Source organism: Microbacterium yannicii PS01 (assembly GCF_000304335.1).
Taxonomy (GTDB): domain Bacteria; phylum Actinomycetota; class Actinomycetes; order Actinomycetales; family Microbacteriaceae; genus Microbacterium; species Microbacterium yannicii_A.
In genome coordinates this window covers 1-55,920 of the sequence record NZ_CAJF01000019.1, presented here as the reverse complement: position 1 = coordinate 55,920, position 55,920 = coordinate 1, and the positions used below count along the sequence as shown (strand labels likewise).

At 70.4% G+C, this 55,920-nt stretch carries 55 protein-coding genes and 1 pseudogene (1 of these 56 only partly in view); 28 read left to right on the top strand and 28 right to left on the bottom strand.

The features are described 5' to 3' along the window. Positions 1-367: the beginning of a LacI family DNA-binding transcriptional regulator gene (locus WYM_RS11890; RefSeq protein WP_026059767.1), read on the bottom strand. The gene continues 650 nt to the left of window position 1, outside the view; the window shows 367 of its 1,017 coding nt (coding positions 1-367); it begins with the start codon at positions 365-367; the stop codon falls past the left edge of the window. A gap of 152 nt (positions 368-519) precedes the next feature. Here WYM_RS11890 and WYM_RS11885 point away from each other — a divergent pair, with 152 nt between their 5' ends. Next, a complete protein-coding gene (locus tag WYM_RS11885; protein WP_019181064.1) occupies positions 520-1,071 on the top strand; it encodes a hypothetical protein in 552 nt (183 codons plus the stop codon). A gap of 16 nt (positions 1,072-1,087) precedes the next feature. On the opposite strand, the gene WYM_RS11880 is transcribed toward WYM_RS11885, so the two are convergent. From WYM_RS11880 to WYM_RS11870, 3 genes are read right to left on the bottom strand one after another with little or no spacing between them, the layout of a single operon-like run. Next, entirely contained in the window at positions 1,088-1,783 is a 696-nt protein-coding gene (locus tag WYM_RS11880; RefSeq protein ID WP_019181063.1) for an NAD-dependent deacylase, read from the bottom strand. Further along, positions 1,780-2,403, bottom strand: coding sequence for an alpha/beta fold hydrolase (locus WYM_RS11875; protein ID WP_019181062.1), 624 nt, complete (start codon positions 2,401-2,403; stop codon positions 1,780-1,782). Before WYM_RS11875 ends, WYM_RS11880 begins: the two co-directional genes overlap by 4 nt. 43 nt (positions 2,404-2,446) lie before the next feature. Beyond that, positions 2,447-3,988, bottom strand: coding sequence for a CitMHS family transporter (locus tag WYM_RS11870; protein WP_019181061.1), 1,542 nt, complete (start codon positions 3,986-3,988; stop codon positions 2,447-2,449). Between the two features lie 224 nt (positions 3,989-4,212). Between WYM_RS11870 and WYM_RS11865 the strand changes: the two genes are divergently transcribed. Both WYM_RS11865 and WYM_RS11860 read left to right on the top strand, forming a co-directional pair. Beyond that, positions 4,213-5,868 (top strand): sensor histidine kinase, encoded by a 1,656-nt coding sequence (locus WYM_RS11865; protein WP_019181060.1) that lies wholly within the window; start codon positions 4,213-4,215, stop codon positions 5,866-5,868. Next, positions 5,865-6,530: a response regulator gene (locus WYM_RS11860; RefSeq protein ID WP_019181059.1), complete on the top strand. Its 666-nt coding sequence runs from the start codon at positions 5,865-5,867 to the stop codon at positions 6,528-6,530. Before WYM_RS11865 ends, WYM_RS11860 begins: the two co-directional genes overlap by 4 nt. Before the next feature lie 14 nt (positions 6,531-6,544). Here the strand turns inward: WYM_RS11860 and WYM_RS11855 are convergent, their stop codons facing one another. The 6 genes from WYM_RS11855 to WYM_RS11830 form a co-directional block, all read right to left on the bottom strand. Next, a complete protein-coding gene (locus WYM_RS11855) occupies positions 6,545-8,071 on the bottom strand; it encodes an ATP-dependent DNA ligase (RefSeq protein WP_026059765.1) in 1,527 nt (508 codons plus the stop codon). 37 nt (positions 8,072-8,108) lie between these two features. Next, a complete protein-coding gene (locus WYM_RS11850; protein WP_026059764.1) occupies positions 8,109-9,101 on the bottom strand; it encodes an epimerase in 993 nt (330 codons plus the stop codon). After that, positions 9,098-9,559, bottom strand: coding sequence for a DoxX family protein (locus WYM_RS20090; RefSeq protein ID WP_083866217.1), 462 nt, complete (start codon positions 9,557-9,559; stop codon positions 9,098-9,100). Before WYM_RS20090 ends, WYM_RS11850 begins: the two co-directional genes overlap by 4 nt. Before the next feature lie 101 nt (positions 9,560-9,660). After that, positions 9,661-10,452 carry an LLM class flavin-dependent oxidoreductase gene (locus WYM_RS11840; protein ID WP_019181055.1) on the bottom strand — a complete coding sequence of 264 codons (792 nt, stop codon included), beginning with the start codon at positions 10,450-10,452 and terminating at the stop codon, positions 9,661-9,663. Then, positions 10,449-11,348, bottom strand: coding sequence for an LLM class flavin-dependent oxidoreductase (locus WYM_RS11835; protein WP_019181054.1), 900 nt, complete (start codon positions 11,346-11,348; stop codon positions 10,449-10,451). The genes WYM_RS11840 and WYM_RS11835 overlap by 4 nt, the downstream gene beginning before the upstream one ends. A 52-nt stretch (positions 11,349-11,400) precedes the next feature. Next, positions 11,401-12,138 carry a DUF1684 domain-containing protein gene (locus WYM_RS11830; RefSeq protein ID WP_051008124.1) on the bottom strand — a complete coding sequence of 246 codons (738 nt, stop codon included), beginning with the start codon at positions 12,136-12,138 and terminating at the stop codon, positions 11,401-11,403. 139 nt (positions 12,139-12,277) lie between these two features. Here WYM_RS11830 and WYM_RS11825 point away from each other — a divergent pair, with 139 nt between their 5' ends. Beyond that, on the top strand, positions 12,278-12,997 hold the full coding sequence (locus WYM_RS11825; RefSeq protein WP_019181052.1) for a DUF72 domain-containing protein: 720 nt from the start codon (positions 12,278-12,280) through the stop codon (positions 12,995-12,997). A 66-nt stretch (positions 12,998-13,063) separates the two neighbouring features. Here WYM_RS11825 and WYM_RS11820 read toward each other — a convergent pair whose 3' ends face one another. Continuing rightward, complete coding sequence (locus tag WYM_RS11820; RefSeq protein ID WP_019181051.1) at positions 13,064-15,643, bottom strand: ATP-dependent Clp protease ATP-binding subunit; 2,580 nt, start codon at positions 15,641-15,643, stop codon at positions 13,064-13,066. Between the two features lie 178 nt (positions 15,644-15,821). Here WYM_RS11820 and WYM_RS11815 point away from each other — a divergent pair, with 178 nt between their 5' ends. Next, a complete protein-coding gene (locus WYM_RS11815) occupies positions 15,822-16,193 on the top strand; it encodes a VOC family protein (protein ID WP_019181050.1) in 372 nt (123 codons plus the stop codon). A gap of 7 nt (positions 16,194-16,200) precedes the next feature. Here WYM_RS11815 and WYM_RS11810 read toward each other — a convergent pair whose 3' ends face one another. After that, complete coding sequence (locus tag WYM_RS11810; protein WP_019181049.1) at positions 16,201-16,665, bottom strand: DUF3817 domain-containing protein; 465 nt, start codon at positions 16,663-16,665, stop codon at positions 16,201-16,203. Positions 16,666-16,742: 77 nt separating this feature from the next. Between WYM_RS11810 and WYM_RS11805 the strand changes: the two genes are divergently transcribed. Next, positions 16,743-17,849 carry a class I SAM-dependent methyltransferase gene (locus WYM_RS11805; RefSeq protein WP_019181048.1) on the top strand — a complete coding sequence of 369 codons (1,107 nt, stop codon included), beginning with the start codon at positions 16,743-16,745 and terminating at the stop codon, positions 17,847-17,849. A 6-nt stretch (positions 17,850-17,855) separates the two neighbouring features. Here the strand turns inward: WYM_RS11805 and WYM_RS11800 are convergent, their stop codons facing one another. From WYM_RS11800 to nrdH, 6 genes are all read right to left on the bottom strand, one after another. Continuing rightward, positions 17,856-18,239: a DoxX family protein gene (locus WYM_RS11800; protein WP_019181047.1), complete on the bottom strand. Its 384-nt coding sequence runs from the start codon at positions 18,237-18,239 to the stop codon at positions 17,856-17,858. Further along, a complete protein-coding gene (locus tag WYM_RS11795) occupies positions 18,236-19,087 on the bottom strand; it encodes an alpha/beta fold hydrolase (protein ID WP_237739407.1) in 852 nt (283 codons plus the stop codon). Before WYM_RS11795 ends, WYM_RS11800 begins: the two co-directional genes overlap by 4 nt. 513 nt (positions 19,088-19,600) lie before the next feature. After that, positions 19,601-20,575: a class 1b ribonucleoside-diphosphate reductase subunit beta gene (gene nrdF, locus WYM_RS11790; RefSeq protein ID WP_019181045.1), complete on the bottom strand. Its 975-nt coding sequence runs from the start codon at positions 20,573-20,575 to the stop codon at positions 19,601-19,603. Positions 20,576-20,608: 33 nt separating this feature from the next. Next, positions 20,609-22,765 carry a class 1b ribonucleoside-diphosphate reductase subunit alpha gene (gene nrdE / locus WYM_RS11785; protein ID WP_040569298.1) on the bottom strand — a complete coding sequence of 719 codons (2,157 nt, stop codon included), beginning with the start codon at positions 22,763-22,765 and terminating at the stop codon, positions 20,609-20,611. Next, positions 22,747-23,181, bottom strand: coding sequence for a class Ib ribonucleoside-diphosphate reductase assembly flavoprotein NrdI (nrdI, locus tag WYM_RS11780; protein WP_026059762.1), 435 nt, complete (start codon positions 23,179-23,181; stop codon positions 22,747-22,749). The genes nrdE and nrdI overlap by 19 nt, the downstream gene beginning before the upstream one ends. A 44-nt stretch (positions 23,182-23,225) precedes the next feature. Beyond that, on the bottom strand, positions 23,226-23,459 hold the full coding sequence (gene nrdH, locus WYM_RS11775; RefSeq protein ID WP_019181042.1) for a glutaredoxin-like protein NrdH: 234 nt from the start codon (positions 23,457-23,459) through the stop codon (positions 23,226-23,228). A gap of 400 nt (positions 23,460-23,859) precedes the next feature. Here nrdH and WYM_RS11770 point away from each other — a divergent pair, with 400 nt between their 5' ends. Then, the gene (locus WYM_RS11770; protein WP_019181041.1) at positions 23,860-25,065 is read left to right on the top strand and encodes an MFS transporter; all 1,206 of its coding nucleotides are present in this window, start codon (positions 23,860-23,862) and stop codon (positions 25,063-25,065) included. 1 nt (position 25,066) lies between these two features. Here WYM_RS11770 and WYM_RS11765 read toward each other — a convergent pair whose 3' ends face one another. Both WYM_RS11765 and WYM_RS20085 read right to left on the bottom strand, forming a co-directional pair. Continuing rightward, positions 25,067-25,486, bottom strand: a complete 420-nt coding sequence (locus tag WYM_RS11765; RefSeq protein WP_019181040.1) for a hypothetical protein — start codon at positions 25,484-25,486, stop codon at positions 25,067-25,069. 51 nt (positions 25,487-25,537) lie between these two features. Next, positions 25,538-25,849 (bottom strand): hypothetical protein, encoded by a 312-nt coding sequence (locus tag WYM_RS20085; protein ID WP_019181039.1) that lies wholly within the window; start codon positions 25,847-25,849, stop codon positions 25,538-25,540. A 52-nt stretch (positions 25,850-25,901) separates the two neighbouring features. On the opposite strand from WYM_RS20085, the gene WYM_RS11755 reads away from it, so the two are divergent. Further along, positions 25,902-26,693 (top strand): alpha/beta fold hydrolase, encoded by a 792-nt coding sequence (locus tag WYM_RS11755; RefSeq protein WP_019181038.1) that lies wholly within the window; start codon positions 25,902-25,904, stop codon positions 26,691-26,693. A gap of 14 nt (positions 26,694-26,707) precedes the next feature. Here the strand turns inward: WYM_RS11755 and WYM_RS11750 are convergent, their stop codons facing one another. Further along, entirely contained in the window at positions 26,708-27,700 is a 993-nt protein-coding gene (locus tag WYM_RS11750; protein WP_019181037.1) for a TIGR00341 family protein, read from the bottom strand. Positions 27,701-27,720: 20 nt separating this feature from the next. Here WYM_RS11750 and WYM_RS11745 point away from each other — a divergent pair, with 20 nt between their 5' ends. Next, positions 27,721-28,902: an acyl-CoA dehydrogenase family protein gene (locus WYM_RS11745; RefSeq protein ID WP_040569297.1), complete on the top strand. Its 1,182-nt coding sequence runs from the start codon at positions 27,721-27,723 to the stop codon at positions 28,900-28,902. A 4-nt stretch (positions 28,903-28,906) separates the two neighbouring features. Here the strand turns inward: WYM_RS11745 and WYM_RS20080 are convergent, their stop codons facing one another. Further along, positions 28,907-30,001 (bottom strand): serine hydrolase domain-containing protein, encoded by a 1,095-nt coding sequence (locus WYM_RS20080; protein ID WP_019181035.1) that lies wholly within the window; start codon positions 29,999-30,001, stop codon positions 28,907-28,909. A 92-nt stretch (positions 30,002-30,093) separates the two neighbouring features. Between WYM_RS20080 and WYM_RS11735 the strand changes: the two genes are divergently transcribed. Genes WYM_RS11735 through WYM_RS11715 form a run of 5 tightly spaced genes read left to right on the top strand, consistent with a single transcriptional unit; the run spans position 30,094 to position 33,742 of the window. After that, positions 30,094-30,630, top strand: a complete 537-nt coding sequence (locus WYM_RS11735; protein WP_019181034.1) for a PadR family transcriptional regulator — start codon at positions 30,094-30,096, stop codon at positions 30,628-30,630. A gap of 27 nt (positions 30,631-30,657) precedes the next feature. After that, on the top strand, positions 30,658-31,929 hold the full coding sequence (locus tag WYM_RS11730) for a DUF445 domain-containing protein (RefSeq protein ID WP_019181033.1): 1,272 nt from the start codon (positions 30,658-30,660) through the stop codon (positions 31,927-31,929). Between the two features lie 21 nt (positions 31,930-31,950). Further along, the gene (locus WYM_RS11725) at positions 31,951-32,328 is read left to right on the top strand and encodes a gamma-glutamylcyclotransferase family protein (protein ID WP_019181032.1); all 378 of its coding nucleotides are present in this window, start codon (positions 31,951-31,953) and stop codon (positions 32,326-32,328) included. 32 nt (positions 32,329-32,360) lie between these two features. Then, entirely contained in the window at positions 32,361-33,263 is a 903-nt protein-coding gene (locus WYM_RS11720) for an agmatinase family protein (RefSeq protein WP_019181031.1), read from the top strand. Next, entirely contained in the window at positions 33,260-33,742 is a 483-nt protein-coding gene (locus tag WYM_RS11715; protein ID WP_019181030.1) for a SixA phosphatase family protein, read from the top strand. The genes WYM_RS11720 and WYM_RS11715 overlap by 4 nt, the downstream gene beginning before the upstream one ends. Positions 33,743-33,751: 9 nt before the next feature. Here WYM_RS11715 and hutI read toward each other — a convergent pair whose 3' ends face one another. Continuing rightward, positions 33,752-35,056 carry an imidazolonepropionase gene (gene hutI / locus WYM_RS11710; RefSeq protein ID WP_019181029.1) on the bottom strand — a complete coding sequence of 435 codons (1,305 nt, stop codon included), beginning with the start codon at positions 35,054-35,056 and terminating at the stop codon, positions 33,752-33,754. A 96-nt stretch (positions 35,057-35,152) separates the two neighbouring features. Next, complete coding sequence (gene hutU / locus WYM_RS11705; RefSeq protein ID WP_019181028.1) at positions 35,153-36,871, bottom strand: urocanate hydratase; 1,719 nt, start codon at positions 36,869-36,871, stop codon at positions 35,153-35,155. A gap of 116 nt (positions 36,872-36,987) precedes the next feature. On the opposite strand from hutU, the gene WYM_RS20075 reads away from it, so the two are divergent. Further along, positions 36,988-37,635, top strand: coding sequence for an HDIG domain-containing metalloprotein (locus WYM_RS20075; protein ID WP_019181027.1), 648 nt, complete (start codon positions 36,988-36,990; stop codon positions 37,633-37,635). A 1-nt stretch (position 37,636) separates the two neighbouring features. On the opposite strand, the gene hutH is transcribed toward WYM_RS20075, so the two are convergent. Beyond that, on the bottom strand, positions 37,637-39,268 hold the full coding sequence (hutH, locus tag WYM_RS11695; RefSeq protein ID WP_019181026.1) for a histidine ammonia-lyase: 1,632 nt from the start codon (positions 39,266-39,268) through the stop codon (positions 37,637-37,639). A 61-nt stretch (positions 39,269-39,329) separates the two neighbouring features. On the opposite strand from hutH, the gene WYM_RS11690 reads away from it, so the two are divergent. From WYM_RS11690 to WYM_RS11675, 4 genes are all read left to right on the top strand, one after another. Then, positions 39,330-40,121, top strand: coding sequence for an IclR family transcriptional regulator (locus WYM_RS11690; RefSeq protein ID WP_051008122.1), 792 nt, complete (start codon positions 39,330-39,332; stop codon positions 40,119-40,121). 72 nt (positions 40,122-40,193) lie between these two features. Next, complete coding sequence (locus tag WYM_RS20070; RefSeq protein WP_019181024.1) at positions 40,194-41,315, top strand: hypothetical protein; 1,122 nt, start codon at positions 40,194-40,196, stop codon at positions 41,313-41,315. A gap of 92 nt (positions 41,316-41,407) precedes the next feature. Further along, positions 41,408-42,544 carry an L-dopachrome tautomerase-related protein gene (locus WYM_RS11680; protein ID WP_019181023.1) on the top strand — a complete coding sequence of 379 codons (1,137 nt, stop codon included), beginning with the start codon at positions 41,408-41,410 and terminating at the stop codon, positions 42,542-42,544. Between the two features lie 274 nt (positions 42,545-42,818). Next, positions 42,819-43,136, top strand: a complete 318-nt coding sequence (locus WYM_RS11675; protein ID WP_237739406.1) for a hypothetical protein — start codon at positions 42,819-42,821, stop codon at positions 43,134-43,136. A gap of 23 nt (positions 43,137-43,159) precedes the next feature. On the opposite strand, the gene WYM_RS11670 is transcribed toward WYM_RS11675, so the two are convergent. Together WYM_RS11670 and WYM_RS11665 are read right to left on the bottom strand one after the other, a co-directional pair. Next, on the bottom strand, positions 43,160-43,654 hold the full coding sequence (locus WYM_RS11670) for a YbaK/EbsC family protein (protein WP_019181021.1): 495 nt from the start codon (positions 43,652-43,654) through the stop codon (positions 43,160-43,162). 6 nt (positions 43,655-43,660) lie between these two features. Then, on the bottom strand, positions 43,661-44,476 hold the full coding sequence (locus tag WYM_RS11665; RefSeq protein ID WP_019181020.1) for a methyltransferase domain-containing protein: 816 nt from the start codon (positions 44,474-44,476) through the stop codon (positions 43,661-43,663). A gap of 426 nt (positions 44,477-44,902) precedes the next feature. Here WYM_RS11665 and WYM_RS11660 point away from each other — a divergent pair, with 426 nt between their 5' ends. The 3 genes and pseudogenes from WYM_RS11660 to WYM_RS11650 all read left to right on the top strand — a co-directional run bounded on the left by WYM_RS11660 (position 44,903) and on the right by WYM_RS11650 (position 48,289). Next, entirely contained in the window at positions 44,903-45,994 is a 1,092-nt protein-coding gene (locus tag WYM_RS11660; RefSeq protein WP_019181019.1) for a Glu/Leu/Phe/Val dehydrogenase family protein, read from the top strand. A 139-nt stretch (positions 45,995-46,133) separates the two neighbouring features. Then, positions 46,134-47,499 (top strand): annotated as a pseudogene (locus WYM_RS20065) (AMP-binding protein). A gap of 28 nt (positions 47,500-47,527) precedes the next feature. Further along, positions 47,528-48,289 (top strand): ZIP family metal transporter, encoded by a 762-nt coding sequence (locus tag WYM_RS11650; protein WP_019181018.1) that lies wholly within the window; start codon positions 47,528-47,530, stop codon positions 48,287-48,289. A 31-nt stretch (positions 48,290-48,320) separates the two neighbouring features. Here WYM_RS11650 and WYM_RS11645 read toward each other — a convergent pair whose 3' ends face one another. Then, positions 48,321-49,577, bottom strand: coding sequence for a glutamyl-tRNA reductase (locus tag WYM_RS11645; RefSeq protein ID WP_019181017.1), 1,257 nt, complete (start codon positions 49,575-49,577; stop codon positions 48,321-48,323). A 93-nt stretch (positions 49,578-49,670) separates the two neighbouring features. On the opposite strand from WYM_RS11645, the gene hemE reads away from it, so the two are divergent. The 6 genes from hemE to WYM_RS20060 form a co-directional block, all read left to right on the top strand. Beyond that, positions 49,671-50,729 carry a uroporphyrinogen decarboxylase gene (gene hemE, locus WYM_RS11640; RefSeq protein WP_019181016.1) on the top strand — a complete coding sequence of 353 codons (1,059 nt, stop codon included), beginning with the start codon at positions 49,671-49,673 and terminating at the stop codon, positions 50,727-50,729. Then, on the top strand, positions 50,722-51,924 hold the full coding sequence (locus WYM_RS11635; RefSeq protein ID WP_019181015.1) for a protoporphyrinogen/coproporphyrinogen oxidase: 1,203 nt from the start codon (positions 50,722-50,724) through the stop codon (positions 51,922-51,924). The genes hemE and WYM_RS11635 overlap by 8 nt, the downstream gene beginning before the upstream one ends. Before the next feature lie 196 nt (positions 51,925-52,120). After that, positions 52,121-52,867: a hydrogen peroxide-dependent heme synthase gene (gene hemQ / locus WYM_RS11630; RefSeq protein ID WP_019181014.1), complete on the top strand. Its 747-nt coding sequence runs from the start codon at positions 52,121-52,123 to the stop codon at positions 52,865-52,867. Then, positions 52,864-53,775 (top strand): hydroxymethylbilane synthase, encoded by a 912-nt coding sequence (gene hemC / locus WYM_RS11625; protein ID WP_019181013.1) that lies wholly within the window; start codon positions 52,864-52,866, stop codon positions 53,773-53,775. The genes hemQ and hemC overlap by 4 nt, the downstream gene beginning before the upstream one ends. Then, a complete protein-coding gene (gene hemB, locus WYM_RS11620; RefSeq protein WP_083866215.1) occupies positions 53,772-54,764 on the top strand; it encodes a porphobilinogen synthase in 993 nt (330 codons plus the stop codon). Before hemC ends, hemB begins: the two co-directional genes overlap by 4 nt. Further along, positions 54,761-55,920 (top strand): glutamate-1-semialdehyde 2,1-aminomutase (locus tag WYM_RS20060; RefSeq protein ID WP_040569300.1); only part of this gene is annotated, 1,160 nt, incomplete at its 3' end. The genes hemB and WYM_RS20060, both read left to right, overlap by 4 nt.

Below are 55,920 nucleotides of genomic sequence, written 5' to 3'. Positions count from 1 at the left end.
GGGCGGTGAGGTGTGCGATCCCAGCGCGAATCGACTGCGGATCCCGAGAGTCGATGTTGGCCGTGCTCACCCAGTATCCACGCGCTCGGGCGGCCGCCTCGATCGACGCGATGCTCGACGCGGGACCGTACATCGAGCTGGAGGCGGCGAGGATCCCGATGGTCTGCGACCTGCTCGTGACGAGTGCCCGTGCCGCTCGATTCGGGCGGTACTGAAGGTCGGCCATCACCTGCTGCACGCGCTCACGCGTCTCGGGGCGAATGCTCGGATGATCGTTCAGCACTCGAGAGACCGTCTGATGAGACACTCCGGCGAGGCGCGCGACGTCGCGAATGCTTGGCCTTCGTACGCTGGCGTCGTCGCTCATGTCGTGGTGCTCTCGGCGGGGAGGGAATGTGAACGGTCACACATTCCTAGCCATTATGCACGGCCTTTGACGCGGAGGTCATGTGCCCGATGTGACAGTCACACCGGCAACCTCCGGATTCGTCCGAGCGATGAGTGCTTACACTGGCAATCGTGGCAGATTTCGCGCGGTTCCTTCCGCTCAGCAATCGCCCCCATGGCGACGAGTCCGGCGTGACGTCGGACCGGCATGCCGCCGAAGCTGGGGTGGTGGAGCAGGCCGCGAAGCTCATCGCCCGCTCCGGCGCCGATGAGGCGGAGCCCCTGACACGCGGATTTCTGCGTGAAGCGGGCTTGGAGGGCCTCTCCCCCACAGACGTCGCTGATCCCGCCGCGCGGCTGGCGGCAACGGCCCTGGCTGTCCGGACAGGCAAGCGCCGCGGCATCCGCCACCTCTCCCGTACGGTCCGCGCTCTGTTGCTTCTCGGGCGGAAGACCGCAACCGCGATCGCGCTCGACCCCACGATCTCCGGATCCGTCGCCCTCTACGGAGCAACCTCGGCATCGTTCGACCGGCGGGCGGTTCTCGTAGGGCATACCGTGCGGGCCACCGACGCCGAGTGGGCTTTCGGACGCGGGCCGGTGTTGGAGGGCACCGCCATGGAGATCGTCGCGTTCGTCCTCGGTATCTCGGATCGAGCGCCTCGGCTCGCCGCGGTGGACTGACGCTGCCGCGACGTCTTCAGCTTCCGGCGAGGACCTCGTTCACCCAGGCCGGCACGAGTTCAGTCGCGGCTCCCGCCCGCGCGTCGTCGAACGGCACGATCGCGTCGCTCGGCTCGAGGTTGAGCTCGACAGTGCGTGCTCCGAACGCCGCGGCCAGGGCGACATAGCCGGCCGCGGGATAGACCGCACCCGAGGTGCCGATCGAGGCGAAGACCTCGCACGAGACCACCGCCTGCTCGATGCGGTCGAGGTGGTAGGGCATCTCGCCGAACCACACCACGTCGGGTCGCAGCATCCGCTCGCCGCATTCCGGGCAGGGCGGGCGGTCGGCGAGGTCGTCCTCCCAGGCGGGCCGGGCGCCGCACCATGTGCACAGCGCGCGTCGCAGCTCGCCGTGCATGTGCAGCACGTTGCTGCTTCCGGCCCGCTCGTGAAGGTCGTCGACGTTCTGGGTGACGACGAGGAGCTCAGGCCCGATGCCGCTCTCGAGGCGGGCGAGCGCCCGGTGCGCGGCATTCGGGATGACGTTCGCCACGGCCCGGCGTCGTGCATCGTAGAAGCGGTGGACCGTGTCGGGGTCGCGCTCGAACCCTTCCGGTGTCGCGACGTCCTCGATCCGATGGCCCTCCCACAGTCCCCCGGCGTCGCGGAACGTCGGAACGCCGCTCTCGGCGGAGATCCCCGCGCCGGTGAGCACGACGATCCGTGTCATCTCACCGTTCCGGGCGCCGTGTGCGAGAGCACCCGCTCCCACACGTGACTGATGCTGAGGCGGGGGTCGACCGCGTCCGCGCCGTCGGGGACGATCTCCATACGCGCATCGGGAAGACGCGACTGGTGCCAGCGCGCGGCCGCGGCCGCGGCATCCGGGTCGTCCCTGCCGTTGAGGATCAGGGTCTTCGCTGAGATACCCGCCAGCAGATCGCCCGTCTCATCGCGGTCCAGGGCAGTGGAGGGCTCGGCGATCGCGACGAGGGCGAGCCGATCGACCTGCTCGCCGAGTCGCTGCGCCAGCAGGAGGGCGAGCTCTCCGGTGGACGAGACGCCGACCAGCCCGACGCGCTCGTCGTGAGCCTCGTTCGTCACCAGCGCGGCGATCGCGGCCGCCGCCACGGCCGCCGGCGTCGCCCCGCGGTAGGCCGCCGGATCCTCGATGTCATCCGCCGTCACGCGCACCGCGACCACGCGCACGTTACGACGAGCGGTGGCGGTCGGTTCGGGGTCGAGCGTGGCCGCCTCGCCCTCGCGCAGCAGAAAGACCGTCCGCTCGGCACCCGGGGCGCCGAAGCTGTGATACTCCAGTTCGGCGCCGGGGCTCTCTCCCCTGGTCATGCGGCAATCCTATGGCGGGCCTCGGACGGGCCGGCGATCCGCCCTAGGCCATCAGAGGGATGGCTCCCACGAGCACACCCACCGCCAGCATCGACAGCGAGACCACGCACGCGCGCCACAGCACCTTCTTGTGATGGTCGCCGAGGTTGACGCTCGCCAACGACACCAGCAGCAGGATCGCAGGGACCAGCGGGCTCTGCAGGTGGACGGGCTGACCCGTGATCGATGCCCGTGCCATCTCCACCGGTTCGATCCCGAAGTTAGCCGCGCTCTGGGCGAGCACCGGGAGGATCCCGTAGTAGAACGCGTCGTTGGACATGAAGAACGTGAACGGTATCGACAGGACGCCCGTGATCACCGCCAGGAACGGGCCGAGGGAGGACGGGATGACGGTGGTGATCCAGGTCGCCATCGCGTCCACCATCCCGGTGCCGTTCAGCACACCCACCAGGACGCCGGCGGCGAGCACCATGGAGACCACGCCGACGATGCTCGGGGCGTGGGCGACGATCTCGTCGGCCTGGGTCTTCAGCTTCGGGAAGTTCACGAAGAGCGCGATGGCGGCACCGACCATGAACACGTAGGCCAGCGGGAACAGGTCCAGCACGAGAAGCACCATCACGGCGATCGTCAGCGCCAGGTTGAACCAGATGAGCTTCGGCCGAAGCGTTGCGCGCGCCGGATCGAGCATGGTGTCCGCCATCGCGGTGTCTTCCCGATCGACGACGGCGGTCGCCGCCGGCACGGCGGTTCGGCTGCCCGCGATCGTGACGATGTTCCCCGTGCGCAGCGCGGCCCGCGCTCCGGGCTTAGGGGCACGCGGACGGAGGATGCGGCCGGAACCGCCCGCACCCGCCTCCGAGCCGCTGCCGCCCAGTCGCGAGATGTCGATCTGCCCGATGCGCTTGCGCTCGGCGAGCCCCAGGAACCACGCGAAGGTCAGTGCGATGACGATGCCGGCCGCCAGCGAAGGCAGCATGGGCACGAAGACGTCCGTGGGCTGGAGTCCCAGTGCGGTCGCGGCCCGTACGGTGGGCCCGCCCCAGGGCACGATGTTGAGCGTGCCGTTCATCAGGCCGGCGACGCACGTGAGGACGACCGGGCTCATGCCGAGGCGAAGGTAGATCGGCAGCATCGCCGACGTGGTGATGATGAACGTGGTCGACCCGTCGCCGTCGAGCGACACCGCGCCCGCAAGGATCGCGGTGCCGAGCACCACCTTCGCCGGGTCGTCTCCGAGCAGGCGCGTGATGGCGCGGATGAGGGGATCGAACAGTCCGACGTCGATCATGATGCCGAAGTACATGATCGCGAACATGAGCAGTGCCGCGGTCGGCGCCATGCTGCCGATCGCATCGAGGATCATGTCGCCGAGCCCGAGTCCCGCTCCTGCGAAGAGGCCGAACGCCGTCGGCACGACGATCAGGGCGACCATGGGCGTCAGCCGCCTCGTCATGATGAGCGCCATGAAGACCAGCACCATGGTGAAGCCGAGGGCGACCAGCACCCATTCCGGCGGCGCGAACGCCGTGTCGTAGGCCTCGGCCTCGGCGGCCGCGGTGAGGATGGGGGATGCCGCGATCATGTCGACTCCTTCGTCGTCTGGTGCATCGTGTCTTGCGTCGTGTGGTGCGTGTGTCGTGCGGGGGCTGCGGTGGCGGGTGAGCCGGATCGCCCGCTCGTTCCCGCGAGGCTAGAGGCGGGTCGGGCCCCGGCGCGCGCTATGTCGCATTCGCGCACGTTATGCGCGTAGCGTGTGTTCTGCGCATTGTGCTCAGCACGGCGTCCACGCGGCCCAACGGAGGTGACATGCGCTTCGCGACTCGGCTTCTCCTCATCCAGCTGGCGACGGTCACCGCGGTCGTGGCGGTGTGCGCGGCTGTCTTCGGCTGGCTGGGGGTCACGCAGCTGCGGGCCGAATCCGAGGCCGCCGCTCTCAACATCGCCCGGACTCTCGCCGAGGACCGCGACGTTCGTGAGCTCGTGACGGAGTACTCGGCCGATCCCGGCACGCCGGATGCCGCGGCCCTGGGTGACGGCGCGCTCCAGCAAATCGCGGCCGATGTCGCCACGCGCACCGACGCGCTCTTCGTCGTCATCACGGACGACCAGGGAATCCGGCTCGCGCACCCGAACCCGGATCTTCTCGGCGAGGTCGTCTCGACGCCGTTCCGAGAGGTCCTCGAAGGAAACGAGGTCGTCGACTGGGAGGTCGGCACCCTGGGCGAGTCGGCGCGCGCGAAGGTGCCGATCTTCTCCGGCGACACCGGAGCGCCGGTCGGTGAGGTGAGCGTCGGCTTCGAGCGAGCGAGCGTCTTCGACGACCTCCCGGCGCTCATCGTGACGATCGGCATCGCCGCCCTCGGCGCTCTCGGGTTGGCGACGCTCGCCACCGTCCTCCTTCGTCGCCGTTTCGAACGCCTGACCCTCGGTCTGCAGCCCGAGGAGCTGGTGGCACTGGTGCAGAACCAGGCCGCGGTGCTGGACGGCGTCGGCGATGGCGTGCTCGCGATCGACACCGAGGAGATCGTCCGGGTGTGCAACAGCGCGGCAGAGCGGATGCTGCGCGTCGACGCGCCGGTCGGGCGGCCGTTCGACGATCTCGGGCTGCCGCAGCGCATCCGTGACGCCGTCCGCGGAGGAGAGACCGACGTGGAGGCGGTCGTCGGCGATCGCGTCCTGTATGTCGACGCTCGCACGGTGGTGCGGGACGCGCGCGCTCTCGGCCATGTCGTGGTCGTCCGGGACCGCACCGACCTCGAAGCGCTCGCCGGTCGCCTCGACACCGTGCGGGCCATGACCGAGGCGCTGCGCGTGCAGCGGCACGAGTTCGCGAACCGCCTGCACGTCGCCGCGGGGCTCATCGACGCCGAGCGAGTGAGCGAGGCGCGCGACTTCCTGGCCGATCTCACCGTCCGCGGCGCCGTCGACTTCGCCGTCGAGGAGATGCATCGCGTGACCGACCCGCTCCTGCAGTCGCTGGTGGGTGCGAAGTCCGCCGCCGCCCGCGAACGTGGGGTGGCGCTGCGCGTCTCGAACGACACGCTGCTGCTGGGCACGGTCGTCGCGGCGGAGGATGTCGCGGCGATCCTCGGCAACCTCGTCGACAACGCCATCTCGGCCGCGGCGACGGGCCGGGCGGATGCGTGGGTCGAGGTCACCCTGCTCGACGACGGCGAGGAACTCGTGCTGGTCGTCGCGGATTCGGGCGACGGCATCCGCGACGACGATGCCGACCCGTTCACGACGACCCGCCGCTCCGACGAGGCGACCGAGCAACGGCCCGACGCCGTGCACGGACGAGGCTTCGGGCTTCCGCTCTCCAGAGATCTCGCCCGCCGACGCGGCGGTGATGTGTGGGTCATCGATCGGGGTGGCACAGGGGGCGGCGCTGTCTTCGGTGCGCGACTCCCGGATGCGATGCGCGCCGTCGACCCTTCGTCCGATACCGAGGAGATGGCATGACATCGACCAGCGACCCGATCCGTGTGCTCGTCGTCGACGACGACTTCCGCGTCGCGGGGCTGCATCGCGACATCGTCGCCGGTCGGGCCGGCTTCGTCGCGCTCGAGCCGGTGCATTCGCTCGCGGCGGCCACGCGGGCATTGGCGACGCACACGCCTGATCTGCTTCTCGTCGACGCGTTCCTTCCGGACGGCGACGGAATCGATTTCGTCGCCCGCGCCGGAGCGGACGCATTCGTGCTGTCGGCGGCGACCGATGCCCCGACGGTACGACGGGCGCTGCGCGCGGGCGCGATCGCGTATCTCGCCAAGCCGTTCGATGCACGAGCGCTCGACGACCGCCTCGCCCGCTACGCCCGGATGCGCAACCTGCTCCGCTCGGACCGTCCGCTCGAGCAGGATCACATCGATCGCGCTCTGTCGATCATGCACGGCGCCGGCGAGTCGGCATCGGTTTCGCGGTCGGCTACCGAGCAGCTCATCCTGGACGGTCTCGGCGGTTCCGAGGCCTCGGCCGCCGAGATCGCGGACCGCGTGGGGATCTCACGCGCGACGGCGCAACGGCATCTCTCCGCCCTGGCAGCGCGGGGTCAGGTCGACGTGCGGCTGCGCTACGGAACGACCGGCCGGCCGGAGCACCGCTACGCCGTCGCCGACCGCTGAGTCCAGCAGCGGGCTCAGCCGCGGAGCAGAGCGCGCAGCGAGGCGATGGTGTCGGCCTCGTCGGGGCGCTTATCGGGTCGATAGCCCTTCACCCGCGCGAATCGCAGAGCGACTCCGCCGGGGTACCGCGTCGATCGCTGCACCCCGTCGATGGCGATCTCGACGACCGTCTCGGGCCGAACGTGCACCGCGTAAGCCGAGCGGTGGGTCTCGATGGTCGGAAAATGGGCGGTCTGCCAGCGCAGCGTCTCGTCGGTGAGCCCCTTGAAGGTCTTGCCCACCATCACGAAGCCGCCCGGCTCGCCGAAGACGCCCTCAGGATCGAGGGCTCCGAGGTGCAGGTTCGAGAGCATTCCGGTGCGCCTCCCCGAGCCCCACTCCACGGCGAGCACGACGAGGTCGTATGTGAGCACCGGCTTGACCTTCATCCAGCTCTTGCCGCGCCGGCCCGCAGCATACGGCGCATCGATGCCCTTGACCATGACGCCCTCGTGCCCCGCCGCGAGAGCTTCGCGCGAGAAGCGCTCGGCCGCCTCGGGATCGTCCGTGACGATCCCGAGCATGCGTGCGGGACCGGCCACCTGTTCCAGCACCTCGAGCCGCGTCGCGAGCGGCTCGTCGAGAAGGTCGCGGCCGTCCAGGTGCAGGATGTCGAAGAACCACGGCTTCAGCACGACGGCCGCGCCCGACTCTGAGCCGAAGCGCGCCATCGTGTCTTGGAAGGGACGGGGCGCGCCGTCCTCGTCGAGCGAGAGCGTCTCGCCGTCGAGGATCACGCGGTCGGCAGGAAGCGTGCGCACGGACTCGACGATCTCAGGCACGCGGTACGTGATGTCGGCGAGGCTGCGGGTGTAGACGCGCACGTCCTCACCGTCGCGGTGCACCTGGATGCGCGCGCCATCGAGCTTGTATTCGACGGATGCCGCAGCCCCGAGCGTCGCCAGGGCCTCAGCCGTCGATGCCGCCGTCGACGCGAGCATCGGAAGCACCGGACGCCCGACGGCGAGCCCGACGTCGGCGAGATCGTCCGCCGTTCCCGTCAGGGCGAGCAGCGCCGTCTCGCCGAGGTCGCCCGACAGCATCGCCGCGCGTCGTACGGACGCGGCATCCCTCTCCGACGCCTTGGCGATCGCGTCGAGCAGCACGCCCTCCAGGGCGCCGGTACGCAGCTCCCCGCGCATCACGCGGGCGAGGAAGTCCCACTCCTCCGCCGTCGCGCGGCCGGCGAGCGCATCGAGCTCTCTGGCCCGCACGCCGGTCGATCCGGGCCCGTCGGCGACAGCGAGCCGCTGGAGTGCGGCGTCGACGTCGAGGATGGTCAGCGACGGAGTCGCAGAGTGCACGGCGTCGAGGCCCGCGAGCCGGCGCCACCCGACGCCGAGACGGCCTTGCCGCGGGCTCGCGATGAGAAGCCCGATCGCGATCGCCACCTCGTCAGGCTCGAGTGCGCGCAGAACGTTCCGCAGCGCTGCGCTCTTGGCCAGGCGCGACGAGGTGGCCGACACGGCGTCCGTCGCCGTCACGAGCTCGTGGAGCAGCATTCCGGCATTCTCGCACTGCCCGCCGACAGGCCGGCGCTCAGCGCGGCGATCGAGCACGATCGGCGACGACGTCGCGCAGCGCCGGCTCGAGATCGGGATAGGTGAAGCGGTATCCCGCCTCCGTGAGCACCTCGGGCTCGGCCCACCTGCTCTTCAAGATCAGCTCCGGCTCGGTGCGCAGGACGAACATCGCCGGCTCGAGCATGAAGCGCCACGCAGGCAGTCCGACCGGCGCACCGACCACACGGCGCAGCGTCGCCATGAGGGAGCGGTTGTCGCTCACGCCTGGCGCCGCCAGATTGACCGGCCCGGCCAGATCGGGACGATCCCGCACGAAGCGGATCGCTCCGACCACGTCGTCGATGTGGATCCAGCTGAACCGCTGGCGTCCGCGCGAGCGGTGCCACGGCGGGCGCCCGTCGCCGCTCGGCCGTGGGCCGATGCCGCGATAGCGCCGATGCGGGAACCACCACCCGTCGTTCTGCGGCCCGCCGAGTCCGATCCGAGCGAGGCGGACCAGCATGCGCGTCGCCGGACCGTCCCCGAGCACGATCGCCATACGCAGCGCGACCCGGCGGGTGCCGGGCAGCTCGGCTGCGAAGAACTCGTCCTCCCACGTGCGGGCGACGTCGACCGAGAAGCCGCTGCCGAGATCACCGTCGGCCTCGGTCTGCGGCCGATCCAGCGCGTAGCGGTAGATCGTGGCCGTGCTGGCGTTGAGCCACAGCGGCGGCGGCGCCGCGGCATCCGTGATCGCGTCGCGGAGCTCGCGAGTGGTCTCGACGCGCGAGCGCAGGATCTCATCTCGATGGGCGTCGGTGTACCGGCAGTTCACCGACTTGCCGGCGAGGTTGACCACGATCGCCGCGCCGTCGACGAGCGAGCGGATGCCGGCGCCGTCGCCCCAGCGCGCGTCGGCGCCCGTCCGGCCGATCGTGCGGACGTCGTAGCCGTCGTCGGCCAGCGCTCGACGGACCGCCGTGCCCACGAATCCCGAGGCGCCGGCGATGACGGCGACCGGGCGGGTCATCGGGACGACCTCGCCGACCCTGCGGGCGCACCCGTGCACCACAGCGCCCACAGCACCAGCACCGGCTGCAGGAGCAGGCGGAGGAAGCGGGCGCGATCGGTCCGCATGAGCGGCGCGGATCGGCCCGTGCGCCACTGGTGGACGTTTCCCGGGAAGACCGCGACGAAGAACGCGGCGATCGCCGCGCCGACGCGGCGGCGATCGGCGGGGAGCGCGACCAGCGCTGCTCCGAGCATGAGCTCGGCGGCGCCCGAGGCGACGACGATCATGTCCTTGTCGGTGCGCAGCAGGCGTGTCGCCCAGTCGGGGACGACGATGCGGTAGCCGCGGCGGCCCCACGTCAGATGCGAGGCTCCGGCGGCGAGCAGGAGGGTCGCGAGGGCCCAGCGGGCGACCTCTCGCACGATCGTGGTCGCGGATGGGGACCGGCGGGAGCGGGAGGCCGAGGAGCGTCTCATCGCCTTCAGTCTGGCACCCCGTCCGACATCGCCAGTCCTCCCTGGGGCCTCACGGCCCGCACAAGGACTCGACGTGCGCCGCTGCAGCGCCGAGCGATGACCTAGGCGGCGGCCGCGACCGCCTCGACGAACCGCAGGTAGTCGTCGAGCGTCTCCTCGGCTGTGATGGCACGCAGGACCACTTCGTCCACCGTGGCGCGGTACGCCGCGACGCCCTCGCCGACCGCATCGGGGCGGATCACGGTGTCGCGAGCCTCGATGCCCAGCCGGGCGAAGTTCGCGGCGTACGCCGGGTAGCCCGCGTAGCGCTCGGTCTCCGCATCCAGGCGCGACACGGCGGCGGCATCGGTCGCCGTGCGCACATACAGGGCGACGTGCGTCGCCGGTGCGATGTCGTGCGCCTCGTCGCTCTGCGCCCGCGCCTGCGCGGGGGGCAGCCAGCTCAGCAGCAGACCATCGGATGCCATGGCGCCGAGTCGCCGCATCTTCGGTCCGAGCGCGCCGACGACGACCCGCGCGCGATCGGGCTCACCGGCGTGCGGCGCGTCCTCGGCTCTCAAGTCGGAAGCGGCAGCCTCGACGCGGGCGAGCGCGCCGGCGGCCGTCGAGCCCGAGCCGATGCCGAGGACCAGCCGCTCCGTCGGCAGGTCGAGCTCGATCACGCGACGCCGGACCTCGCCCGGCGCGCGGCGGTCGACCGGGACGACGCCCGTCGCCAGCGTGAGCCGTTCGGTGACCTTCGCGGCAGCGGCGAGGACCTCGAGCGCGTCATGCCCCGGCGTGTCGTTCACCCAGAGCGCGTGCATGCCGGCCCGCTCGGCGGCGGGGGCGAGCTTCGCAGCGAGTTCGGGCCCGACGGCGGCAGCGATCCCCAGCGAGAGACGGCCCGTCATTGCGCAGCATCCGCTTCGACGAGTCGCGAAACCTCGCCGGCGTGGGTGTAGAACTCGCGGAGGTCCACCCGTGACGAGGGCAGGAGGACCACCTCGTCCACTCCCGCCTCGAAGAAGGCTCTCGCGCCTTCAGCCACACGATTCGGGTCGCCCCAGATCGCGCGCTCCATCGGGTCGGGCTTGTCGCCGACGTCCGCCCGAGCGCGAGCTTCGGCATCCGTTCCGAACGCGGCGACGACGTACGCGACGATATCCTGCTCGCGGGCGCGGTCATCTGGATCGCCGCTGACGCCGGCCGCCGCGCGAGCCTCGCGGATCGCGGCGACCGACACGGCGATCTCGGCCGGCGTGTGGCCGCTGTCGAGCACCGTGCCGTCGGCGACCTCACCGCTCAGCCGCAGCGTCTTGGGGCCCTCCGCCGCGGCGTAGACACGGGGCGCTGTCTCGGGCGGATAGTCGAGCCGCACGCCGTCGAGGGTCACATATCGCCCGGCGACGTCGACCTGATCCCCCGCGAGCAGCGAGCGCAGCGCCGGCACGTACTCCCGCATGAGCGTCAACGGCGACGCCGCACGGGCGCCCACCTGCCCCATCCACGGCAGCACGCCATGGCCGACGCCCGGCAGCAGCCGCGCCGGGAAGAGCCGCTCGACGGTGGCGATCTCCATCGCGGTCGTCGCGACGTTGCGCAGGGGCATGGGCGCGATGCCGATGCCGATCTTCAGCCGGTCCGTCCATGCCAGCGCCGCACCGACCGTCGCGAACGCGGACTGGCGGAAGCAGTCCTCCCAGACCCAGAGCTCGGCCACGCCGGCCGCCTCGGCGGCCTGGACGGCATCGTGGAACTCGTCGGGCGTGTGGGTGTACGGATTGAAGATCGCGCCGATGCGGGTCATGCTCCCACTCTGTCAGCGGTCACCGACGGCCGCGACCCGCATCACCGGCTCGTCAGAGCTCGAATCCCTCGGCATAGCGGACGCGCTTCTCGCCCGCCCGCACCGGGAACGGCAGACGATTCTGAAGCGGCGGCAGCGGGCAGTTCATCTGATCCGAGAAGCCGCACGGCGGAACGGTCGCGCGATTGAAATCGATGGCGAGCGGGATGCTGTCGCCCGGCGTCAGCATGCGCCCGCTGTCGGGCAGGTCCAGATAGAGAAACCGGCCCGCGCCGTAGCTCTCGACGCCGTTCGTGCGATCGGCGAACACCAGCTGCAGCAGCGCCCGGTCCTCGTAGCCCGCGTCGAAGGCGCTCAGGCGATACTCGGTGCCCTCCAGTTGGAACACCAGATCCCCCGGCACCGCGACCGCGCGCGTGGCGCCGGCGTCCTTCATGTGCTCGAAGGGCACCAGCCTGTCCTCGTCGACGAGCTCGAATCGGCCCGGGATCACCCACGCCGGGTCGTAGTCGTAGTACTCGATGCCTTCGAACGCCTGCTGCGCGGGCGAGTCCCGTCGCCAGATGCGGTAGCCGTCCCGGATCTCTCCGGTCGAGGGGTCGGGGCGCCGCAGCCGAGTGAGCAGAGCGTCGAGGGGGTGACCGGCGAGCGCGGCCTGATCGTCGACCGGCGGCGCACCCGCCGGCGACCAGGTCGTCTGCACCAGTGACAGCGCTCCGTGGGGGGCGGTCACCTCGGCTCGACGCGCTCGGATCCATTCCTCGTGCTCGAGAAGGGCTGCACTACTCATCGTCACAGCGAACCAAATCGCGCGAGGCGTCCAGAAATTCCGAGTCGCGGTGTTTCGGCCGCGACCCATAGGTCTAGCCGCCCGGGCGCGTCCGGGCAACCCCTTCCCGCGTGCCTCGCCTTCGGCGCACTCTGGAGGCATGGCGCGCGTGGGAACCTCCGGCTGGGTGTACCCGCACTGGCGCGGTGTCGTCTACCAGGGTCCGCAGAGCACGTGGCTTGCGCAGTACGTCGCCGAGTTCGACACGGTCGAGCTCAACGGCAGCTTCTACCGATGGCCGTCCGAACAGCGATTCGCGGCCTGGCGCGACCGCCTGCCGGAAGGCTTCGAGATGACGGTGAAGGCGGCGCGCGGGCTGACCCACGCGCGGCGCCTGCGCGAGCCGGAGGAATGGATCGGGCGCACCACTGCCGGACTCCACGCCCTGAGTGGTCGCCGCGGACCGCTCATCCTGCAGCTCCCGCCAACGATGGAGCGCGACGACGCCCGGCTGGACTACTTCCTGAGCGCGCTGCCGGACTGGACGCGGCCGGTGTTGGAATTCCGGCATCCGTCCTGGAACGACGAGACCGTCTTCGCGCTCCTGGAGCGCCATGGCGCCGCCTACTGCGTCATGAGCGGCGCACGCCTCCCCTGTCTCCTCCGCGCCACAGCGCGACTGGTGTACGTGCGGCTGCACGGCCCCGACCCGGAGCACCTGTACGGCGGCTCCTACTCCGACGACGACATGGCGTGGTGGGCCCAGCGCATCCGCGAATGGGAGGGGGCGGGCCACGAGGTGTACGCGTACTTCAACAACGACGGCGACGGCAACGCCGTCCGCAACGCCCGCACGCTGAAGCGGATGCTGCAGGCCTGAGTCGACGAGACGCGAAAGGGCGCCGTGCCCGATGGCACGGCGCCCTGTGCGCTCTGCCGCGACGGGTTACGCCGCGGTGGCCAGCACTCCAGCGCGGACGTGGAGGGCGTCCCCCTCGGCATCCACCGTCACCGCTCCCCCGTCGACGAGGGATCCGCTCACGAAGAGCTCGGCGATGCGGTCGTCGACCTCTCGCTGGATGAGGCGGCGCAGCGGCCGGGCACCGTACTCGGGCTCCCAGCCGTGCTCCGCGAGCCAGTCCACGGCAGCGTCGGTGACCTCGAGACCGATCTCCCGCTTGGCGAGCCGGTCGTCGGAGTCGTGCAGCAGCAGGCGCACGATGTCGCGCAGCTGCTCCTTCTCGAGCTTGCGGAAGAGCACGATCTCGTCGATGCGGTTGAGGAACTCCGGCCGCATCGCTTCGCGAAGCTTGCCGAACACGCGGTCGCGCAGGTCCTTCTCCGACCCGAACCCGGTCGAGCCGCCGCCGTCGGCGATGAAGCCGATGGCGCCGCCGCGCGAGGCCAGGAACTCCGAGCCGAGGTTCGACGTCATCACCACGACGGTGTTGCGGAAGTCGACCGTCCGCCCTTGCCCGTCGGTGAGGCGTCCGTCGTCGAGCACCTGCAGCAGCAGGTTGAACACGTCCGGGTGCGCCTTCTCGATCTCGTCGAACAGCACGATCGAGTACGGGTTGCGCCGCACGCGCTCGGTGAGCTGTCCGGCCTCGTCGTAGCCGACGTATCCGGGAGGAGCACCGACCAGACGCGACACGGTGTGCCGCTCGCCGAACTCGCTCATGTCGAAGCGGATGACCGCACCCTCGTCGTCGAACAGCGACGCCGCGAGGGCCTTCGCCAGCTCGGTCTTGCCGACACCGGTCGGGCCGAGGAACAGGAACGAGCCCACCGGGCGGCGCGCGTCGCCCATACCGGTCCGGTTGCGACGCACGGCCTTGGCGACCGCCGTCACGGCGTCCTCCTGGCCGATGACGCGCCCGTGCAGCTCGTCCTCCAGCTGCGCGAGGCGCTCTCGCTCGGTCTCGGTGAGGCGGTTGACCGGGATGCCGGTGGCCCGGCTGATCACGGCGGCGATCTCGGGCTCACCCACGACTGCGTCGAGCCCGGCCGTCGAAGCGCCGGTCGATATCGCACCGGCGGCCGTCGCCTCGTCGAGCTTGGACTGCACGTCTGCGATCTGGTCGCGGATGCGCGATGCCTCCTCGTAGTGCTCGGCCGAGACGGCCGCGTTCTTGTCGGCCTCCAAGGTCGCGAGACGCTCGAGGAGGGCGCTCACGTCGACCTTCGCACCGATACGCAGCCGCAGTCGGGCGCCGGCCTGATCGATGAGGTCGATCGCCTTGTCGGGAAGCACGCGCTCGGTGAGGTACCGGTCGCTCAGCTCGACGGCGGCACGCAGCGCCTCGTCGGTGTAGACGATGCCGTGGTGCTCCTCGTACGCCGGCTTCAGACCGTGCAGGATCAGCACCGCGTCCTCGACCGAGGGCTCGCCCACCTTGACCGGCTGGAACCGGCGCTCCAGCGCGGGATCCTTCTCGACGACGCGGTACTCCTTCAGCGTGGTCGCCCCGACGAGGTGCAGCTCACCTCGGGCGAGGCGGGGCTTGAGGATGTTGCCCGCGTCCATGCCGCCATCGCCGGCACCACCGGCGCCCACCACGGTGTGCACCTCGTCGATGAAAACGATCAGCTCGCTCTTGTGCGCCGCGATCTCGTCCATCGTCTTCGTGAGCCGCTCTTCGAAGTCGCCGCGGTACCGGGTGCCCGCCAGCATGGCGGGCAGGTCGAGGGAGATCACGCGCTTGCCGACCAGCTGCTCGGGCACCTCTGCGGCGACGATCGCCTGTGCGAGGCCTTCGACGATGGCCGTCTTGCCGACGCCCGCCTCACCGACCAGCACCGGGTTGTTCTTGGTGCGGCGGCTGAGGATCTCGATCGTCTGCTCGATCTCGTCGGCCCGGCCGATCACCGGGTCGAGCTCTCCCGCCGCGGCACGAGCGGTGAGGTCGGTGCCGTAGGCGTCGAGCATCGGGGTGTCGGATGCCGCGGCATCCATGTCGTCCGCCCCGGACGGATCCCCGCTCGGCGCGACGGTCTCACGCACGCCCTGCGTCAGCGCCTCCGCCGTGACACCCGCGCGTGCCAGCACCTGGCCGGCCGGGGTGTCCTGCGCCAGCACGAGCGCGAAGAACAGGTGCTCGGGATCCACGTAGGTCGAACCGGAGGAGCGAGCCACCTGGAACGCGTGGAACAGGGCGCGCTGCACCGATGGTGTGATGACCGCGCCGTCGACGTCCGCGGGACGAGAGGCTGCCGGCAGACGCTCTTCGGTCGCGCGCAGAATGGCGCGGGGGTCGGCCCCGACGCGCTCGATGGCATCTTTCGCGGGCGTCTCGGCAGCGAGCACGCGGAGCAGGTGGAGGGCGTCCAGCTCCCGCTGGCCACGCTCAAGGGCGTACTTGCCGGCGCGTTGCAGGAATTCCTGCGTGCGCGCGCCGAGGAAGCGACTGAGGTCGATCGAACGTTCGGCACGCGCGCGCTCCCCCGCGAGGTAGCGCGCCAAGAACTCGTCGAACGAGCTCGCGTTGTCGTCGGCGCCGCTCGCGGATGTGAAGTCTTCGGGCATTCCATACTCCTGAACTTGAGTGAAGGACTGTCAAGTTTACGAACTTGAGTACAGCCGTATCAAGTTAAACGACAGCCCGAGCGGGGTATTCCCGGCATCGTTCGCGGACAGCGGACGTCCGGGGCAGGGCGTAGCTTTAGCCTCACGGGGAGCTTCACGACCGAGAGGGATGCCAGACATGGACTGGAAGATCGAGCTCATCTTCGTACCCGTCAGCGACGTCGACAGGGCCAAGGAGTTCTACGAACGGATCGGATTCCATGCCGATCACGACCAGGTCCCGTACGACGGCCTGCGGTTCGTGCAGATGACACCTCCCGGTTCGGCATGCTCGATCGCGTTCGGCACCAACCTCGGCATCGATCTCGAGCCCGGGCAGCAGAACACCATCCAGGTGGTCGTCCCGGACGCGGATGAGGCACTCGCTCACCTGCAGGGGCTCGGCGTCGAGGCGAAGGGCGTCGAAGACCTCGGTTGGGGCCGCTTCGTCTCGTTCGACGACCCGGACGGCAACACCTGGAGTCTTCAGGAGCTCCCGCCGCGACCCTGAGCGCGCATCAGTCGCGACCGCCCGGCGGGCCGACGATCAGCAGCACGACGAACACCGTGACGACAGCGAGCGCAAGAAGCGCTGCAAGGATCCACGGTCGCCGCAGGAACCAGCGCATGAGCCGGTCGTGCCATGCGGTGTCCCGCGGATCACCGGTCGACTCGATCCGCCACGGCCCGTCGAGGCGGCCGGAGCGATGAAGCCAGATCTCGGTGGGGATCGTCGCGTAGGGGACGACGGCGCTCACGATCGCTATGACGGTCGCACGAGCACCCCAGCGCTGGTTCTTCGCCACGAGCACCGCCGTCGCACCATACGCGAGGAAGACGAATCCGTGGACGCCGCCGCCGATCGTCACGGCGATCGCCAAGTCGGTGGTCGCACGGACGATGAGCCCCGCGATCAGCAGAGTCCAGGAGATCGCCTCCGCGATCGCCAGAGTGCGGAACAGGCTCAGGGGCGCGCGGAACACGGGTCTCCTCGGGTCGGGTCCATCCAGCCTACGTTCGCTCCGCCGGCGGCCTGACGCGGGACGGCTAGCGTGGTGCCGTGACCTTCTCGCTCGAGGCGCTGCGGCGCTGGCCCGACGTCGAAGCGCCCGATCTCGTGGCCACTGATGCCGCGGACCGGCTCATCCTCGACGAATCCGCCGCGGCGCGAGCAGACGTCGCCGCCGGTGCGGTGACGGTGATCGGCGACGCGTACGGCGCGCTGACCCTCGCGTCCGCTGCCGAGGGCGGTCGGAGCATCCGCGTGCACCAGGACCCCCTCGCCGGCGAGCACGCCCTCGCCGCGAACGCCGAGCGATTCGGCCTCGGCGGCACCTTCGCCTCACGCGGCTTGGACGCCGACCTGGTTCGCGATGCGCGGGTGGTCCTGGTCCGCCTCCCCCGCTCGCTCGAGGCGCTCCGCGACATCGTCGGGCTCGTCGCCGCCCACGCATCGCCGGAGGTGGTCGTGTTCGCGGGCGGCCGCGTCAAGCACATGTCGCCCACGATGAACGACGTGCTGCGCGAAGGGTTCGACCGCATCGACGTGACGCACGCGCGGCAGAAGTCACGCGTCCTGATCGCCCGTGGCCCGCATGACGGACATGACCCGCTGCCTCGTGCGGAGCGGCACGGAGCGCTCACGGTGTGCGCACTGGGCGGAGTGTTCGCGGGCACCTCCATCGATATCGGCACCCGGTTCCTGCTCGAGCACCTCCCCTCTCAGATCCCCGGATCCGAGGCGGTCGACCTCGCCTGCGGCACCGGTGTCGTGGCCGCCGCGCTCGCGCTGCGGCATCCCCAGCTGCACGTCTACGCGTGCGACCAGTCGGCAGCCGCCGTCACATCCGCGCGAGCGACCGCGACCGCGAACGGCGTGGCAGACCGGGTCGAGGTCGTTCGTGACGACATGCTCTCGGCCCGTGCGGACGCGAGTGCGTCGTTCATCGCCCTGAACCCGCCGTTCCACTCCGGCGCAGCTGTGCACGAGGGCATCGCGCCCCGGCTCTTCGTCGACGCCGCGCGTGTTCTCCGCCCGAGCGCCGAACTGTGGACCGTCTGGAACTCGGCGCTGCGCTACCGCGCCGCGCTCGAGCGCCTCGTCGGCCCCACGCGGCAGATCGCCCGCAACGCCAAGTTCACCGTCACCGTGTCCACCAGGCGCTGACCGGCCTCAGCGGCGCGGCTCCCGCGTCGACCACAGCGCCCACCCCACCAGGGCAGGCTGGAAGAACAGCCGCACGAGCCGCTTGCGATCGGTGTCGAGCCCGAACCCGTCGCGCCGCTTCGCGTACTGCTCGACGTTGCCGGGAAAGACGGCCACGAAGAAGGCGGCGAGGATCGCGCCGATCCGCGAGCGCGAGGCGGGCAATGCGACGAGTGACGCGCCCAGCATGACCTCGACCACGCCCGAGGCCACCACCACGGCATCCTTATCCGTGACTTTCGCGGTGAAGTCGGGCACCTGCGCCTGGAACTCTCGTCGCGCCCAGAAGAGGTGGCTCACGCCGGCGAACACCATCGCCGCCGCGAGGAGCCAGCGTGCTGCCGCCCTCACGCCGAGGCCCCGTCCGGGTCGATGGCAGCGGGACCGGCTTCTTGCGCGTCGAGGAACGGGAGCACCGCGGCGAGAACGAGCTCGGTGTGTGCGAGACCGAAGAAGTGCGTGGTGCCCGGGAACACGGCGAGCTGCGAGGCCGGAAGCCCGTCGAAGTCGCCGTTGACGTCGCCTCCGCGCAGCCGGAGGAACTCGACCGCGTGATCGAGGCTCACCATGTCGGCGTCGCCCACCGTGATGAGCGTCGGCGCCGCGATGCCTCTGATGTCGTCCTCAGTCCAGTCCGGGAACCCGCCCGTGTACGTCGCGCCGAGTTTGTCGAGCAAGCGCTGCAAGTGGTCCCGGTCGGGGTGCGGCGACTTCGCGAGATAGGACTGCTCCATCGGCGTTCCCGCGATCATGTCCACGGTCATCGAGCCGACAGCGTCCGCGTTGTCATGACCGCGCATGCCGGTGGCGCGGAACGACACCGACGACGCGACCAGCCTTCGTACTCGATCCGGATGCCGCACCGCGAGCTCGATCGCGACCGCGCCGCCAACGCTGAAACCGAACACGTCGGCCCTCTCGATTCCGAGCAGGTCGAGCACGCCGATGACGTCTCCGGCGAAAGCGGCCGATCCGAACGGCCGGTCGATGTCATTGGTGCGTCCGTGGCCCTGGAAGTCCACTGCCACGACGAGCCGGTTCTCAGCCAGTCGCGGCAGAAGCGCACCGAACTGCTGCTCGATGTCGAAGAGTCCGCCGTGCAGGAGGACGAGCGGCTCACCGCCGTCGGCGCGCACGCCGTGCTGTTCGTAGTACATCCGGAGGTCGCCGAGCTGCGCGTAGCCGGATTCAGCCGTCATCGGGTCGGTCATAGTCCCTCACTGGGTCGCGGGCGAGGCTTCCCACGGTGCCAGATGCGCGGCTGCCGGTCCACTGCCGGATATCGCGAACAGGTTGACCCGGGGGCCGGCCCAGACGTCCGGCCCCCGGTGGCCGCGCATTCGGGTCGCGGCGAGGACGCCGATCGGGGGTCGGCATGTGTCCCCGCATCAAGAGACGCAGAGATCGCTGTTCTATGACGCGTCTTGCGTCACTCCGCTGCAAAGATCGCCGGGCCCCGGCGCTGGGGACGCCGAGGCCCGACTGCCACGGCGATCGAACTCCCCCAAGGCGAACGAGCGCCGTGGCACGGAGGGTGCTGGGGACACCTACTCCCGTGGGACGCTGGGGACGTCCCGGCTATGACGCTAGCGTCGAGGGGGCGGAAAATCTGTAGGGACTTCGGCCGACACGCCAGGCGTGTCGGCCGAACGCGCGGAACGGCCCCCGTCCGTCACCCAGCGGGCGCCGGCGGAGGCCGTTTCGGGTGAAGGTCAGAAGTCCCAGTCGTCGTCTTCCGTCGCCTCGGCTTTGCCGATGACGTACGACGAGCCCGACCCGCTGAAGAAGTCGTGGTTCTCGTCGGCGTTCGGCGACAGGGCCGACAGGATCGCCGGGTTCACGTCAGTGACCGACGCCGGGAACATCGCCTCGTAGCCGAGGTTCATGAGGGCCTTGTTGGCGTTGTAGTGCAGGAACTTCTTGACGTCCTCGGTGAGACCGACGCCGTCGTAGAGGTCCTGGGTGTACTGCACCTCGTTGTCGTAGAGCTCGTACAGCAGCGAGAAGGTGTAGTCCTTGATGTCCTGACGCTGCGCCTCGTCGACCCTCTCGAGGCCCTTCTGGAACTTGTAGCCGATGTAGTAGCCGTGGACGGCCTCGTCGCGGATGATCAGGCGAATGAGGTCGGCCGTGTTGGTGAGCTTCGCGCGCGACGACCAGTGCATGGGCAGGTAGAACCCCGAGTAGAACAGGAACGACTCGAGCAGCGTCGAGGCGACCTTCCGCTTGAGAGGCTCGTCGCCGCGGTAGTACTCCATGACGATGCGGGCCTTCTTCTGAAGGTTCTCGTTCTCGATCGACCAGCGGAAGGCCTCGTCGATCTCCTTCGTCGAGCAGAGCGTCGAGAAGATCGAGGAGTACGACTTGGCGTGCACGGACTCCATGAACGCGATGTTCGTGTACACCGCCTCCTCGTGCGGCGTGATCGCATCGGGGATGAGCGAGACGGCGCCCACCGTGCCCTGGATCGTGTCGAGGAGCGTCAGACCGGTGAAGACACGCATCGTGAGGGTCTGCTCGTCGGGTGTCAGCGTGTTCCACGACTGGATGTCGTTGGACAGCGGCACCTTCTCAGGCAGCCAGAAGTTGTTCACGAGGCGGTTCCACACCTCGAGGTCCTTGTCGTCCTGGATGCGGTTCCAGTTGATGGCCTGGACGTGATCCAGGAGCTGGAGCTTCTCGCTCATGTTCTCTCTTCCTAAGAATCCCGGATCAGGCCATCAGAGCGTGCAGGAGACGCACTCGGTCATGTCCGTACCCTCCAGCGCCATCTGGCGCAGGCGGATGTAGTAGATCGTCTTGATGCCCTTGCGCCATGCGTAGATCTGCGCCTTGTTGATGTCGCGGGTGGTCGCGGTGTCCTTGAAGAACAGCGTGAGCGAGAGACCCTGGTCGACGTGCTGCGTCGCGGCAGCATACGTGTCGATGACCTTCTCGTAGCCGATCTCGTACGCGTCCTGGTAGTACTCCAGGTTGTCGTTCGTCATGAACGCCGCCGGGTAGTAGACGCGGCCGAGCTTGCCTTCCTTGCGGATCTCGACCTTAGCGGCGATCGGGTGGATCGACGACGTCGAGTTGTTGATGTACGAGATGGACCCGGTCGGGGGCACCGCCTGCAGGTTCTGGTTGTAGATGCCGTGCTGCTGGATCGATGCCTTCAGCTCGCGCCAGTCGTCCTGCGTCGGGATGTGGTGGCCGGCGAACATCTCCTTGACCTTGTCGGTCGCCGGAACCCACTCCTGCTCGATGTACTTGTCGAAGAACTCGCCCGTGGCGTACTTCGAGTCCCAGAACCCGTCGAACACCTCACCGCGTTCGATCGCGATCCGGTTCGAGGCCGTCAGGGCATGGAACAGCACCGAGTAGAAGTAGATGTTGGTGAAGTCGACGCCTTCCTCCGAGCCGTAGAAGACGTGCTCGCGAGCCAGGTAGCCGTGCAGGTTCATCTGGCCCAGACCGATCGCGTGCGAGCGGTCGTTGCCGTCCTCGATCGAGCGCACCGAGCGGATGTGGCTCTGGTCGCTGACCGCGGTGAGCGCACGGATGCTGGTATCCACCGTCCGCGCGAGGTCGCCGCCGTCCATCGCGAGAGCGATGTTGAGCGAGCCGAGGTTGCACGAGATGTCCTTGCCGATCTGGTCGTACGACAGGTCCTCGTTGAAGGTCGTCGGCGTGTTCACCTGCAGGATCTCGCTGCACAGGTTCGACATGTTGATGCGGCCCTTGATCGGGTTGGCCTTGTTCACCGTGTCTTCGAACATGATGTACGGGTAGCCCGACTCGAACTGGATCTCGGCGAGGGTCTGGAAGAACTCGCGAGCGTTGATCTTGGTCTTCTTGATGCGCGGGTCATCGACCATCTCGCGGTACTTCTCCGTGACCGAGATGTCGCCGAAGGGCACGCCGTACACGCGCTCGACGTCGTACGGCGAGAAGAGATACATGTCCTCGCCGTTCTTGGCGAGCTCGAAGGTGATGTCGGGCACGACGACACCGAGCGAGAGCGTCTTGATGCGGATCTTCTCGTCGGCGTTCTCGCGCTTGGTGTCGAGGAACCGCATGATGTCGGGGTGGTGCGCGTTGAGGTACACCGCGCCGGCGCCCTGACGCGCACCGAGCTGGTTGGCGTAGCTGAAGCTGTCTTCAAGAAGCTTCATCACCGGGATGATGCCCGAGGACTGGTTCTCGATCTGCTTGATCGGCGCACCCGACTCGCGGATGTTCGACAGCAGCAGCGCGACGCCGCCGCCGCGCTTCGACAGCTGCAGCGACGAGTTGATGCCGCGCGAGATCGACTCCATGTTGTCTTCGATCCGCAGCAGGAAGCACGATACGAGCTCTCCACGCTGGGCCTTGCCCGCGTTGAGGAACGTCGGAGTGGCGGGCTGGAAGCGACCGGAGATGATCTCGTCGACGAGACTGGTGGCAAGCTGCTCATCGCCGTCCGCGAGGGCGAGCGCCGTCATCACCACCCGGTCCTCGAAGCGCTCCAGGTAGCGCTTGCCGTCGAACGTCTTGAGCGTGTAGCTCGTGTAGTACTTGAACGCGCCGAGGAAGGTCTCGAAACGGAACTTCTTGCCGTAGGCGAAGTCGTTGAGCTTCTGGATGAACTCGAACGAGTACTTCTCGAGCACAGCCGGCTCGTAGTACTCCTTCTCGACGAGGTAGTCGAGGCGCTCCTTGAGGGAGTGGAAGAACACCGTGTTCTGATTCACGTGCTGCAGGAAGTACTCCCGCGCCGCGCGCTTGTCGGCGCCGAACTGGATCTTGCCCTCGGCGTCGTACAGGTTGAGCATCGCGTTGAGGGCGTGGTAGTCCATACCCTCGAATCGCGTGTTCGTCTTGAATGTCGCTTCGGTCACTGCCGATTCCACCATCGTTCCAATCCCTCGCTTACGCGTTCGACGTCTTCTGGCGTGCCGAATACCTCTAGCCGGTACAAGTGCGGCACATGACACTTGCGGCTGATGATGTCGCCGGCGGCGCAGAACGCGTCACCGAAGTTGGAGTTGCCCGCCGAGATCACTCCGCGGATGAGGCGCCGATTTCGCTCGTCGTTGAGGAATCGGATCACCTGCTTGGGAACGGCGCCCTTCTCCTCGCCACGACCCTGGCCTCCGCCATAGGTCGGTGTGACGAGGACGAACGGCTCGTCCACGAAGAGTCCGGCATCCGTCGAATGAAGCGGGATGCGCACGGCTCGCTTGCCGAGCTTCTGAATGAAGCGTGCGGTGTTGCCCGAGACGCTGGAGAAGAAGACCAGCAGCGGCGCGTCCGTCACGACGCGCTGCATCGTCGACATGGCTCACCCCGCTCCTCGAGCTACGTCGAAAGGGCTCAGGCCAGACGCGAGGCGAGCTCGTCGATCTTGTCGGGACGGAAGCCCGACCAGTGGTCTTCATCGGTGATGACGACCGGCGCCTGGAGGTACCCCAGCGCCTTGACCTGTTCGAGGGCCGACGGGTCCTCCGAGAGGTCGTGGATCTCGTATTCGATGCCCTTCGAGTCGAGTGCTCGATAGGTCGCGGTGCACTGGACGCACGCGGGCTTCGTGTAGACGGTGATCGCCATAGGAATCCCTGTCTCCCCTCACATCTGATTGATTTTCCGGCAGGCCCCCCGCCGGGAGTCCAATACTACATATGGGTACCGACATTCGAAACCACCACAAGGGGTAGTAGTTACATCGGTGTGATTTTCCACCGCTCTCCCCATGTACAACACAGGTTGTCCACCATTTCATCCACAGGCGCGGGCCCGATTCGAAGCCTGGAAAAACCCTGAATCACGGCTGTTTCGGACGCCGCCGCCGCATCTGTCCACAGACTCGACGCTAGGGGGATCCACCGACATCGGATTCGGCTGTGGAGGACGCTCTCGGCGTGTCGCGGCGTGTCGTGCGCCGACGCCCGCGAGAGCTCGCCGCAGCCAAGCGATCAGACCTTCGCGACGCACCCATTACCGTTGTGGGGTGGCTGGTTACCGGGATCTTCTTCGCACTCCGGGAGTCGGACGCATCATCGCGGCGCAGCTGACGGCTCGGTTCCCGAACGGGATGACGAGCCTTGCGATCCTGCTCCACATCGAGCACGTGACCGGCTCGTACGGCGCCGCCGGTCTGGTGCTGGCGGCGACCTCGATCGGTCAGGCCGTGGCCGGCCCGGTGACGAGCAGGTGGATGGGCCGCTGGGGCATGCGTCGCGTGCTCACCTCGACGCTCGTCGTCTGCGCCCTCGCCATCACCGCGATCGCCCTGATCGAATTGCCCGTCCCCGGCTACATGGCGCTCGGGCTGCTGGCGGGACTTGCCACCCCGCCCGTCCAGTCCGCCGTGCGCACCATCTACCCGAAGATGGTGACCTCCCGGCAGCTGACGCCGCTGTTCTCGCTCGACGCGTCGCTGCAGGAGATCATCTGGATCGTCGCACCGGTCCTGATCACCCTCGTCGCCACGCAGGCGGGCACGGTGCCGGGGCTGCTGCTGATCGTCGCCATCCTCGTCGGCGGCGGCGCATGGTTCATCCTGTCGCCCGAGGTCGGACGGGTGCGGATCCCCCGCAGCCGGCGCGGGTTGGGCAAGGTGCTCGCCAAGCCCCCGGTGCTGCTGGCGACCGTCGTCGGGTTCCTTCTCATCGGCGCGTGCGCGGCCGTGGAGGCGGGGGTGGTGGCCACGTTCGACCATGGCGGGCTCGAGGCGGGGATCGTGCTCGCGGTGTTCTCGGTGGGCAGCCTCGCCGGCGGCCTGACGCTCGGCCACATCCCGATCGGGCCGTGGGCCATGGCCCGGCGCCTCGCGATCGTGACAGTGGGACTCACGCTCACGATCGTGTCGCTGAACATCTGGTGGCTCGGCGGCACGCTCGTCCTGGCCGGGATCGGCATCGCCCCGGCCCTCGCCGTGCTCTTCGCGATGACGTCGGCGAGCGTGAAGTTCAGCGACACCGCCGAGGCGTTCGGCTGGGTGGGCACCGGCCAGCTGATCGGCGCCGCCGCGGGATCGGCCATCGCCGGCTTCCTCATCGACGACATCGGACCGACCGGCGCATATGTGGCGGCGGCTTCGTTCGCCGTCGTGGGACTGATCGTGGCGATCGTGTTCGTGCGCGGATTCCCCGATCTGCGCAACCGCGACGCGAGCCCGATCCCCGACACCGAGCCGGTGCAGACGATCCTCTAGCTCACTCGATGCGACGCAGCAGCTCCCTGACGGCGAGCGCGTACGCGTCGGCCGGCTCGGGATGCTGGAACACGAGCACCGCCTCCTCCCCGCCGGGCTGCCGGAGGGCGATCTCCACCTCGTGGGTGTCGGTCAAGCGGCGGAGCGAGCGGAACGCCCCACGCAGCAGCTCGCGGAGCTGATGCTCGTGCGGCAGCCACAGCGCATCTTCGAGCGCGACCGAGTCCAGCGCCCACTCCGTCGTGCCGTTGAAGGCCAGAATCCGTCCGGTCGGGTACTCCCGCGGCTCGATCGTCATCTCGCTCACCGTGAAGACGTCGGCGTCGAACTCCGGTTCGTCCAGCTGGAACCGGTCGCCCGAGTGCGGGTGCCACACCAGGCCGGCGTCTCGCAGTGCCAGGGCCATGTCGGTCGAGATCATGTGCCTATCCTCCCCCGGCACGCGAGGGCGAGGCCGGCCGGGTGGGAACTGTCAGGCCCGCCACTCGGCGACGAACTCTGCGACGGACTTGGTCCGCAGATCGGCGCGGACCGTCGAGAGGAGGCGGTCGGCTTCCTCGAGCGAGCCGGCAGACACGCGCAGGACCTCGTTGCCGGTGTCGCGCCGCGAGACGACCAGGTCGGTCTCGGAGGGTCCGCTGACCGTGTCACCGGTCAGGATCGCGAGTGCGAACGAGGCCGCGGTGCGAGCCGACTTGGCGAGGGTTCCGCCTCTGCGCTCCGCGAGGGTCGCGTCGAGGTGGGCTGCAGCGGGCTCGAAATCGGGATTCGCCTCCGAGGTCATGCCTCCATCTTGTCGTGCGAGACAACCCGTCGACGCCTTCTAGGCTGGTCGCATGCTGGCTCCCGTCTCCCTCCCCCGCCTCTCGTGGGGTTCGCCCGACGCCGACCGTCGCGCGCTCCTGGTGCACGGGCTCGGCTCGAACGGAGCGCTGATGTGGCGCTACGGCGTGGCGCTGGCAGAAGCCGGCTGGCGGGCGGATGCCGTGGACCTGCGGGGGCACGGGACGGCTCCACGAGCCCTGGACTATCGCCTGGCCGCCTACTCCGCGGACCTCGTCGTGACCAGGCCGGAGCCCGCCGTCGGCGACGGAAGCGGGGCGTGGGACCTCGTCATCGGTCACTCGCTCGGAGGCGCGGCATCCGTCATCGCCACCGCCGAGGATCCCTCGTGGACGCGCCGCCTGATCCTGATCGACCCCGCCATCGCGCTCACCGACCGCGATCGCGACATCGTGCGCGACAGCCAGACGCGATCGTTCGCCGATCCGAGCGAGGCGGCGGTGCGGACCGAGCACCCGCACTGGCACCCCCAGGACGTGGAGCTCAAGTCGCTGTCGGCGCGCCAGGCCAGCCGCTGGGCGGTCGAGCAGACGAGCTCTCAGAACCCGGAGTGGGACGTGCGGGCGACAGCGCTGCGGATAGACGTGCCCACGCACGTGATCGCATCCGATCCAGCGGTGTACTCGATCTTCCGAGGGAAACCGGCCGAGGACGTGGTGGCGCGGAATCCGCGCTTCTCGATGTCCGTCGTCGAGGGCGCCGGACACTCGCCACACCGGGACCGGCCAGAGGAGACCATCGACGCAGTGCGCACGGCGATCGCCCAGCTGGCGCCGGTCAGCTGACGACCCGGCGCGACTCAGCGAACGTGGTACTGGGCGCCTTCGTCGACGTCGAGGGTGACCCCGAGGAACGACGGCAGGTCCAGCCGGCTCGCCAGGTCGTCGATGGGAGGCACGTCGCCCTGCGGTGACGTGATCGAGACGACGGCTGTGGTGGCGTGCCATGTCACGTCGCCCACGCGGGCGCCCTGGGTCTGGTCGATCCATTCCTCCGTCGCTGATTGGATGCTTTCGCCCCACCGAGCCAGCGCCACGCCGACGACCGTGTTCGCCGCCAGCGGCAGCACGATCACGGCACTCAGCACCCCGACGAAGACGTACGCGCGACGACGATTCGCGGTGCGAGATGCCAACGGGTCACGCGCGTAGCCGGCGAGGGTGAAGACGATGCTGCCGGCGATGACCAGGGCGATGACGTTGGAGAGGAAGAGCATGAGCGCACCGAAGGCCGCGGCCCACTCGCCCTGACCCGCCGTGACGCCGACGACGCCGAGCGGCGGCACGAGTGAGATGGCGATGGCGACCCCCGGCAGCACGGCGCTGAGGTCGCGACGCGACATCGCGAACGCACCGGCAGTGCCCGTCGCCAGCGCCGCGATCATGTCGAGCAGCCCAGGCGACGTGCGCCCCGAGATCTGCGAGTTGCCGACCAGCCGGGACGGATCGGCGATCAGGGCGGATGCGAGGGCGCCGAGGGCCACCACGATGACGACACCGCCCACAACCCAGAGGATGGACCTGCCGACCAGGGCGATGCGGCCCACCACGAGCCCGACCGCGATCCCGAGGATCGGGGTGCCGAGAGGTGCGATGATCATCGCACCGATCACCGTGGCCGTGGAGTCGGTGAGGATCCCCGCGACAGCGATGATGCCTGACAGCACCAGCATGATGAGGAATCCGCTGCGCTTGCTCATCACGTCGCCGTGATCGAGGTCGACGGCGTCCACGAGCGAGTCGATGGTCTGCCGCTGCGCAGCGGGGATGAGACTGCCGGTCAGTGGCGACATGCGCTCATCATGGCGCAAGAATGAGGAGCGTGACCCGACTCGACCCGGCCGAGATCCTCTCCGACGAGCTGCTCGAGCGCTTCCGCGAGCGCGCCGCCGTCCACGACCGCGAGAACACCTTCCCCGACGAGGACCTCGCCGACCTGAAGGCCGCGGGCTACCTCGCGATCCTCGTGCCGAGGGATCTGGGCGGTTCGGGACTCGGCTTGGCCGAGGCATCCGCCCTGCAGCAGCGCCTGGCCGGCGCCGCGCCGGCGACGGCCCTCGCGATCAACATGCACCTGGTGTGGACGGGCGTGGCCAAGGTGCTCGCCGACCGCGGGAGCGATGCGCTGCGCTTCGTGCAGGAGGGGGCTGCGGCCGGCGAGGTGTTCGCCTTCGGGATCAGTGAGGCGGGCAACGACCTGGTGCTCTTCGGGAGCGGGACGGATGCCGCGCCGCTCCCCGACGGGGGCTACGCGTTCACGGGTACGAAGATCTTCACCTCGCTCGCCCCGGTGTGGACGCAGCTCGGGCTGCACGGCCTCGACACCTCGTCTCCGGACGCCCCGCAGCTGGTCTACGCCTTCGTGCCGCGCTCCGAGGTGCAGGCGGACCGCGTCATCGTGCGCGACGACTGGGACACCCTCGGCATGCGCGGCACGCAATCCCGCACGACCGAGCTGCACGGGGCGCTCGCGCCGGCGGATCGAGTCGTGCGGCGCCTGGCGCCGGGCCCCAGCCCCGACCCGCTCGTCTTCGGCATCTTCAGCGTGTTCGAGCTGCTGCTGGCGTCGGTCTACACCGGCATCGCTCGGCGCGCGCTGGATCTCGCGGTCGCCACCGCGCACAAGCGCACGTCGAAGAAGACCGAGAAGGCGTATAGCCAGGATCCCGACATCCGCTGGCGCATCGCCGAGATGGCGCTCGCGTACGACGGCCTCACACCGCAGCTCGACGCACTGTGCCGCGATGTCGACGCGCTGGCCGACCACGGCGGACGCTGGTTCTCGCTGCTCGCCGGCGTCAAGCATCGGGCTGTCACGGTGGCGAAGGCGACCGTCGACGACGCCGTCCTCGTCACGGGAGGATCGTCGTATTTCGCCGGCAACGAGCTCAGCCGGCTGTACCGGGACGTCCTCGCCGGCCTGTTCCATCCGTCCGATCCCGAGTCGGCGCACGCCACCGTCGCCACGGCGTGGCTGGGGCCGATCGAGGAGTGACCCGTCAGGCTCCGATCGCGCGGGTGAGCAGCCGGACGAGCTCGATGTGCACGCGGAAGCTTCGGATCATCTCGCGAGTGGAGTGGAAGTTCATGACGACACGGATGCCGAGCTCTGGCACCGTGAAGGCGTGCGCGCCTGTCACCCCGAGGTGGCCCACCGGTCGCGGGAGGCCCCGCAGGAAGGGCGAGAACCCGTCGTATCGCAACCTCATGAGGCCTTCGCCGTAGCGGATGCCGGCCCGGAACCGATTGCGGTCGCGCGCCATCGCCTCTCGGGAGTCACCGCCGACGAGATCGCCGCGCTCCCACGCCGACCAGAAGCGCGCGAGGTCGTCGAGAGTTGTGACCACTCCTCCGCCGCCCCAGTCGCAGCTCAGGCAGCGGGAACGGCTTCGCTCATCGTCGCCCAGCCACAACGGCGCGATGTCGAGCTCAGCGGCGGGGTCCGGAGCGGTCGAGACGACGCCGCCAGGCAAGGTGTGGAACAGCAGGCACGAGTCCGCCATGCCGGCGGGCGCGAAGATGCCCGCGTGCAGCTGTCCACCCAGGGCGGCGCCGCCCGCCTCCTCGACGACCCGGCCGAGAAGCACATAGCCCGTGTCGGAGTACGAGAAGCGCTGACCGGGATCGCCGACCGGCTGCTGACGGTCGCGGCTGAAGGCGAGGAGGTCGGCGGCACTCCAGTGCCGATCCGGCTCCACGGAGAGGGATCTCTCGAACGAGAGCCCCTCAGCGACTCGACCTCCGAAGTAGTCGGCTGCTCCGCTGGTATGAGACAGGAGGTGCCGCACCGTCACCTTCTCGGCATGATCCTCGCCCCCGCGGAGGAAGAGGCCGCGCCAGTCCTCTCGGGGCAATGCCCGGGTGATCGGCGCGTCGAGATCGACGGCACCCGCTTCGGCTAGTTGGAACGCCCGCGTGGCGGTGAGGGACTTGCCGACGCTGGCGGCGTGGAACCGCCGCGCTCGCTCGCCCCAGGCGAACTCGAACCTCGGCGCCTGGACAAGGATCTGCGCAGGGGGCAGATGGCGACGAGCACGTGCGCGATCGCTCCGGGCAGCGACCCGCGCCATGTCCGCGGCGAGGCGCTCGGGCACTCGGACACCCCTCGTGCGACGATCGATGCCGACATCACTCACAGATATACCTCCTAGATATCTCTCCTAGGTATATCGAACCGGGAGGCGCAATGCAACAGGTCATCCTCGGACTGCTGATCCTGCACGGACCCCTTTCTCTCTACGCGGTGCAGCGTCTGTTCCAGCAGGGTGTCTCGCTGTTCTACAGCGCGAGCTTCGGCAGCATCCAGCGCGCCCTCAAACAGCTCGCCGAGCAGGAACTGGCCACCATCGCCGAGGCAGGTGGCGACGCACGCGGCACCAGGCCTTACACGGTGACGGATGCCGGACACCGGGCCTGGCGGGAATGGATGCTGTCTCCGATCTCGGGCTCCGACGTCGAGAAGATCGCGCTCGCGCGCACGTTCTTCCTCGGACTGCTCCCCGACACCGCGGAGCGCCGCCAGGTCCTCGATACGATCCGCGCACGGGTGGCGGCAGACCTCGCCGAGCTCGAGGGCGTCGCACGCGGCGTGGACGCGAGCGAGATCGCACCCGACTTCACCGACGTGTTCCAGTTCCAGCGGGCGACGCTCGACTACGGCCTCCGATCGAACCGGCTCGCCCTCGAGTGGTGCGACGATCTCACCGCCCGGCTCGACGACTGACCCGACCACGCGTGCGAGGATGACGCCATGGCGCAGACCCCGACACATCTGCTCAGCCCCGCCGACCAGGAGCGGCGACGCGCGCTGCGCGTGATGAAGGGCGTCGCCCTCGGCGCCCTCGTCTTCATGGCGGTCCTGTTCGCGATCGCCTTCGCGTTCCAGCAGGACATCCCCGCCTTCGCCTACGTGCGCGCGGCTGCGGAAGGCGGCATGGTCGGGGCGCTGGCCGACTGGTTCGCCGTGACCGCGCTGTTCCGGCACCCCCTCGGAATCCCCATCCCGCACACCGCGATCATCCCGAGCCGCAAGGACGAGATCGGGCGGACGCTCGGCGAGTTCGTCGAGACCGAGTTCCTGCGCGGCGACGTGGTGCGCACCAAGCTCGAGTCCACGGCGATCGCCCGGCGGCTCGGCGAATGGCTCGCCGAGCCCGAGCATGCCGAACGCGTCGCGGCCGAGGCCTCGGTCATGGCCTCCAGCGTGCTGCAGGCCCTGAGCGACGACGACGTCCAGGACGTGATCGAGGACCTCGCGCGTGAGCATCTCATCGCGCCCGAGTGGGGTCCGCCGCTGGGCGAGTGGCTGGGCCGCATCGTCGAGTCGGGCGCGCACCACGGCACGGTCGACATGGCCCTCGATACGATCAGCGCGTGGCTGGAAGCGAATCAGGCGGCCTTCACCGGGCTCGTCTCGCGCCGGCTGCCGTCGTGGGTGCCGTCCGTCGCCCAGCGCCTCGTCGACGACACCGTCTACAACGAGGCGGTCAAGTTCGTCGCCGCCGTGCGCCGGGACCCCGAGCATCAGGCCCGGCGGGCGATCGACGGCTACCTCTCCCGGCTCGCCGACAACCTCCAGCACGACCCCGCCACGATCGGCCGCTTCGAAGACGCCAAGCACACCGTCTTCGACAGCCCGCGCGTGCGCGAGCTCGCCGCCGAGGCGTGGAACACGGCGAAGTCGGGGCTGCTGCGCTCGCTGGCCGACGCCGACAGCGGGCTGCGCCGGCGCGCCGCCGAGGCTCTCGCCGAGGTCGGTCAGCGACTGACCACGGATGCCGCCCTGCAGAGCCGTGTGGACGCCTGGGTGACCGGTGCCGCCGTGTTCCTCGTGGACCGCTATCGCCATGACATCGCGTCGATCATCACCGACACCGTCGAACGGTGGGACCCGGCCGAGACGACCGAGAAGATCGAGCTCATGGTCGGACGCGACCTGCAGTACATCCGCCTCAACGGCACGGTGGTCGGCGCGCTGGCCGGACTCGCGATCTTCTCGATCGCCCACGCAGTGCTCGGGTAGTCGCGGCGGTACCCTGGCCTCGTGGCCGCCGAACAGCCCGCTCCTCTCGCCCCGTCCGCCCCGCCCGACCTGCTCCTGTTCAGCTACGGGACGCTCCGCTCCGCCGACGTGCAGCTCGACACGTTCGGGCGTCTGCTGGACGGTGACGACGACATCCTGCCGGGCTACACCGTCGACTACGCCGAGATCGAGGACCGCCGCGTCGTGGATCTGTCTGGACTCGCCGTGCACCCGATCGTGCGCCCCACCGGGAACCCCCTCGACAAGGTCGTGGGCACAGCCCTGTGGGTCACGGAAGACGAGTTGGAAGCGTCCGACGAGTACGAGGTGGCACTGTACCGGCGGGCCGCCGTCGTCCTGGCCTCCGGCCGTCGGGCGTGGGTCTACGTGTCGGCCTGACGCGGGCGCGGCGGCGCGGTAGCGTCGGGTCCGTGGCGCTGAATCACGACCCTCTCTGGCCGCGCGCCGGCGCGTGGCCCTCCCCCTCCGAAGACGGAAGGGACGACGGGACGTGGGATGCCGCGATCGTGGGCATCCCCGCATTCCGGACGTCGCTCTCGCCGACCGGCGCGCATGCGACGCCGGCCGCCGTGCGAGAGGCGCTGCGGCGCTACAGTCCCACCGTCCTCGCCCCTGCTTCCGTCGACCTGAACGAGATCCTCCGGATCGCCGACGTCGGCGACATCGACGAGCCGGACGGGCCGGCGGGCGAGCAGTCGGTGCGCACCGCCGTGGCGGCCCTGCGCGAGCGGGCAGACCTCGTCATCGCCCTCGGCGGCGACAACTCCCTCACCTACGGGGTCGTGCAAGGCGCGGAATCGACCGGTCTCATTACGATCGACGCCCATCTCGACCTGCGCGACGGCGTCTCGAACGGCTCGCCGGTGCGCCGGCTCGTCGAGGACGGACTCGACCCGCGGCGGATCGTCCAGCTCGGCATCGCCGACTTCGCGAACTCGGCGGCCTATGCGCGACGCGCCGCCGAGCTCGGCATCACGGTGATCTCCCTCGACGACGTCCGCCGTCGCGGCGCCCATGATGTCGTCGCCGAGGCCCTGGCGATCGCGGGCGCGGGCGACGGTCCGGTCCATCTCGACATCGACATCGACGTCTGCGACCGCTCCGTCGCGCCGGGGTGCCCGGCTTCCGTTCCGGGAGGACTGCAGGCGTGGGAGCTGCGCGCTCTGGTGCGTGCCGCGGCATCCGACTCCCGGCTGCGCAGCGCCGATATCGTCGAGGTGGACGCGACGGCCGATGCCCCCGACGGGCGCACCGTCCGCCTCGCGGCGCTCTGCGTGCTCGAGCTCTTGGCAGGAAAGGCGGTGGGTCGATGACGACGCGCGGAATCACACTGGTGCTCGTGCGGCACGCGAAATCGGACTGGGGCGACGATGCGCTCGCCGATCACGATCGACCGCTGAACGAGCGCGGCCGGCGCGATGCGCCTCGCATGGCCGGGCGTCTCGCCGGCACCGGCTTCCATCCCGACGCGATCCTCTCGAGCACCGCGCTGCGAGCCCGGACCACCGCCGAGGCCTTCGCGGCCGAGCTGGGGGTGCCTGTGACCCTCGACGCCGAGCTGTACGGCGCGTCCGCCGACCGGCTGCTGGCCGCAGCCGCCGCGAGCGGCGCCCAGGCGGTGATCGTCGTCGCACACGACCCCGGGATGAGCGAGCTGGCCGCGCGACTCTCGGGGGATCGCATCGGCCACATGCCGACCTGCGCCGTTGCGACCTTCACCTGGCCGGTCGACGACTGGGACGTCGCGACAGCGACCGACCCCGAGGACTGGAGCTTCGAGTCGCCACGCTGAGGCCGGCGGTCAGACGCGCGCGCCGCTCTTGTAGACGCCCGCGATGAGAGGCACGCCTGGTCGGTAGGCCAGATGCACACGCGTCGGCGCGTCGAGCAGCAAGATGTCCGCGGGCGCGCCGGGCGCGATCGCGCCCACGTCGTGCCGGCGCAGTGCCCGCGCTCCCCCGGCGGTCGCCGCCCATACGGCCTCGGCCGGCGTCATGCCCATCTCACGCACCGCCAGGGCGATCATGAACGGCATGGAGCTGGTGAAGCTCGATCCCGGATTGCAGTCGCTTGCGAGCGCGACCGTGACCCCCGCGTCGATGAGCCGCCGGGCGTCGGGGTAGGGCTGTCGCGTCGAGAACTCCACGCCCGGCAGCAGCGTCGCGACGGTGCTCGATCCGGCGAGGGCCGCGATGTCGTCCGCGCTCAGGAAGGTGCAGTGATCAACGGATGCCGCGTCCATCGCCACCGCGAGACGCACCCCCTCACCGGGTCCGAGTTGATTGCCGTGCACCCGCGGCTCGAGGCCGTGCCGCGCCCCCGCGACGAGCACCCGCTCGCTCTCGGCAGCCGTGAAGGCTCCGCGTTCGCAGAAGACGTCCACCCACCGGCTGTGCGGTGCGCAGGCGCGCAGCATGTCGCCGCACACCAGGTCGACATACTCATCGCGGCGATCGGCGTACTCGGCGGGCACCACGTGGGCGCCGAGGAACGTCACCTCGGGGGTGACTTCGGCCGCCAGGCGGGCGAGGCGGGCCTCGTCGGCGACGGTCAGCCCGTAGCCCGTCTTGATCTCGAACGTCGTCGTTCCCTGACGGTGCAGCTCCGACACGAAAGCGGCGAGCCGCGCTCGGAGCTCTTCGTCACTGGCTTCACGCGTCGCCGCGACCGTCCGGCGTATTCCGCCCGCGGCATAGGGCGTGCCGGTCATGCGCGCTTCGAACTCATCGGCGCGGTCGCCCCCGAAGACGAGATGGGTGTGGCTGTCGACGAACCCCGGGATCACCGCGCGGCCGCCGGCGTCGACGACTTCGAGGCGCCGCAGCCGGTTGGGTCCGCGCGAGACCTCGTCGGGCCGGCGCGAGCGCGAGTGGTTCCCGTTGTCCGGTCGGGCGACCTCGAGGCGGGCATCGGTCCGCTCATGACCGGGCTCTCGCGGCAGTCCGCGTGCCGAGAGCACCGCATCGATCTGGCCGGCCCGCCCCGTCCACGCGATCCTGGATCCCTCGATGAGCACGGCGGCGTCTCGGAGCGTGCCGCACGGGTCGCCGTCGCGGGCGACGTTGGTCGTCAGCTCGCCGATGTTGTCGATCAGCGTCGTGGTCACGGCATCCGCCCCCTCATGTCCCGCTCTCCGCCCATCGTGTCCCATTTCCGGCCGCGTGGAGTGCCGGGAGTGCGCGAAATCGGGACACAGACGTGCTCAGTCCTCGAGCATCGGCACCGTGAGGCCCCGCTCGCGCGCGACCTCCTTCGCCCGGTCGTAGCCGGCGTCGACGTGGCGCATGACGCCGGTGCCGGGGTCGTTGGTGAGCACGCGCGCCAGCTTCTCGGCAGCGAGCGCGGTGCCGTCGGCGACGGTGACCTGGCCCGCGTGGATGCTGCGGCCGATCCCCACGCCGCCGCCGTGGTGGATCGAGACCCATGCCGCGCCCGACGCGGTGTTCAGCAGCGCGTTCAGCAGCGGCCAGTCGGCGATCGCGTCCGAGCCGTCGGCCATCGCCTCGGTCTCGCGGTACGGCGACGCGACCGATCCGGCGTCGAGGTGATCACGGCCGATGACGATCGGCCCCGAGAGCTCACCGGAGGCGACCATCTCGTTGAACTTCAGGCCCGCGAGGTGGCGCTCCTGATATCCCAGCCAGCAGATGCGAGCCGGCAGTCCTTCGAAGTGCACCGCCTCGCCGGCCTTCTCGAGCCAGCGCACGAGCCCGGCGTTGTCGGGGAACAGCTCCCTCACCGCCTGGTCGGTCTTGCGGATGTCCTCGGGGTCGCCCGAGAGCGCGACCCACCGGAACGGCCCCCGGCCCTCGGCGAACTGCGGCCGGATGTAGGCCGGCACGAATCCCGGAAAGGCGAACGCGCGATCGAAGCCGCCCAGCTGCGCCTCGGCGCGGATCGAGTTGCCGTAGTCGAAGACCTCGGCACCGGCATCCTGGAATCCCACCATCGCCGCCACGTGCGCAGCCATCGACGCGCGTGCCCGGCGGGTGAAATCCTCCGGATCGACGGATGCCTCGGCCTTCCAGTCCTCGAACGCCACGCCGATCGGCAGATACGCCAGAGGGTCGTGCGCACTGGTCTGATCCGTCACGATGTCGATGCCGACATCGCCCGCCTGCTGCCGGCGGAGCAGCTCGGGGAACACCTCGGCGGCATTGCCGACCACGCCGATCGATCGCGCCTCGCCGGCGTCCTTCGCCGCCATCGCTCGCGCGACAGCCGCGTCGAGATCGGCGGTGTACTCGTCGAGGTAGCCGTGCTCGACGCGTCGCGCCAGGCGTGACTCGTCGACGTCGACGACCAGCACCGCTCCCCTGTTGAGGGTGACCGCCAGGGGCTGAGCACCGCCCATCCCGCCGCAGCCGCCGGTGAGGGTGAGCGTTCCGGTGAGGTCGGCGGTCGCGGAGCCCTGCGACGCCCGGAGGGAACGGGCGACCGCCGCAAAGGTCTCGTAGGTCCCCTGGAGAATGCCCTGCGTGCCGATATAGATCCACGAGCCCGCGGTCATCTGGCCGTACATCGTCAGCCCCAGCTGCTCGAGGCGGCGGAACTCCGGCCAGGTCGCCCAGTCGCCGACCAGATTCGAGTTGGCGATGAGCACGCGCGGCGCCCACTCGTGCGTGCGGAAGACGCCGACCGGCTTGCCCGACTGGACCAGCAGCGTCTCATCCGGCTCGAGCTCGTCGAGCGTGCGCACGATCGCGTCGAACGCCTCCCAGCTGCGAGCCGCCTTGCCCGTGCCGCCGTAGACCACGAGATCCTCGGGGTGCTCGGCGACCTCCGGATCGAGATTGTTCATGAGCATCCGCTTCGCCGCTTCGGCGCCCCAGCTCTTCGCGGTGCGCTCCGGGCCCCGCGGAGCGCGGACGATGCGCGCGGCACCCCCCGAGGCCGGGCGCGTGTCGATCGTGTCGGTCATGGGTCGATTCCACACGTCCATCGCCCGTGCGGCAACGGTCCGGGCCACGACGCTGTCTGGCATGACAGACATCCACGACCGTTGCGAGCGCCCGCCTGGGCTGATCGAATGGAGTCATGGCCGGCATCCGAGCCCGCACCGACCGCGAACGCGGCGAACGCTTCCGCGCCGCGCTGCGTGAGCCCGGTACGCCGTCGCAGCGCCTGCGCGCCGAAGGGCTGATCGATGAGATCCCCGAGATGGCCGCCCTGGCGCAGACACCGCAGGATCCGGCATGGCACCCCGAGGGCGATGTGCTCGTCCACTCGCTGTGGGCTGCCGATCTCGCAGCCCAGCACGCCGACGAAGCCGGTGCGACCCCCGACGAGCGAGAGCTCCTCGTCCTCGCGACGCTGTGGCACGACATCGGCAAGCCCGAGACCATACGGCGACGCAACGGCCGCATCACCTCGTACGGCCACGCCGAGCGCGGCGCCGAGATCGCCGTGCGGCTGGGGCGACGGCTCGATATCCCGAGCGCACTCGTGGGCGCAGCATCCGCCCTCATCGCCACGCACATGGCACACGTCTCGGTGGGCGGCCGGCCCAGCATCAAGGCGGTGCGGCGGCTGCGCGATCGGCTGCGTGAGGCCGGCACGTCGCTCGAGGACTGGGCGGTCGTCGTCCGCTGCGACGGGGATGCCCGCGGCGCGGCGGCGCGCCCCGACGCATCCGTCCCCTGGCTCCAGGTCGCGGCGACGCTTCCGCCGCTCGCCGCGCGCTGAGCTAGCGCTCCGCCGGATCCCCGAACGCGGCGCGTGCCACCGCGCCGCCGGCGACGAGCTGCGTGACGGCCTCCATCTCGGGCGAGAGGAAGCGGTCCGAGCCCGGCCCGTCGGCGACCGAACGGACGAGGTCGCGCACGGCGCCGGTCACCGGGCCAGGCCGCAGGGGCGCGCGCAGGTCGAGTGCGCGGGCTGCCGTCAGCACCTCGATCGCGAGCACGCGCGACAGGCCGTCGATCGCGCGGCGCAGCTTGCGCGCTGCGGCCCAGCCCATCGAGACGTGATCCTCCTGCATCGCGGACGACGGGATGGAATCCACCGACGCCGGCACGGCGAGCCGCTTGAGCTCCGAGACGATTCCGGCCGCGGCGTACTGGGCGATCATGAGCCCGGAGTCCACACCCACCTCGTGCGCGAGGAACGGCGGCAGTCCGTGGCTGCGCGCGGGGTCGAGAGCTCGATCGGTTCGGCGCTCCGAGATGGAGGCCACGTCCGCGACGGCGATCGCGAGGAAGTCGAGCACGTAGGCGACCGGTGCGCCGTGGAAGTTGCCGTTGGACTGCACCCGCCCGTCGTCGGTGATGACCGGGTTGTCGACGGCGGCCGCCAGTTCGCGCGACGCGATGAGCCGGGCGTGCTCCACGGTGTCGCGCGCCGCCCCGTGCACCTGGGGCGAGCATCGCAGCGAGTAGGCGTCCTGCACGCGCGTGCACACCGACGGGTCGCGGTGCGACGCGATGATGGGCGAGTCGGCGAGCACGGCGCGCAGATTCGCCGCCGAGGCCGCCTGCCCTACCTGGGGCCGCAGCGCCTGCAGGTCGGCGGCGAAGACCGCGTCGGTGCCCAGCTGCGCTTCCACCGACATGCCCGCGGCGACATCGGCGGTATCGAGGAGCATCGACAGGTCGTGAAGCGCGAGCAGCAGCATCCCGAGCATGCCGTCGGTGCCGTTGATGAGGGCGAGCCCCTCCTTCTCGCGCAGGACGAGCGGACGAATGCCCCCCGCACCCTCTCGCGGCGCCGGCGCCTCGCCCGGAGCGTCCAGGCGTGCGGACCCAGCCGCAGCCAGCGCTTCGGCGGCGTCGAGCTCGGCTCCCGCGGCGTCGCGGACCCGTCCCTCACCCATCGCGGCCAGCGCGACGTGCGAGAGGGGCGCCAGATCGCCCGAACAGCCCAGCGAACCGTATTCGCGCACGATCGGGGTGATGCCGGCGTTGAGCATGGCGGCGTAGGTCTCGACGACGACCGGGCGAACGCCGGTATGGCCGGTCGCCAGCGTCTGCAGGCGCAGCAGCATCAGTGCCCGCACGACCTCGCGCTCGACCTCGGGGCCGGTGCCGGCGGCGTGGGAGCGGATGAGGCTGGCCTGCAGCTGCACGCGACGCTCGGGGGCGATGAACGTCGTGGCGAGGGCGCCGAAGCCGGTCGAGATGCCGTAATGGGGCTCGGGGTCGTCCGCAAGCCCTTCCACGAGCGTGCGGGCCGCCGCGACGCGCGCGAGCGCCTCATCCGAGACGACCACACGGGCATCGTGGCGTGCGACGGCGACGACCTCGTCGGGGCGCAGCGGCGCCTCGCCGATCCGGACGACGGTGGGGTCGGCGAGGAGAGCGCTCTGAGACGGTGCGGCCATGCCTCGATTCCACACCGGCCCCCTGCCGTGCGACAGCGGATCGTGGCATCCTGTGTCTGACATGCCAGACAGTTCGCGAGCCCTTGCCGCACGCCCACAGGTGCCCGCCGCCGACCAGACGCTGCGGGTGCTGTCCTACCTGGCGCGACAGCGCGGTCCGGTGCCGGCGCGCTCCATCGCAACAGGGCTCGGCATCCCGCGGTCGAGCATCTATCACCTGCTCTCGACGCTGCAGGAGCACCACTTCGTCGTGCACCTGCCCGAGGACCGGCGATGGGGCCTCGGCATCGCCGCGTTCGAGCTCGCGGGCGGCTTCGCGCGGCAGGAGCCCCTCGCACGACTCGGTCGGCCCGTTCTGGCCGAGCTCGCCGACCGGACCCACGAGAGCGCCCACCTGGCGGTGATGCACGGCCGCGACGTGATGTACATCGTGGAGGAGCGCGCACCTCGGCGCCCCGCGCTGGTCACCGACGTCGGCGTCCGGCTGCCTGCGCACCTCACGGCCACGGGCCGAGCGATGCTGGCGGCCCTCCCTCGCGCACAGGTGCGCGCCTTGTACCCGGATGCCGCGGCCTTCGCCGACCGCACGGGACGCGGTCCGCGCAGACCCGGCGAGCTGCGCGAGATCCTCCGCGAGGTGCGCGTGCGCGGTTGGGCGTCCGAGGACGGCGAGGTCACCCTCGGCCTGCGCTCGGTCGGCGCCGTCGTGCGCGATCACGCCGGATGGCCCGCTGCGGCCATCGCGATCACGTGGCCCGCGACCGAGGCGGGCGACGGCGCGGATGTCGCTGCTCTCACCGGCTTCACCATGGGTGCGGCCGCCGAGCTCGAGCGCCGCATCGGACGCGGCTGACGGTTTAGAACGATCCCGAGGCATCCGCAACCCCCTTGGGCTCACGGAATCGGGGCGCCTAGCGTCGCTCACATGCTTCCTGCCGACATCCCCGAACAGACCCAGCTGATCGATCTCATCGACCGTCGCGCCGATCCTTCGGTGACCTTGGCGCTGGCGTCCTCTCCCCTCCCGCAGGACCACGAGCGGATCCGGATCGCACTGCGCAACGCCATCGACGAGGTCGACCGGCGGCTTTCCGCACGCGAGCTCGAGCATGGGGCCCGCGACGACGTGATCGGCAGGCTCGAAGAACTCCTCAACGACGACGACTTCTGGGAACATCAATCGCGTTCGATCGTCGTCTTCGCCGCTCCCGGCATCATCGAGGCGTTCCGGCTCGCCAATCATCTGGGCGACGTGGTGACCGTCGGCGATCGCTTCGATGCGGCCCCGCTGCTGCGCGCGACCGCCTACCCGGGGCGCGCCTTCGTGCTGCAGCTGGCCGAGGGACTGGTGCGGTTGACCGAGATCGGTCCCGACCACGGCCCGTTCGAGCACCCCCTGTCGCTGCCCGAGGACCACGGCCTCACACTCGTCCACGCGGAGAACGACGGCCGGCTCGATCGCCATCGAGCACAGGGCGCCAACGGCGAGCGCGACGAGCGCGAGCGCTTCTGCCGCATCGTGCAGGACGAGGTCGTCAAGGTGGTCCCCGACGGCGTGCCCCTGATCCTCTCGGCCGCCACCGCCCTCGAGCCGGCGTACCGAGCCGTCAACACCCACTCAGCGCTCCTGGCGAAGGGAATCGACGCGCATCCGGAGTCGCTCGACGACGCCGAGATCGAGCGGTTCGCCCGAGAGTGCCTGGACGAGCTGCGGGCCGCCGAGACGTCGGAGTGGAAAGAGCGGTTCGGCACGCTGCGCGCCCAGGGACTGGCCACGAGCAAGGTCGCCGAAGTTGCGGCGGCCGCTGCGCAGGCCGCCATCGACGAGCTGCGCTTCGACCTCGACGCCGACGATCAGGGCACCGTCGACGATTTCGGGCAGCTCGCCCGCGCTGACGGCGATCCGGACTCGCCGCGGCTCGTCGACGAGATCGCCGCCCGCGTGCTTCACACCGGCGGGACGGTGCGCGCGGTCCGTCGCCGCGACCTCATGGACGGCTCGCCGGTGGCGGCCACGCTGCGCTTCCCGGTGGCGCCGACCGGCTGACGCGACGGACATCCGACGGAGCGTCTTCACTCGCCAGATTCTCATTCGACAGAGCCGGTCTCGCCGAGGGCGCCGGCACAGGAGGTCCGATCATGACGAACGATTTCTTCGCAGCCACGCAGGAGCGCGTGAAGGACAGCAGTGACACCGCCCGTGGCCGACTCGAGGTGGTGCACGCGTTCGACGGGGGGCCGATGCCTACCGGAGTCAGCGTGTCCCACACCGGCCGGATCTTCGTCAACTTCCCCAAGTGGGGCGACGACGTGCCGGCCACCGTGGTGGAGCTGGTCGATGGAAAGCCGGTGCCCTACCCGAGCGAGGCCATCAATCGGCCCGCCGACGACGCGGACCCGGCTGCCCTCGTGTCGGTGCAGAGCATCGTCGTCGACCCGGCAGACCGGCTCTGGATCCTCGACACCGGCAGCCCGCTGTTCCAGCCGACGCAACACGGGGGCCCGAAACTCGTCTGCGTCGACCTGTCGACAGACGAAGTGGTGCAGACGATCCTGTTCGACCGCGACGTGGCCCTCGCGACGACCTACCTCAACGACGTCCGGTTCGACCTGCGTCACGGGGACGGTGGCTTCGCCTACATCACGGACTCCTCCGACCAGGGTCCGAACGGGATCATCGTCGTCGACCTCGCCGCCGGACGGGCGTGGCGCAGGCTGCACGACCACCCCAGCACGAAGGCCGTTCCGCCCTCGGAGATGGTGCCGATGGCCGAAGGGCGAGCGTTCGCCGAGCGCACGCCCGGAGAGCCGGCGAAGCAGGTCGCCATGGGAGCGGACGGCATCGCGATCTCGCACGACGGCGAGCGGCTCTGGTACTGCCCGTTGATCAGCCGCCGGTGGTACTCGGTGGCGACCTCGGCTCTTCGCGACCGGAGCCTCAGCGATGAGGAGGTCGCCGCGACGGTCATCGACGAAGGCGACAAAGGCGGCGCTGCGGACGGTCTCGAAACCGACGACGAAGGCCGGATCTACGCCACCAACTGGGAGCACAACGCCATCACGCGGCGTCGACCGGACGGGTCGATCGAGACGCTCGTCCACGATGAGCGGATGCTGTGGCCGGACACGATATCGGTCGCGAAGGATCGGCACCTCTATTTCACCGCCAACCAGCTGCATCGTCAGGAGAAGTATCAGGGGGGCGAGGACCTGCGCACCTACCCCTACTACCTGTTCCGGTTCGCGGTCGACGCGGGGCCCGTGCTCCTGCGCTGATCCGCGAGATGCGCGTACACAACCGCGCACGCAACGTATAGCTCGCACGACGTATAGCCCGCACGACGCCGGAAAATCAACCCCCCGGACGCGCCGCCCCGTCACGCCGTACGGTGAAGGTCAGCGGCCCTCGACAGACCCTCCCCCGGGCCGAGGGCCGCTGCCACGCCCGCAGGAACGTGCGGGCATCACTCGAGCTCAGCGACCGTGCTGGCGTGAGAGCGGGCGAGGGACGCCTCTCGTCTTCCGCGGGACCAGAGGCGAAGATGTCGGTATGAGTGAGCAGCCGATGGTGGTCCGCATGTGGCGCGGAGTCATCCGCACGGCCGACCGCGACGAGTATGTGGAGTACGTCGAGCGCACGGGCATCGAGGAGTACCGTGCCACGCCGGGGAATCGCGACGCGTGGACGCTGACGCGCGACCTCGGCGACGGTCTCACCGAGATCGTGACGGTGTCGCGGTGGGACAGTATCGAGCACGTACGAGGCTTCGCGGGCACCGACCTCGATCGGGCGGTCTATTACCCCGAAGACGATCGGTTCCTCGTCGAACGCGACGACACCGTCCGTCACTACGTTCAGCGGAGCTGACGCTCCGGCCGCCGGCCGTCGCCTCAGTCGACCTTGGTGACCGTGCCGCCGGTGAGCGATACCAACTCGTCGTAGCTCATGGGAAAGACGGTGTGCGGCGTGCCGCCGGCCGCCCAGATCTCGGGATAGCCGGCGAGATCGGGGTCGATGATCGTCGTCAGCGGGGCCGGGTGACCCGTCGGGGCCACGCCGCCGATGGCCTGGCCGGTCGCCTCTCGCACCTGCTCGGCCGTCGCTCGCTGGATCCTGCCCCGCCCGAGGCGCTCGGCGAGCGCGGCCGTGTCGACGCGGTGGGCACCACTGGTCATCACGAGAAGAGGCTCGCCGTCCGACCAGAACACGAGGCTGTTGGCGATCGCCCCCACCTCGATCCCGAGGGCGGCCGCGGCGAGCGCTGCGGTGGAGGCGGCATCCGGCAGCACGACGATGTCACCGGTGATTCCCGCAGCACGGATCGCGTCATGGACGAGGCGGCTGCGGGCGGGAAGCTCTGCGGGGGCGGGCTGCTCGGTCACCATCTCAGCCTACGAGGCTCCGCCGAGGCGACCTGCGTGACCGCGCGCCAGGATCTCGCCGTGGGGCATCAGCAGCCAGCCGTCCTCGGCAGCGGCCCACTCCCGCCAGCCGTCGGAGATGCGCTGCAGCTGCGCGTCGTCCGCTCCGGTCGCACGAGCCGCGTCGGCGAACGCCGACTGCAGCACCCGGTCGGCCCACATGCCGCCCCACCACGAGCGATCGGCCTCGTCTTCGAAGAGCCACAGCGACGCCGTCGCCGAGACGTCGACCAGGCCGGCCTCGCGGGCCCATGCCTTCAGACGTCGCCCCGCCGCCGGCTCTCCCGCGACGCTACGGTGGGTCACGAGATACAGCTCGAGCCACTCGTCGAGAGCGGGGATCAGCGGGTACCAGATGACGCCGCGGTAGTCGACGTCACGAGCGGCGACCAGGCCCGCCTCGCCGGCCACGCGCCCGAGCTCCCGCAGCATGTCGACAGGGCGCTCGACGTGCTGAAGCACCTGGTGCGCGTGCACGACATCGAACTCCCCGGTTGCGTACGGCAGCCGGTAGGCGTCGCCCACCTCGAACGACAGATTCGGGGCCGTGTGCTCGGCGCCGGCCTGCGCGACGACGGCGGCGGCGGCATCCGTTCCCACCACGCGACCGGGCGACACCCGAGCAGCGAGGTCCGCAGTGATCGTGCCCGGACCGCTGCCGACATCCAGGATCGACATCCCGATGCGAAGGTGCGGCAGCAGATAGGCGGCGGAGTTCTCGGCGGTGCGCCAGCGGTGCGACCGCAGAACGCTCTCGTGGTGTCCGTGGGTGTAGGCGTCCGGCATCCGCCGATGCTACCGGGGATCGTTCGCGGCCGATGAAGCGTGACCGCCTGCAGGCTCAGCCGGCGGCCGGAAGCAGGAACGCCCGACTGTGCACCGTTCCGTCACTGCCGGCCTGCTGTCGAGCCCGTTTCAGGAGTCCGCCCACGCCCGCCGCCGATCGCGCAGGCCACACAGCGGTCGGCAGCCGACGCCCGGGTGCACCGCACCAAGCGCGACAGCGGCAGACAGCGACGACGACGGCTTCGGCGACAGCTGGACAGTGTGACGTTTCAGCACCGTCGCAAGCCCGCCCCACCGCGCATTGTGTTCACTCGCCGTGGAGACGGTTGAACATTCCGCCGTTGCGGTGTGAAATGAGAACGGATGCCGCAAAGCCGCGGCGTCCATAGTGCACTGCCCACGAGGCCCGCCGAAGGAAGACCCGCGATGACGCACACTCTGCCCCTGCCCGACTTCATGCACGAGCGCGTGGAGGTGATCCAGGGACGACGCAGCGGCCTGTTCATCGCCGTCGCCCTGCACTCCTCGGTCCTCGGCTCCGCACTGGGAGGCGCCCGCCTGTGGACCTACCCGCACTGGAGCGATGCCCTGGGCGACGCTCTTCGCCTCTCGGCGGCGATGACGCTCAAGAACGCCGCCGCCGGACTCGACGCCGGTGGTGGCAAGTCCGTCATCGCCCTCCCGCCCGGCACGACCCTCGACCCTGCGCGACGTCGCGCCGCGTTCCTCGACCTCGGCGACGCCGTCGAGTCGCTGCACGGCCTGTACCGCACGGCGGAGGACGTCGGTTCGACGACGGACGACATGCTCGTCGTCAGCGAGCGCACCGAGCACGTCGTGGGCCTCCCCGACGCGGTCGGCGGGTCGGGCGAGCCCGCCGGTCCGACGAGCCTCGGCGTCTACGAGTCGCTGCGGGCAACGCTCGAGCGCGTGACCGGCTCGCCCGATGTCGCCGGACGCCACATCACGATCTCCGGCCTCGGCCAGGTCGGCAGCCGTCTGGCCGTCCGCCTGTCGGCGGAGGGCGCCCGGCTTGCGGTGACCGACGTCAATCCGGCCAAGCGGGACCTCGCGCGGGAGCTCGGCGCGGACTGGGCGCTTCCCGGCGAGGAGCACCTCGTTCCGGCCGACGTCTTCGTCCCGGCCGGCATCGGCGGCGTTCTCACCGACGAGGTCATCGACGCCCTCGACGCGAAGGCCGTCTGCGGGCCGGCGAACAACCCGCTCGCCGAGCACCGGGGGGCGGAGCGGCTCGCGGCGCGCGGCATCCTCTACGCCCCCGACTTCGTGGTGAACGCGGGCGGCGTGATCTACCTCGACCTCGAGGCGAAGAAGCTCGGCACGCGCAGCGAGATCATGGACCGCGTCGCGCACATCGGCGACACCGTTCGTCGCGTGTTCGACACCGCCGACGCGCGCGGTGTGACGCCGCTCGAGGCCGCCGAGGGACTGGCTGCAGAGCGCCTCGCCCGTGGCGCTCAGCCCGCACTGGTCGACGACGTGGTCGGCGCGGCCTGAGCCCGGCTCGCGGGTGGGACTGCGTTCCACAGGTTGCGATATCCCGTTCCACCCGCGAGCTTCAGCTGGCAGGATGGGCAACGGCGCTCAACGCGGAGCGCTACCGAGGCCATGGCGTCGGCAGATCGAAGGAGATCCGGTGTTCACCAGCCCTTTTGCCGATGTCGAGATTCCCGAGCTCAGCATCTTCGACTACCTCTTCACCGGTCTCGAGCGCGATGACCTTGAGCGCGTCGCGCTGATCGATCCGGCCACCGGCGCCGAGACGACCTACGCCGCGCTGCGCGCGCAGATCGAGGCGTTCGCCGGCGCGGTCGCCGCACGCGGGGTCGGCGTGGGCACCGTCATGGCGGTGCTGTGCCCGAACGTCCCCGCGTTCGCGACGGTGTTCCACGGCATCCTCCGCGCCGGCGGCACTGTCACCACGGTCAACTCGCTCTACACCGCGGGCGAGATTGAGAAGCAACTGCGGGATGCCGGTGCCACCTGGCTCGTGACGGTGCACCCACTGCTTCCCCAGGCGCAGATCGCCGCCGAGGCCGCCGGCATCCCTCACGATCGCGTCATCGTCCTCGACGGCGCTCCGGGGCACCCGAACCTGCGGGACCTGCTCACCGCGGGCGCGCCCGCTCCGGAGGTCTCGTTCGATCCGGCGACCCACGTCGCGGTGCTGCCCTACTCGTCGGGAACGACCGGGGTGCCCAAGGGTGTCATGCTGTCGCACCGCAACCTGGTGGCGAATGTCGAACAATGCCGCGTGAGCCTCGACCTGCGCGAGACCGACCGCGTGCTCGCCGTGCTGCCCTTCTTCCACATCTACGGCATGACGGTGCTGCTGAACCTCGCGCTCCGTCAGCGCGCCGGCCTCGTGACCATGCCGAAGTTCGACCTCGTCGAGTTCCTCACGAACATCCAGAACTTCGGGTGCACCTACCTCTACATCGCGCCGCCGATCGCCGTCGCCTTGGCGAAGCACCCGGTCGTCGACCAGTTCGACATCTCCAGCGTGCACACCGTGTTCTCGGGCGCGGCTCCGCTGGACGGCGAGACGGCCGAGCTGGCCGGACGCCGGATCAACGCGCGCATGATGCAGGGCTACGGCATGAGCGAGCTCAGCCCGGTGTCGCACGCGATGCCCGTCGACCGCCACGACATCCCCGTCAGCTCGGTCGGCACCATGCTGCCGAACACGCTCAACAAGCTCATCGACACCGAGACGGGCGAAGAGATCACCGACGTCGGCCCCGACGGGGTGACCAAGCCCGGTGATGGATGCCGCGGTCATCGGCGTGCTCGACGACGACAGGCAGGAGATCCCCAAGGCGTTCATCGTGCCCGCGCCCGACAGCGGACTCACCCAGGACGAGGTGATGGCGTTCGTGGCCGAGCACGTCGCGCCGCACAAGAAGGTGCGCCGGGTGGAGTTCATCGAGGCGATCCCGAAGTCCGCGGCCGGGAAGATCCTCCGCAAAGACCTGCGGGCGCGCGAGGCGGCTCTCGTCTGAGATTCTCGCCGACCACTAGGTTGGCGCCATGGACGGCATCTGGCTCGCGGCGCTGAGCGGCCTGATCGGCGGCGGCACGCTGCTGGTCGGCGCCGCCGTCGCCTGGTTCGTCGACATCCCGCAGCGGGTGGTGGCGGGCATCATGGCGCTCGGTGCCGGCGTGCTGATCTCGACCCTGGCGTTCGAGCTCGTCGAGGAGGCGGCCGACATCGGCGGCCTCATCCCGACCACGGTCGGATTCCTCGCGGGCGCGGTCCTCTACATCGTCGCGGACTGGCTCGTCTCACGTCCGCAGCAGAAGCCGGCTGACCCGCCCGCGAACATCGTCGCCCGTCGCGCCGGGGCGAAGCTCGCCGGCGGCACCGGCGTCGCCATCGCGATCGGCGCCCTGATCGACGGCATCCCCGAATCGATCGTCATGGGACTGTCGGTCCTGCAGGGAGGCATCAGCATCCCGATCGTGGCGGCGGTCGCGATCAGCAACTTCCCCGAAGGACTGGGCTCGACGGCCGCGCTCAAGCGCAGCGGCTCGGGCGGCCGTTCGGTCGCGCTGCTGTGGACGGGGATCGCGCTGGTGACGGTGGTCGCGTCGGTCGTCGGCTTCATCGCGTTCGCGGCGGCGCCACCCAATCTCATCGCACTGATCACGACCGTCGCGGCGGGCGGTCTGCTCGCGATGATCTGCAACACGATGATCCCCGAGGCGTTCGATGAGCAGCACGCGCTCACGGGGCTGTGGGCGACGATCGGCTTCCTCGGCGCGTTCCTGCTGCACGAGCTCGCCGGCTGAGCACCAGCCTCTGCGGGCCCGGCGGCGAGCGTCAGGCCGAGGCGGACCAGTCGTCGGCGTCGCGGACGATCTCGGTGACCTCGGTGTCGACATCGAGTCCGTGCAGCAGCTCGAGCGCGGCGCGGGCCTCGTCGATGCGGCCTTGGACGGCGAGCTCACGGATGCGCACCGACGGCTTGTGCAGCAGCACGCCGGCCAAGTGGCGCAGCGCGGATTCGACTTCGTCGCCCGCTCCACGCGAGCGTGCGCGCGCGATCTCGCGGTCGAGCGTGCCCAGCACCTCGCGGCGCAGCGCCGTGATCGCGGGCCCGGCCTGGCGGTCGGCGGCGAACTCGGTGGCGGCGTCTCCGACGATCGCGCGGGCGTCGGCGTGCGCGTTGAACTCCTCGAGCGGCGCGTGCAGGCGGATGGTCTCGAGGTCGAGCAGCTCGACACCGGCGACGCGGCCCACGACCGGGTCGACGTTGCGCGGCAGCCCCAGGTCGATGACGAGCACGCGATGGCCGGGCTCGAAGGCCTCGGCATGCACCACGGCATCGGCGGTGCAGGTGATGACGACGTCGGCAGCGGCAGCCGCGGCGCGGAAGTCGGCGACCGGGGTCAGCGAGTGCTTGGCGGCGAACGCCTCGGCACGGCCGGACGGCGAGAAGACCTCGATGTCGCCGGCGCCGCGGGCGCGGAGTGCCTCGACGGTGCGGGCGGCGTACCGGCCGGTGCCGACCACGACGACCCGGGCTTCTGCCCAGTCGGCGACTCGGCTCGATGCCAGTTCGAGGGCGAGCCGGACCAGCGAGCGGTGGGCCCCCCGCAGACGGGTGCGGTTGCGCACGCCACGGCTGGTGTGCGTCGCCCTCTGGAAGAGCCGCTCGAGCTCGCCGCTCGTCATGCCCTCGGCGCGGGACGCCTCGAGCGCGCGACGCACCTGACCCGAGATCTCGTCCTCGCCGACGACGAGCGATTCCAGGCCGCTGGTCACCGCGAAGAGGTGGGCCGCGGCATCCGCTCCATGATGGACGGCGACCGACGCTCGCAGTAGATCCACGTCGACACCGGATGCCTCGGCCATCGCCCCGACGACGGATTCCACCGCGACGACCTCGCCGCCGGTGAGCGGCTCGTCGATGTCGAGATAGGCCTCGAACCTGTTGCAGGTGGCCAGGACGACCGCGCCCGAGACGAAGATCTCATCGTGGACCAGAGCGCGCGTCGCGGACGGCGCGCCCACGGAGAGACGCTCCAGGATGTCGAGGCTCGCGTTCCGATGGTTCGCGGTCAGACAGAGGAGCACGCCTCCATCTTAACGGACGCTCCTGAGAAGACGGGCCGCAGCCGCCGCGACCCCTCGGAGGATCGCACGGCCCGGGCGCCTAGAGTTGAAGGCGTGCCACTCGACCCCGCCCACCCGACATTGGCTGAGGGCTACACGCCTCCCGCACTCGTCCGCGCCTATCGCGGCGAGCGCCCCGACACCGCCCCCGTGTGGTTCATGCGGCAGGCCGGACGCTCCCTGCCCGAGTACCGCGAGCTGCGCGTCGGGACCGACATGCTCGACGCCTGCCTCGATCCGGCGCTGGCGAGCGAGATCACCCTCCAGCCGGTGCGCCGCCACGGCGTCGACGCGGGCATCTTCTTCAGCGACATCGTCATCCCGGTGCGTCTCGCCGGCGTCGATGTGCGAATCGTGGCCGGTCGCGGGCCCGTTCTCGAGCACCCCGTCCGCACCGCCGCCGACGTGCGAGCGCTGCCGCCGCTCGACCCCGCCGCCCTGGCGCCGATTCGGGAAGCCGTCGCGCTCACGGTCGCGAGCCTCGGCGCGACGCCGCTCATCGGTTTCGCGGGCGCCCCCTACACGCTCGCGTCGTACCTGGTGGAGGGCGGACCTTCCAAGGAGCAGCTGAAGACGCGCGCTCTGATGCACTCCGATCCCGAGACCTGGGCCGCGCTGCTCACATGGTGCGCCGGGATCACCGGCGCCTTCCTGGCCGCGCAGATCGAGGCCGGCGCTTCGGCCGGCCAGCTCTTCGACTCGTGGGCCGGCTCACTGAGCCTGGCCGATTACACCGCGCACGTCGCCCCCTTCTCCGCCCTGGCGCTGGAGCCGGTGCGCGAGCTCGGCGTGCCGCTCGTGCACTTCGGGGTGGGCACCGGTGAACTCCTCGCCGCGATGCGCGACATCAGTGTGGACGCGCTCGGCGTGGACTGGCGCCTGCCGCTCGACGAAGCCGTCCGGCGCGTGGGGACGGGCGTGACGCTCCAGGGCAACATCGATCCGGCGCTGCTGCAGGCGCCCTGGCCGGTGCTCGAGGCGCACATCCGCGACGTGCTCGAGCGCGGGCGCGCGGCGCGCGCGCACGTGGTCAACCTGGGCCACGGCGTCCCGCCCGACACCGACCCGACGGTCCTGACGCGGATCGTGGAGTTCGTCCACGCGAATGGCTGAATTCTCCGTCGTGGGCGGCGGCGTCGCGGGCCTGGTCGTGGCCCGGCGACTCGCCGCCTCCGGCGCCGATGTCGCGCTGTACGAGGCATCCGATCGCCTGGGCGGCACCGTCGCGCGGCACGAGGTCGCCGGGATCGAGCTGGATGCCGGGGCCGAGAGCTTCGCGGTCCGCGGTGGCGGCGTCGCCACCCTGCTCGGTGAACTCGGACTGTCGGACGACATCGTCGCCCCGGCGCCGGGGCCGGCGTGGCTGCAGCCTGTGGCCGGCGAGCCGGTCCCCCTCCCGGCGACGGCGCTGCTCGGCATCCCGGCCGACCCCCTCGCGCCCGATGTCGTGCGGGTCATCGGGCGCGATGCAGCGGAGTGCGCCGCGGGACTGGACGCCCGGCCCGTGACCGCGCTGCCCGAGACCCTGGGAGTTCTCGTGCGTGAACGCCTCGGCGCCGACCTGCTCGACCGCCTCGTCGCGCCGGTCGTGCACGGCGTGCACTCGCAGCACCCCGACGATCTCGCCGTCGCCCGCGCCCATCCCGGCTTGCCGAATGCGGTGCTGGCAGCGGGCTCGCTCAGCGGCGCGGTGTCGCGCCTGCGCGCCGATGCTCCGCCCGGCGCCGCCGTCGCGGGCCTTCGCGGCGGCATCCATCGCCTCGTGCCCGCACTCGCCGACGATCTCGCACGCCGCGGCGGCGACATCCGTCTCGGCACTCGCGTCGATGACGTCGCGACGCTCGGCGGCACGGTCGTCGTGGCCGCGCCAGGCGTGGTCGCGCCCGCCGTCAGTGGGCGGCGGATCGACCTCGTCACGCTCGTCGTGGAGCAGGACGAACTGGATGCCGCGCCCCGCGGCACCGGACTGCTCGTGGCGCAGGGGGCACCGGTGGGTGCCCGGGCGCTGACCCACGCGACCGCGAAGTGGGCGTGGCTGCGCGAAGTGTCCGGCGGACGCCACGTGCTGCGGCTGTCGTACGACACGACTCCTGCCGACCCGGCCCGGGCGGCGCGCGGCGACGCCGAGGCGCTGCTCGGCGTCCGGCTGCCTGTCGTGGTCGGCTCGGCTCACGTCTTCTGGACGCGACCCGCACCCGCGGCCCCGCCGGCAGGGACGGTTCTGGTGGGCGAGACCGTCGCCGGCTCGGGCCTGGCCGGCATCGTCGCGCAGGCCGAGCGCACCGCCGCCGCCCTCCTCGCCCGCTGACCCTGCCCGTGGCCGCCTCCGGGCAGGAGGCTCCCGCAGGATCGCGGCCCCCTCCGGGCAGGAGGCTCCCGCAGGATCGCGGCCCCCTCCGGGCAGGAGGCTCCCGCAGGATCGCGGCCCCTCCGGGCAGGAGGCTCCCGCAGGATCGCGGCCCCCTCCGGGCAGGAGGCTCCCGCAGGGGTGGGAGGATAGTTCTATGAGCGATTCCTCGGCCGCGCACGTGCCCGCTGACCAGGCGCCTCCCTCCACCGAGACCCTCGGCTACACCGTGTGGGCGGTGTTCCGCCGCGACCCCGCACTGTCGGCGGGCGGACCGGGACGTACGCCCGACGTGCAGGATCTCGCAGCCGCCATCGAGGCCATCGAGAAGATGGGCGTGGTGGTGCGCGGGTTCTATGACGTCTCGGGCATGCGTGCGGATGCCGACATCATGGTGTGGCTGCACGGCACGACCGACGCGGACGGCGTCGACACGGCGCCCGAGACGCTGCAGGCGGGGCTTCGCAAGCTGCGACGCACCGAGCCGCTCGCTTCGCTGCTGCCGGTGTGGAACGCGATGGGGATGCACCGCGACGCGGAGTTCACGTCGAACCACCTGCCCGCGTTCATGCGCGGCAAGGAGCCCGAGTCCTGGCTGACGGTGTACCCGTTCGTGCGCTCGTACGACTGGTACATCCTCCCCGACGAGGAGCGACGCCAGATGCTCGCCGATCACGGCCGCAAGGGCGCGCAGCACCGCAGCGTGCTGAGCAACACGGTCGCCTCGTTCGCGCTCGGCGACTACGAGTGGATCCTGGCCCTTGAGGCTCCCGAGCTCGTCGAGCTCGTGGACCTCATGCGCGACCTCCGCCAGACCGAGGCCCGCCGTCACGTGCGCGAAGAGGTGCCGTTCTTCACCGGCCGGCGTCTTGAGCTGAACGAGATCGCCGAGGTGCTCGCATGAGCGCCCTGCGCATCGGGACGCGCGGGAGCACGCTCGCCCTCACGCAGACCGGCATGGTCGCCGACGACCTGGCCGACGCGACCGGCGCCACGACCGAGCTCGTCACGATCACGACCGACGGCGACCGCTCGAACGAGCCGCTTTCCCGCGCGGGCGGCAGCGGGCTCTTCACGGGCGCGCTGCGAGACGCTCTGATCGAGGGCCGCTGCGACGTGGTGGTGCACTCGCTCAAGGACCTCCCCACCGCGGCGCACGATCAGCTCGTCGTCGCCGCGATCCCCGCCCGCGAGGACCCGCGCGACGCCCTCTGCGCACGCGACGGGCTCACCCTCGACGCTCTTCCGGCCGGCGCCCGCATCGGCACCGGCTCGCCGCGACGCATGGCGCAGCTGCGCCGGCGCCGCCCCGACGTCGAGGTCGTCGACATCCGCGGCAACGTCGACACGCGTCTCGGAAAGGTCACCAGCGGCGAGCTGGATGCCGTCATCCTCGCCGCCGCGGGACTCAACCGCATCGGCCGGACCGACGTGATCACCGAACTCCTCGACGCCGATCGGTGGCCGACGGCTCCGGGCCAGGGCGCACTGGCGGTCGAGGTGCGGCGCGGCGACGAGGACCTCGTGCGCGCCCTCGACCACGCGGAGACACGCGCCGCCGTGGAGGCCGAGCGCGAAGTGCTGGCCCTTCTCGAAGCGGGCTGCTCGGCGCCGCTCGGGGCGCGCGCCGTCGTGGACGCCGGCCTGCTCCTCGTCTCGGCGAGCGTGTACAGCCTCGACGGCACGACCGCACTCACCTCGTCGCATGCCACGACATGGCCCGACGACGACGCGTCGCGTGAGGTCGCGGCATCCGTCGCCCGTGAACTGCTCGACGCCGGCGCCGCCGACCTGACCGGAGCCCGCCCATGAACAGTGCTCACCGCGAGGGGGCTCTCCCCCGCAGACCTCGCCGCCTGCGCTCGACGCCTGCGATGCGCCGCCTGGTCGCCGAGACCCGGCTGCACCCGGCCGAGCTGATCCTGCCGATGTTCGTGCGCGAGGGTGCTTCCGAGCCGATCCCGATCTCGTCCATGCCGGGCGTCGTGCAGCATTCGACCGAGAGCCTCAAGAAGGCGGTGACGGATGCCGCGGCCGCCGGCATCGGCGGGATCATGCTGTTCGGCGTGCCCGAGCGCAAGGACGCCATCGGCTCCGGCGCGACCGATCCGGACGGCATCCTCAACGTGGCGACCCGGATCGCGGTGGCGGAGGGGGGCGACGCGCTCGTCGTGCAGACCGACCTGTGTCTCGACGAGTTCACCGACCACGGCCACTGCGGTGTGCTGGATGCGAACGGCTACGTCGACAACGACGCGACGCTCGAGCGCTACCGCGACATGGGCGTGGCCCAGGCCGCGTCGGGCTCGCAGCTGCTGGGGCTCAGCGGCATGATGGACGGCCAGGTCGCCGCGGTGCGCGACGCGCTCGACGGTTCGGGCTTCGGGAACACGCCGATCCTCGCCTACGCGGCCAAGTACGCGTCGGCCTTCTACGGTCCGTTCCGCGAGGCGGTGCAGTCCTCGCTCGAAGGCGACCGCCGCACGTACCAGCAGGACCCGGCCAACCGCCGCGAGGGCATGCGCGAGCTCGACCTCGATGTGGCCGAGGGTGCGGACATCGTGATGGTGAAGCCCGCGATGAGCTACCTCGATGTGCTGGCCGATGCCGCGGCGACGAGCCCCGTTCCGGTGTGGGCGTACCAGGTGTCGGGCGAGTACGCGATGATCGAGGCCGCCGCCGCCCACGGCTGGATCGACCGGCGTCGCGCGATCGAGGAATCGGTTCTCGGCATCCGACGTGCGGGCGCCGACGCCGTCCTGACCTATTGGGCGATCGAACTTGCGGGGTGGATCCGATGACCGAGCAGACGACGAATGAGCGAGAGTTCGCCCGCGCCCGAGGGGCGATGCCCGGCGGCGTCAACTCTCCCGTGCGCGCCTTCGGGTCGGTGCACGAGACCCCGCGCTTCTTCGTGTCGGCCTCGGGCCCGTACGTCACCGACGTCGAGGGTCGCGAGTACGTCGACCTCGTCGGGTCGTGGGGTCCCGCGATCCTCGGGCACGCGCATCCCGCCGTGGTGAAGGCGGTGCAGGATGCCGCTGCCCACGGTCTCGGCTTCGGCGCGAGCACGCCGGGTGAGACCGAACTGGCGGAGCTGATCGCAGCCCGCGTCACCCGGGACGGGGAGGCACGGCCGGTCGAACGCGTGCGGCTGGTCTCGACCGGCACCGAGGCGACGATGACGGCGATCCGTCTCGCGCGGGGCGCAACGGGCCGCGACCTCATCGTGAAGTTCGCCGGGCACTACCACGGCCACTCCGACGGCCTTCTCGCCGAGGCGGGCTCCGGCGTCGCGACGCTGGCGCTTCCGGGCTCGGCGGGCGTTCCCGCTCCGATCGCCGCGCAGACCCTGGTGATCCCGTACAACGATCTCGATGCCGTCCGCGAGGTCTTCACCGCCCGCGGCCGCGAGATCGCCGCGGTGATCGTCGAGGCCGCCCCCGCCAACATGGGCATCGTGCCGCCGGCGCACGGCTTCAACGCCGCTCTCGCGGGCATCGCGCACGAGCACGGCGCGCTCCTCATCCTCGACGAGGTGCTCACCGGCTTCCGCGTCGGGCCGGCCGGCTGGTACGGCGTCGACCCGGTCCCGTTCACCCCTGACCTCATCACGTTCGGCAAGGTCGTCGGCGGAGGCCTGCCGCTCGCCGCCCTCGGCGGTCCTGCAGCCATCATGGAGCTGCTCGCGCCGCTCGGGCCGGTGTACCAGGCGGGAACTCTCAGCGGCAACCCGCTGGCCGTGGCCGCCGGACGGGCGACCCTCGACCACCTCGACGCCGCTGCCTATGGACGCATCGACCGTGCCGCGACGACGATCGCGGATGCCGCGGCATCCGCTCTCTCAGAGGCCGGCGTGACGCACGTCGTCCAGCGCAGCGGCAATCTGTTCTCGATCCAGTTCGCCGAGACGCCGCCGCACGACTACGACACGGTGCGCGCACAGGAGTCGTTCCG

What these genes read in the sequence shown, in the direction of transcription:
- WYM_RS11650 (WP_019181018.1), top strand. Translation starts at nt 47,528, where the DNA reads ATGGACGGCATCTGGCTCGCGGCGCTGAGCGGCCTGATCGGCGGCGGC.
- WYM_RS11680 (WP_019181023.1), top strand. Translation starts at nt 41,408, where the DNA reads ATGACGAACGATTTCTTCGCAGCCACGCAGGAGCGCGTGAAGGACAGC.
- WYM_RS11670 (WP_019181021.1), bottom strand. Translation starts at nt 43,654, where the DNA reads ATGGTGACCGAGCAGCCCGCCCCCGCAGAGCTTCCCGCCCGCAGCCGC.
- WYM_RS20085 (WP_019181039.1), bottom strand. Translation starts at nt 25,849, where the DNA reads ATGACCTCGGAGGCGAATCCCGATTTCGAGCCCGCTGCAGCCCACCTC.
- hutH (WP_019181026.1), bottom strand. Translation starts at nt 39,268, where the DNA reads ATGGCCGCACCGTCTCAGAGCGCTCTCCTCGCCGACCCCACCGTCGTC.
- WYM_RS11865 (WP_019181060.1), top strand. Translation starts at nt 4,213, where the DNA reads ATGCGCTTCGCGACTCGGCTTCTCCTCATCCAGCTGGCGACGGTCACC.
- nrdH (WP_019181042.1), bottom strand. Translation starts at nt 23,459, where the DNA reads ATGGCGATCACCGTCTACACGAAGCCCGCGTGCGTCCAGTGCACCGCG.
- WYM_RS11755 (WP_019181038.1), top strand. Translation starts at nt 25,902, where the DNA reads ATGCTGGCTCCCGTCTCCCTCCCCCGCCTCTCGTGGGGTTCGCCCGAC.
- WYM_RS11815 (WP_019181050.1), top strand. Translation starts at nt 15,822, where the DNA reads ATGGACTGGAAGATCGAGCTCATCTTCGTACCCGTCAGCGACGTCGAC.
- WYM_RS11830 (WP_051008124.1), bottom strand. Translation starts at nt 12,138, where the DNA reads ATGAGTAGTGCAGCCCTTCTCGAGCACGAGGAATGGATCCGAGCGCGT.
- nrdI (WP_026059762.1), bottom strand. Translation starts at nt 23,181, where the DNA reads ATGCAGCGCGTCGTGACGGACGCGCCGCTGCTGGTCTTCTTCTCCAGC.
- WYM_RS11730 (WP_019181033.1), top strand. Translation starts at nt 30,658, where the DNA reads ATGGCGCAGACCCCGACACATCTGCTCAGCCCCGCCGACCAGGAGCGG.
- WYM_RS11860 (WP_019181059.1), top strand. Translation starts at nt 5,865, where the DNA reads ATGACATCGACCAGCGACCCGATCCGTGTGCTCGTCGTCGACGACGAC.
- WYM_RS11735 (WP_019181034.1), top strand. Translation starts at nt 30,094, where the DNA reads ATGCAACAGGTCATCCTCGGACTGCTGATCCTGCACGGACCCCTTTCT.
- WYM_RS11825 (WP_019181052.1), top strand. Translation starts at nt 12,278, where the DNA reads ATGGCGCGCGTGGGAACCTCCGGCTGGGTGTACCCGCACTGGCGCGGT.
- WYM_RS20075 (WP_019181027.1), top strand. Translation starts at nt 36,988, where the DNA reads ATGGCCGGCATCCGAGCCCGCACCGACCGCGAACGCGGCGAACGCTTC.
- WYM_RS11820 (WP_019181051.1), bottom strand. Translation starts at nt 15,643, where the DNA reads ATGCCCGAAGACTTCACATCCGCGAGCGGCGCCGACGACAACGCGAGC.
- WYM_RS11765 (WP_019181040.1), bottom strand. Translation starts at nt 25,486, where the DNA reads ATGATCTCGACCGACATGGCCCTGGCACTGCGAGACGCCGGCCTGGTG.
- hutU (WP_019181028.1), bottom strand. Translation starts at nt 36,871, where the DNA reads ATGACCGACACGATCGACACGCGCCCGGCCTCGGGGGGTGCCGCGCGC.
- WYM_RS11665 (WP_019181020.1), bottom strand. Translation starts at nt 44,476, where the DNA reads ATGCCGGACGCCTACACCCACGGACACCACGAGAGCGTTCTGCGGTCG.
- hemQ (WP_019181014.1), top strand. Translation starts at nt 52,121, where the DNA reads ATGAGCGATTCCTCGGCCGCGCACGTGCCCGCTGACCAGGCGCCTCCC.
- WYM_RS11840 (WP_019181055.1), bottom strand. Translation starts at nt 10,452, where the DNA reads ATGACGGGCCGTCTCTCGCTGGGGATCGCTGCCGCCGTCGGGCCCGAA.
- WYM_RS20090 (WP_083866217.1), bottom strand. Translation starts at nt 9,559, where the DNA reads ATGAGACGCTCCTCGGCCTCCCGCTCCCGCCGGTCCCCATCCGCGACC.
- WYM_RS11795 (WP_237739407.1), bottom strand. Translation starts at nt 19,087, where the DNA reads ATGACGGCTGAATCCGGCTACGCGCAGCTCGGCGACCTCCGGATGTAC.
- nrdF (WP_019181045.1), bottom strand. Translation starts at nt 20,575, where the DNA reads ATGAGCGAGAAGCTCCAGCTCCTGGATCACGTCCAGGCCATCAACTGG.
- WYM_RS11875 (WP_019181062.1), bottom strand. Translation starts at nt 2,403, where the DNA reads ATGACCAGGGGAGAGAGCCCCGGCGCCGAACTGGAGTATCACAGCTTC.
- WYM_RS11880 (WP_019181063.1), bottom strand. Translation starts at nt 1,783, where the DNA reads ATGACACGGATCGTCGTGCTCACCGGCGCGGGGATCTCCGCCGAGAGC.
- WYM_RS11835 (WP_019181054.1), bottom strand. Translation starts at nt 11,348, where the DNA reads ATGACCCGCATCGGCGCGATCTTCAATCCGTACACCCACACGCCCGAC.
- WYM_RS11715 (WP_019181030.1), top strand. Translation starts at nt 33,260, where the DNA reads ATGACGACGCGCGGAATCACACTGGTGCTCGTGCGGCACGCGAAATCG.
- WYM_RS20070 (WP_019181024.1), top strand. Translation starts at nt 40,194, where the DNA reads ATGCTTCCTGCCGACATCCCCGAACAGACCCAGCTGATCGATCTCATC.
- hemB (WP_083866215.1), top strand. Translation starts at nt 53,772, where the DNA reads ATGAACAGTGCTCACCGCGAGGGGGCTCTCCCCCGCAGACCTCGCCGC.
- WYM_RS11750 (WP_019181037.1), bottom strand. Translation starts at nt 27,700, where the DNA reads ATGTCGCCACTGACCGGCAGTCTCATCCCCGCTGCGCAGCGGCAGACC.
- WYM_RS11660 (WP_019181019.1), top strand. Translation starts at nt 44,903, where the DNA reads ATGACGCACACTCTGCCCCTGCCCGACTTCATGCACGAGCGCGTGGAG.
- WYM_RS11745 (WP_040569297.1), top strand. Translation starts at nt 27,721, where the DNA reads ATGAGGAGCGTGACCCGACTCGACCCGGCCGAGATCCTCTCCGACGAG.
- WYM_RS11850 (WP_026059764.1), bottom strand. Translation starts at nt 9,101, where the DNA reads ATGACCCGCCCGGTCGCCGTCATCGCCGGCGCCTCGGGATTCGTGGGC.
- WYM_RS11855 (WP_026059765.1), bottom strand. Translation starts at nt 8,071, where the DNA reads ATGCTGCTCCACGAGCTCGTGACGGCGACGGACGCCGTGTCGGCCACC.
- WYM_RS11675 (WP_237739406.1), top strand. Translation starts at nt 42,819, where the DNA reads ATGAGTGAGCAGCCGATGGTGGTCCGCATGTGGCGCGGAGTCATCCGC.
- nrdE (WP_040569298.1), bottom strand. Translation starts at nt 22,765, where the DNA reads ATGGTGGAATCGGCAGTGACCGAAGCGACATTCAAGACGAACACGCGA.
- WYM_RS11870 (WP_019181061.1), bottom strand. Translation starts at nt 3,988, where the DNA reads ATGATCGCGGCATCCCCCATCCTCACCGCGGCCGCCGAGGCCGAGGCC.
- WYM_RS11635 (WP_019181015.1), top strand. Translation starts at nt 50,722, where the DNA reads ATGGCTGAATTCTCCGTCGTGGGCGGCGGCGTCGCGGGCCTGGTCGTG.
- WYM_RS11690 (WP_051008122.1), top strand. Translation starts at nt 39,330, where the DNA reads ATGCCAGACAGTTCGCGAGCCCTTGCCGCACGCCCACAGGTGCCCGCC.
- hemC (WP_019181013.1), top strand. Translation starts at nt 52,864, where the DNA reads ATGAGCGCCCTGCGCATCGGGACGCGCGGGAGCACGCTCGCCCTCACG.